41 protein-coding genes and 1 pseudogene are annotated in these 46,563 nt (G+C 41.7%); 26 read left to right on the top strand and 16 right to left on the bottom strand.

From position 1 onward, the window contains the following. Positions 1-322: 322 nt before the first annotated feature. The 4 genes from pdhR to lpdA all read left to right on the top strand — a co-directional run bounded on the left by pdhR (position 323) and on the right by lpdA (position 7,394). Entirely contained in the window at positions 323-1,072 is a 750-nt protein-coding gene (gene pdhR / locus H5203_RS17230) for a pyruvate dehydrogenase complex transcriptional repressor PdhR (protein ID WP_145235214.1), read from the top strand. Between the two features lie 114 nt (positions 1,073-1,186). Beyond that, positions 1,187-3,853, top strand: a complete 2,667-nt coding sequence (gene aceE, locus H5203_RS17225; protein ID WP_182767846.1) for a pyruvate dehydrogenase (acetyl-transferring), homodimeric type — start codon at positions 1,187-1,189, stop codon at positions 3,851-3,853. A gap of 10 nt (positions 3,854-3,863) precedes the next feature. After that, complete coding sequence (aceF, locus tag H5203_RS17220; protein WP_149981339.1) at positions 3,864-5,771, top strand: pyruvate dehydrogenase complex dihydrolipoyllysine-residue acetyltransferase; 1,908 nt, start codon at positions 3,864-3,866, stop codon at positions 5,769-5,771. Positions 5,772-5,966: 195 nt separating this feature from the next. Continuing rightward, complete coding sequence (gene lpdA, locus H5203_RS17215; RefSeq protein WP_145235220.1) at positions 5,967-7,394, top strand: dihydrolipoyl dehydrogenase; 1,428 nt, start codon at positions 5,967-5,969, stop codon at positions 7,392-7,394. 115 nt (positions 7,395-7,509) lie between these two features. Here the strand turns inward: lpdA and H5203_RS17210 are convergent, their stop codons facing one another. The 4 genes from H5203_RS17210 to gpmM are packed head-to-tail and all read right to left on the bottom strand — an operon-like array spanning position 7,510 to position 12,314. After that, entirely contained in the window at positions 7,510-8,274 is a 765-nt protein-coding gene (locus H5203_RS17210; RefSeq protein ID WP_182731556.1) for a divergent polysaccharide deacetylase family protein, read from the bottom strand. A gap of 42 nt (positions 8,275-8,316) precedes the next feature. Further along, positions 8,317-9,576 carry a S41 family peptidase gene (locus H5203_RS17205; RefSeq protein WP_145235224.1) on the bottom strand — a complete coding sequence of 420 codons (1,260 nt, stop codon included), beginning with the start codon at positions 9,574-9,576 and terminating at the stop codon, positions 8,317-8,319. Positions 9,577-9,611: 35 nt separating this feature from the next. Next, entirely contained in the window at positions 9,612-10,766 is a 1,155-nt protein-coding gene (locus tag H5203_RS17200; protein ID WP_145235227.1) for a murein hydrolase activator EnvC, read from the bottom strand. 3 nt (positions 10,767-10,769) lie between these two features. Next, the gene (gpmM, locus tag H5203_RS17195) at positions 10,770-12,314 is read right to left on the bottom strand and encodes a 2,3-bisphosphoglycerate-independent phosphoglycerate mutase (RefSeq protein WP_145235229.1); all 1,545 of its coding nucleotides are present in this window, start codon (positions 12,312-12,314) and stop codon (positions 10,770-10,772) included. Positions 12,315-12,514: 200 nt separating this feature from the next. On the opposite strand from gpmM, the gene H5203_RS17190 reads away from it, so the two are divergent. The 4 genes from H5203_RS17190 to gpsA are packed head-to-tail and all read left to right on the top strand — an operon-like array spanning position 12,515 to position 14,773. Continuing rightward, positions 12,515-12,946, top strand: a complete 432-nt coding sequence (locus H5203_RS17190; protein ID WP_145235231.1) for a rhodanese-like domain-containing protein — start codon at positions 12,515-12,517, stop codon at positions 12,944-12,946. A 31-nt stretch (positions 12,947-12,977) separates the two neighbouring features. Continuing rightward, positions 12,978-13,235: a glutaredoxin 3 gene (gene grxC, locus H5203_RS17185; RefSeq protein WP_145235234.1), complete on the top strand. Its 258-nt coding sequence runs from the start codon at positions 12,978-12,980 to the stop codon at positions 13,233-13,235. 38 nt (positions 13,236-13,273) lie between these two features. After that, entirely contained in the window at positions 13,274-13,762 is a 489-nt protein-coding gene (secB, locus tag H5203_RS17180; protein ID WP_145235236.1) for a protein-export chaperone SecB, read from the top strand. A gap of 3 nt (positions 13,763-13,765) precedes the next feature. Continuing rightward, the gene (gpsA, locus tag H5203_RS17175) at positions 13,766-14,773 is read left to right on the top strand and encodes an NAD(P)H-dependent glycerol-3-phosphate dehydrogenase (protein ID WP_145235238.1); all 1,008 of its coding nucleotides are present in this window, start codon (positions 13,766-13,768) and stop codon (positions 14,771-14,773) included. 73 nt (positions 14,774-14,846) lie between these two features. Here the strand turns inward: gpsA and H5203_RS17170 are convergent, their stop codons facing one another. Both H5203_RS17170 and trmL read right to left on the bottom strand, forming a co-directional pair. Beyond that, positions 14,847-18,692, bottom strand: coding sequence for an EAL domain-containing protein (locus H5203_RS17170; RefSeq protein WP_182820029.1), 3,846 nt, complete (start codon positions 18,690-18,692; stop codon positions 14,847-14,849). Positions 18,693-18,854: 162 nt separating this feature from the next. Continuing rightward, entirely contained in the window at positions 18,855-19,319 is a 465-nt protein-coding gene (gene trmL / locus H5203_RS17165) for a tRNA (uridine(34)/cytosine(34)/5-carboxymethylaminomethyluridine(34)-2'-O)-methyltransferase TrmL (protein ID WP_145235242.1), read from the bottom strand. 108 nt (positions 19,320-19,427) lie between these two features. Between trmL and H5203_RS17160 the strand changes: the two genes are divergently transcribed. Beyond that, on the top strand, positions 19,428-20,339 hold the full coding sequence (locus tag H5203_RS17160) for a cation diffusion facilitator family transporter (RefSeq protein ID WP_182820028.1): 912 nt from the start codon (positions 19,428-19,430) through the stop codon (positions 20,337-20,339). Here the strand turns inward: H5203_RS17160 and H5203_RS17155 are convergent. From H5203_RS17155 to H5203_RS17145, 3 genes are read right to left on the bottom strand one after another with little or no spacing between them, the layout of a single operon-like run. Further along, positions 20,315-21,259: an alpha/beta fold hydrolase gene (locus tag H5203_RS17155; protein ID WP_145235527.1), complete on the bottom strand. Its 945-nt coding sequence runs from the start codon at positions 21,257-21,259 to the stop codon at positions 20,315-20,317. The two genes, H5203_RS17160 and H5203_RS17155, sit on opposite strands and share 25 nt — an antisense overlap. An 11-nt stretch (positions 21,260-21,270) precedes the next feature. Next, the gene (locus H5203_RS17150; protein WP_145235246.1) at positions 21,271-22,686 is read right to left on the bottom strand and encodes an ATP-binding protein; all 1,416 of its coding nucleotides are present in this window, start codon (positions 22,684-22,686) and stop codon (positions 21,271-21,273) included. Further along, positions 22,664-23,353, bottom strand: coding sequence for a response regulator transcription factor (locus H5203_RS17145; RefSeq protein WP_145235248.1), 690 nt, complete (start codon positions 23,351-23,353; stop codon positions 22,664-22,666). The genes H5203_RS17150 and H5203_RS17145 overlap by 23 nt, the downstream gene beginning before the upstream one ends. Positions 23,354-23,525: 172 nt before the next feature. On the opposite strand from H5203_RS17145, the gene H5203_RS17140 reads away from it, so the two are divergent. Together H5203_RS17140 and H5203_RS23145 are read left to right on the top strand one after the other, a co-directional pair. Continuing rightward, positions 23,526-24,050, top strand: coding sequence for a Spy/CpxP family protein refolding chaperone (locus H5203_RS17140; protein WP_145235251.1), 525 nt, complete (start codon positions 23,526-23,528; stop codon positions 24,048-24,050). A gap of 244 nt (positions 24,051-24,294) precedes the next feature. Continuing rightward, positions 24,295-24,552: pseudogene (locus H5203_RS23145) on the top strand (helix-turn-helix domain-containing protein); the annotation flags it as partial. A 32-nt stretch (positions 24,553-24,584) separates the two neighbouring features. On the opposite strand, the gene H5203_RS17130 reads toward H5203_RS23145, so the two are convergent. Genes H5203_RS17130 through H5203_RS17120 form a run of 3 tightly spaced genes read right to left on the bottom strand, consistent with a single transcriptional unit; the run spans position 24,585 to position 26,913 of the window. Continuing rightward, positions 24,585-25,772 carry a VWA domain-containing protein gene (locus H5203_RS17130; RefSeq protein WP_182820027.1) on the bottom strand — a complete coding sequence of 396 codons (1,188 nt, stop codon included), beginning with the start codon at positions 25,770-25,772 and terminating at the stop codon, positions 24,585-24,587. 1 nt (position 25,773) lies between these two features. Next, complete coding sequence (locus H5203_RS17125) at positions 25,774-26,622, bottom strand: MoxR family ATPase (protein WP_182731547.1); 849 nt, start codon at positions 26,620-26,622, stop codon at positions 25,774-25,776. Positions 26,623-26,673: 51 nt separating this feature from the next. Next, a complete protein-coding gene (locus H5203_RS17120) occupies positions 26,674-26,913 on the bottom strand; it encodes a DUF1653 domain-containing protein (RefSeq protein WP_182735494.1) in 240 nt (79 codons plus the stop codon). 60 nt (positions 26,914-26,973) lie between these two features. Between H5203_RS17120 and H5203_RS17115 the strand changes: the two genes are divergently transcribed. The 11 genes from H5203_RS17115 (at position 26,974) to rpoS (ending at position 34,626) form a co-directional block, all read left to right on the top strand. Continuing rightward, positions 26,974-27,456: a DUF2947 domain-containing protein gene (locus tag H5203_RS17115; protein WP_145235259.1), complete on the top strand. Its 483-nt coding sequence runs from the start codon at positions 26,974-26,976 to the stop codon at positions 27,454-27,456. A gap of 90 nt (positions 27,457-27,546) precedes the next feature. Next, on the top strand, positions 27,547-28,176 hold the full coding sequence (locus H5203_RS17110) for a hypothetical protein (protein ID WP_145235262.1): 630 nt from the start codon (positions 27,547-27,549) through the stop codon (positions 28,174-28,176). Positions 28,177-28,237: 61 nt separating this feature from the next. Next, complete coding sequence (gene ftsB, locus H5203_RS17105; protein ID WP_145235264.1) at positions 28,238-28,528, top strand: cell division protein FtsB; 291 nt, start codon at positions 28,238-28,240, stop codon at positions 28,526-28,528. After that, positions 28,518-29,219 carry a 2-C-methyl-D-erythritol 4-phosphate cytidylyltransferase gene (gene ispD / locus H5203_RS17100; protein ID WP_182820026.1) on the top strand — a complete coding sequence of 234 codons (702 nt, stop codon included), beginning with the start codon at positions 28,518-28,520 and terminating at the stop codon, positions 29,217-29,219. Before ftsB ends, ispD begins: the two co-directional genes overlap by 11 nt. Beyond that, positions 29,216-29,698: a 2-C-methyl-D-erythritol 2,4-cyclodiphosphate synthase gene (gene ispF / locus H5203_RS17095; RefSeq protein ID WP_182735495.1), complete on the top strand. Its 483-nt coding sequence runs from the start codon at positions 29,216-29,218 to the stop codon at positions 29,696-29,698. Before ispD ends, ispF begins: the two co-directional genes overlap by 4 nt. Beyond that, complete coding sequence (gene truD, locus H5203_RS17090) at positions 29,695-30,744, top strand: tRNA pseudouridine(13) synthase TruD (RefSeq protein WP_145235270.1); 1,050 nt, start codon at positions 29,695-29,697, stop codon at positions 30,742-30,744. The genes ispF and truD overlap by 4 nt, the downstream gene beginning before the upstream one ends. Continuing rightward, on the top strand, positions 30,725-31,489 hold the full coding sequence (gene surE / locus H5203_RS17085) for a 5'/3'-nucleotidase SurE (protein ID WP_145235272.1): 765 nt from the start codon (positions 30,725-30,727) through the stop codon (positions 31,487-31,489). The genes truD and surE overlap by 20 nt, the downstream gene beginning before the upstream one ends. Next, a complete protein-coding gene (locus tag H5203_RS17080; protein ID WP_182739733.1) occupies positions 31,479-32,117 on the top strand; it encodes a protein-L-isoaspartate(D-aspartate) O-methyltransferase in 639 nt (212 codons plus the stop codon). Before surE ends, H5203_RS17080 begins: the two co-directional genes overlap by 11 nt. 9 nt (positions 32,118-32,126) lie before the next feature. Then, entirely contained in the window at positions 32,127-32,705 is a 579-nt protein-coding gene (locus H5203_RS17075; protein ID WP_145235276.1) for a YqaA family protein, read from the top strand. Positions 32,706-32,745: 40 nt separating this feature from the next. Then, entirely contained in the window at positions 32,746-33,570 is an 825-nt protein-coding gene (locus H5203_RS17070; protein WP_145235278.1) for a peptidoglycan DD-metalloendopeptidase family protein, read from the top strand. A 60-nt stretch (positions 33,571-33,630) separates the two neighbouring features. Next, the gene (gene rpoS / locus H5203_RS17065) at positions 33,631-34,626 is read left to right on the top strand and encodes an RNA polymerase sigma factor RpoS (protein WP_145235280.1); all 996 of its coding nucleotides are present in this window, start codon (positions 33,631-33,633) and stop codon (positions 34,624-34,626) included. A gap of 101 nt (positions 34,627-34,727) precedes the next feature. On the opposite strand, the gene mutS is transcribed toward rpoS, so the two are convergent. After that, a complete protein-coding gene (mutS, locus tag H5203_RS17060) occupies positions 34,728-37,298 on the bottom strand; it encodes a DNA mismatch repair protein MutS (protein ID WP_182820025.1) in 2,571 nt (856 codons plus the stop codon). A gap of 21 nt (positions 37,299-37,319) precedes the next feature. Here mutS and H5203_RS17055 point away from each other — a divergent pair, with 21 nt between their 5' ends. Continuing rightward, positions 37,320-37,808 (top strand): CinA family protein, encoded by a 489-nt coding sequence (locus H5203_RS17055; RefSeq protein WP_182820024.1) that lies wholly within the window; start codon positions 37,320-37,322, stop codon positions 37,806-37,808. A 68-nt stretch (positions 37,809-37,876) separates the two neighbouring features. After that, complete coding sequence (recA, locus tag H5203_RS17050; RefSeq protein WP_145235287.1) at positions 37,877-38,923, top strand: recombinase RecA; 1,047 nt, start codon at positions 37,877-37,879, stop codon at positions 38,921-38,923. A 97-nt stretch (positions 38,924-39,020) separates the two neighbouring features. Here the strand turns inward: recA and H5203_RS17045 are convergent, their stop codons facing one another. After that, positions 39,021-41,141 (bottom strand): TonB-dependent siderophore receptor, encoded by a 2,121-nt coding sequence (locus tag H5203_RS17045; RefSeq protein WP_145235289.1) that lies wholly within the window; start codon positions 41,139-41,141, stop codon positions 39,021-39,023. A gap of 157 nt (positions 41,142-41,298) precedes the next feature. Beyond that, on the bottom strand, positions 41,299-42,462 hold the full coding sequence (locus H5203_RS17040; protein WP_145235291.1) for a DcaP family trimeric outer membrane transporter: 1,164 nt from the start codon (positions 42,460-42,462) through the stop codon (positions 41,299-41,301). A 307-nt stretch (positions 42,463-42,769) separates the two neighbouring features. Here H5203_RS17040 and acs point away from each other — a divergent pair, with 307 nt between their 5' ends. Together acs and H5203_RS17030 are read left to right on the top strand one after the other, a co-directional pair. After that, positions 42,770-44,710 carry an acetate--CoA ligase gene (gene acs / locus H5203_RS17035; protein ID WP_182731527.1) on the top strand — a complete coding sequence of 647 codons (1,941 nt, stop codon included), beginning with the start codon at positions 42,770-42,772 and terminating at the stop codon, positions 44,708-44,710. 97 nt (positions 44,711-44,807) lie between these two features. Then, complete coding sequence (locus H5203_RS17030; protein ID WP_145235295.1) at positions 44,808-45,461, top strand: response regulator transcription factor; 654 nt, start codon at positions 44,808-44,810, stop codon at positions 45,459-45,461. 75 nt (positions 45,462-45,536) lie between these two features. Here H5203_RS17030 and purU read toward each other — a convergent pair whose 3' ends face one another. Continuing rightward, on the bottom strand, positions 45,537-46,367 hold the full coding sequence (gene purU / locus H5203_RS17025) for a formyltetrahydrofolate deformylase (protein ID WP_145235297.1): 831 nt from the start codon (positions 46,365-46,367) through the stop codon (positions 45,537-45,539). Positions 46,368-46,563 lie beyond the last annotated feature (196 nt).

Below are 46,563 nucleotides of genomic sequence, written 5' to 3'. Positions count from 1 at the left end.
CCTAAAACCTAAAACCTAAAACCTAAAACCTAAAACCTAGGACCTAGGACCTAAAACCTCATCCCCCAATCATCTGGTCAGACCATTGTATTTTTTTATAAAATTCCTTCCTAAACACTGGCTTTATCTCATACTGTTTGATCTTTGTGCAAAATACGTTAGGGTGTTTTTTAAGGTGCGTCGCAGCGAAATTGACAGCAAACTTGCTTTTTGATAACGTATGGCTCAAATTTGGTATGACCAATTTACCTTTTGGTCTAGTCTCTGGGCACAAACTTGGATTTTTCAGGTTACATTTCCACTACAATGCGGACGTTGATTAATGTCTTTAAAGATTAAAGCAGCAAAACTATCGGATGTTATTTTACAGCAACTTGAGAACATGATTCTTGAGGGCTCATTAGCACCGGGTGAGAAACTGCCGCCAGAGCGTGAATTAGCCAAACAATTTGAAGTGTCTCGCCCTTCATTACGTGAAGCCATTCAAAAGCTAGAGGCAAAAGGCTTAGTAACGCGACGTCAAGGTGGCGGAACGTTTGTAAAAAATCAGCTAGAAGAAGGGCTCACTGATCCGTTATTTGACTTGATCAGTAAACATCCGGAATCACAGTTTGATTTATTAGAGTTTCGTCATGCTCTCGAAGGGATTGCAGCTTATTATGCTGCGCTTCGTGGTACTAGCACTGACTTTGCTAAAGTTAAGCAAAGCTTTGAATGCATTGCATTGGCTCATGATGATTTACTACAAAAAGCCAAAGCAATTAACGCGTTTCACTTTAGTGTGGCAGAAGCCTCGCATAATGTGGTGTTACTGCATTTAGTGCGCGGTATGCGGGCATTGCTTGAGCAAAATGTTTTACAAAATTTAACGGTATTGTTAGAGAAGCCGCATATTAGTTCGCGCTTAGCTGAGCACCGCCGTTTATTGATGGATGCAGTGATTGAAGGGAATCCAGAGCAGGCGCGACTTGCCAGTAATGCTCACTTAGCTTTCATTGAAGAAGCGTTATTGGAAGCAGGTAAAGAGCATTCACGAATTGAGCGTAGTTTAAGACGCACAAAGCAAAATTAAGTAACAAAAAACTAAGTTAAAGATAAATAATTTAAGCAAGTGCTGTATATGGCAACACGATTACCACAGTGCTAATTAAGAACATTCGTATTTTAAACATAAGGAAACCTCCATATGTCTGAAGTCAATAAAATTGACGTAGACGCGCTAGAAACACAAGAGTGGTTACAAGCTCTTGAATCAGTTGTGCGTGAAGAAGGTGTTGAACGTGCTCAGTTTTTACTTGAGCAAGTATTAGAGCAAGCCCGTTTAGACGGTGTTGATATGCCAACAGGTATCAACACAAACTACGTTAATACGATCCCGGTAGATCAAGAACCTGCTTACCCAGGGGACGTAAACCTTGAGCGCCGTATTCGTTCTATTATTCGTTGGAACGCAATCATGATTGTATTGCGTGCTTCGAAAAAAGACCTCGACCTAGGCGGCCATATGGCGTCTTACCAGTCATCAGCGGCGTTTTATGAAGTATGTTTTAACCATTTCTTCAAAGCCCCAAATGATGTAGACGGCGGTGACTTAGTTTATTATCAAGGTCATATTTCTCCGGGTATTTATGCACGTGCATTTGTTGAAGGTCGTTTATCTGCTGCGCAGCTTGATAACTTCCGTCAAGAAGTTGATGGCGAAGGTTTACCATCTTACCCACACCCTAAATTAATGCCTGAATTCTGGCAGTTCCCTACGGTATCTATGGGTCTTGGTCCTATCGCATCTATTTACCAAGCGCGCTTCTTAAAGTACCTAGATGGTCGTGGTTTAAAAGACACTAAAAACCAACGTGTATACGCGTTTTTAGGCGATGGCGAAATGGATGAGCCAGAATCGCGTGGCGCTATTTCTTTTGCTGCCCGTGAAAAACTAGACAACCTTTGTTACTTAATTAACTGTAACTTACAGCGCCTAGATGGCCCAGTAATGGGTAATGGTAAAATCATTCAAGAGCTTGAAGGTCTATTCAAAGGCGCTGGCTGGAATGTGATCAAGCTAGTGTGGGGCAGCGGCTGGGATATCCTACTAGCTAAAGACACCACAGGTAAGTTATTGCAATTGATGAACGAAACAGTCGATGGCGATTACCAAACTTATAAAGCTAAAAATGGCGCGTACGTACGTGAACATTTCTTTGGTCGTTACCCTGAAACAGCAGCACTTGTTGCTGATATGACAGATGACGAAATCTTCGCGCTTAAGCGTGGTGGTCATGAACCATCAAAATTATTCGCTGCATTCAAAAAAGCAGAAGAGACCAAAGGTCGCCCAACAGTTATCCTAGCTAAAACCGTAAAAGGTTACGGCATGGGTGAAGCGGCTGAAGGTAAGAATATTGCCCACCAAGTGAAAAAAATGGACATGTCACACGTTGCCCATTTACGTTCACGTTTAGGTCTTGATGATTTAGTATCTGAACAGCAACTTGCAGAACTTCCTTATTTAACACTTGAAGAAGGTTCGGCTGAGCACAAGTACTTACATGCTCGCCGTGATGCACTTAAAGGTTATACGCCAAAACGTATTCCTAACTTTACTGAAAAGTTAGTACTGCCAGAAGTAGAAGCGTTCAAGCCACTACTTGAAGAGCAAAAGCGTGATATCTCTACCACTATGGGCTTTGTTCGTGCACTTAATATCTTATTGAAAGATAAAGGTATTGGTAAAAACATCGTACCAATTATTGCCGATGAAGCGCGTACCTTTGGTATGGAAGGTTTATTCCGTCAAATCGGTATTTATAACCCGCATGGCCAAAACTATACGCCGCAAGACCGTGATATCGTTTCTTACTACAAAGAAGCAACATCGGGTCAAGTATTGCAAGAAGGTATCAACGAGTTAGGTGCAATGTCATCGTGGGTTGCTGCGGCAACATCATACAGCACTAACGATTTACCAATGATCCCATTCTATATCTACTATTCAATGTTCGGTTTCCAACGTGTTGGCGACATGGCATGGATGGCGGGTGACCAACAAGCACGTGGTTTCTTATTAGGTGCTACTGCCGGTCGTACAACATTAAACGGTGAAGGCCTACAGCACGAAGATGGTCACAGCCATATTCTTGCTAACACAGTACCTAACTGTATCTCTTACGATCCAACATACGCTTACGAAGTAGCGGTTATTGTTCAAGATGGTATTCGTCGTATGTACGGTGAAAGCCAAGAAAACATTTACTACTACCTAACGCTTATGAACGAAAACTATGCACAACCTGCTATGCCAGAAGGTGCTGAAGAAGGTATTCGTAAAGGTATCTACAAGCTAGAAAGCTACGCAGGCAAAAAAGCCAACGTACAGCTATTAAGCTCAGGTACTATCATGACTGAAGTGCGTAAAGCAGCCGCGATTTTAAGTGATGATTACGGTATTGCATCTGATGTGTATTCAGTAACGTCGTTTAACGAATTAACTCGTGAAGGGCAAGATGTTGAGCGTTTCAATATGCTTAACCCTGAAAGCGAACAGAAGACTGCCTACATCACCAGTGTATTAAATGACTCAGTGACTGTTGCCGCAACGGATTACATGAAAAACTACGCAGAACAAGCGCGTTCATTCATTCCAAGCAGCAACTACAAAGTATTAGGTACCGATGGTTACGGTCGTTCTGATAGCCGTGAAAACCTTCGTCGTCACTTTGAAGTTAACGCCAGCTACGTAGTAGTTGCGACGTTATCTGAACTTGCTAAACGTGGTGAAGTTGAGAAGTCAGTTGTGGTTGAAGCACTTAAAAAGTTCAACATCGACACTAACAAACTTAATCCACTGTACGCATAAGAGGTTTGCAATGAGTATTGAAATTAAAGTACCAGATATCGGTGGCGATGAAGTCGAAGTAACCGAAATTCTAGTGAGCGTTGGTGACAAAGTTGACGTTGACCAATCATTACTAACTGTTGAGGGTGATAAAGCCTCAATGGAAGTACCTGCGGCACAAGCCGGTACTGTAAAAGAAATCAAAGTAAACGTGGGCGACACGGTTACTACGGGTTCTTTAGTATTCTTGTTTGAAGGTGAAGAGCAAGCATCTAGCGAAGCGCCTGCAGAACCAGCAAAATCTGAAGCTGCAGCACCTGCTGCGTCTTCAGGTTCAACAACTAAAGAAGTCACGGTACCAGATATCGGCGATGATGAAGTTGAAGTGACGGAAATCATGGTTGCTGTTGGCGACACCGTTGAAGAAGAACAATCTATCTTAAACGTTGAAGGCGACAAAGCGGCAATGGAAGTACCAGCGCCGTTTGCAGGTACTGTTAAAGAAATTAAAGTTGCCGCTGGCGATAAAGTAAAAACAGGCTCTTTAGTGTTTGTTTTTGAAGTGGCTGGTAGTGAGCCTGCAGCTGCGAAAGCAGAAACAGCGCCAGCTCAAGAGTCTGCGCCGGCACAAAGTTCAGCGCCAAGCAGTAAAGAAGTAAACGTGCCTGATATCGGCGGTGATGAGGTTGAAGTCACTGAAGTGATGGTTGCAGTAGGCGATAAGGTTACTGAAGATCAGTCAATCTTAAACGTTGAAGGCGACAAAGCGGCAATGGAAGTACCAGCACCGTTTGCCGGTACTGTTAAAGAGATTAAAGTTGCTGCGGGCGATAAAGTATCGACCGGTTCACTTATCTTTGTATTTGAAGTGCAAGGCAGTGCACCTGCAGCTACCGCTGAAAAAGCGGCTTCTGAATCTGCACCAGCAGCGAAAGCAGAATCAGCTCCAGCTGCACAAGCAGCGCCTGCAAAAGCGAGCAATGAAAGTTTTGAAAACAATAGTGCGTATGCTCATGCATCGCCAGTTGTTCGCCGCTTAGCCCGTGAGTTTGGTATTAACCTTGCGAACGTAAAAGGCTCAGGTCGTAAAAATCGCGTTGTGAAAGAAGACGTGCAAGACTATGTGAAGAACTTAGTTAAGCAAGTTGAATCAGGCCAATTAGCGACAGCTTCTGGCAATACTGGTGGTAGTGAACTTGGTTTAATTCCATGGCCAAAAGTTGATTTTGCTAAATTTGGTGAAATCGAAGAGAAAAAACTATCTCGTATTCAAAAGCTATCGGGTAAAAACTTACACCGTAACTGGGTGCAAATCCCGCATGTTACGCAGTTTGATGAAGCTGATATCACAACTCTTGAAGAGTTCCGTAAAGAGCAAAATGCCCTTAGCGAGAAGAAAAAGCTAGGTGTTAAAATCACCCCGCTGGTATTTGTAATGAAAGCAGCAGCGAAAGCACTTGCTGAGTTCCCTACATTTAACTCATCACTATCTAACGACGGTGAAAGCTTAATTCTTAAGAAGTACATCAATATCGGTGTTGCAGTTGATACGCCAAACGGTTTGGTTGTGCCAGTATTTAAAGATGTTGATAAGAAAGGCATCATTGAATTATCGCGTGAATTAATGGAAGTATCTGTTAAAGCGCGTGACGGCAAACTTACCTCTTCTGATATGCAAGGTGGTTGTTTTACAATTTCAAGCCTTGGTGGTATTGGCGGTACAGCCTTTACGCCAATCGTAAATGCCCCAGAAGTTGCTATTTTAGGTGTCTCTAAGTCTGAAATTAAACCTAAGTGGAATGGCAAAGAGTTTGAACCAAAACTAATGGTTCCACTTTCTATGTCTTACGACCATAGGGTGATTGACGGTGCACTAGCTGCACGCTTTACTGTAACTTTAGCAAGTTACATGAGCGATATTCGCCAATTAGTAATGTAAGCAATTGCTGCATGTAGCGAAATAAATAGAATCAAATCCCAGCCAGTTGTTTTTTGCTGGGATTTTTACCATTTGCAATGATACAATCTTTGTATATCTTGCATAAATTTTTGATCTGCTCTCCCTTTCTGCCTTGCAGAAACATGGCAGTTAAACTTTAGGGCAGTGTCCCGTTCAAACAATTAAGGTAAAAGCATGAGCAACGAATTAAAAACTCAAGTTGTTGTACTAGGCGGTGGTCCTGGTGGTTATTCTGCGGCTTTCCGTGCTGCTGACTTGGGCTTAGAAGTAACAGTAGTAGAATCTCGCGACACATTAGGCGGTGTATGTCTTAATGTTGGTTGTATTCCTTCGAAAGCACTTTTACACGTAGCTAAAGTAATTGATGATGCAGCAGAAATGTCATCTCATGGTGTTACTTTTGGCGCACCACAAATTGATTTAGATAAAATTCGTTCGTGGAAAGAGTCAGTTGTTAGCCAACTTACTGGTGGCCTAGACGGCATGGCTAAAATGCGTAAAGTTAAAGTGGTTTACGGTTACGGTAAATTCACAGGTAGCAACACGCTTGATGTTGAAGGCGCTGACGGTAAAACAACAATTACTTTTGATAACGCTATCATTGCTGCTGGTTCTAAACCTGTAAACTTACCTTTCATTCCTGAAGATGACCGCGTAATTGATTCAACCGGTGCACTAGAGCTTAAAGACATCCCTGAAAAGCTATTAGTATTAGGTGGTGGTATTATCGGTCTTGAAATGGGTACTGTGTATCGCGCACTAGGTTCTGCAATCGACGTGGTTGAATTTGCTGACCAACTAGTACCAGCTGCTGATAAAGACATCATCAAGATTTACCAAAAATACGTAAGTGATAAATTTAACGTTATGCTATCAACTAAAGTTGTTGGCGTAGAAGCGAAAGATGACGGCTTATACGTTACATTTGAAGGTAAAAACGCACCAGCTGAACCAGTACGTTATGACAAAGTATTAGTTGCTGTTGGTCGTACACCAAACGGTAACTTATTAGATGCTGACAAAGCGGGTGTTAATGTTGATGAGCGTGGCTTCATTAATGTTGATAAGCAACTTAAAACTAACGTTGACCACATCTTCGCGATTGGTGACTTAGTTGGCCAACCTATGCTTGCGCACAAAGCGGTTCATGAAGGTCACGTTGCTGCTGAAGTTATCTCAGGTCAAAAACATTACTTTGATCCGAAATGTATTCCTTCAATTGCCTATACTGACCCAGAAATCGCTTGGGTTGGCGTAACTGAGAAAGAAGCAAAAGAGCAAGGCTTAAGCATTGAAACAGCTGTATTCCCATGGGCTGCATCAGGTCGTGCAATTGCATCTTCTCGTACTGAAGGTTCTACTAAACTGATCTTTGATAAAGAAAGTGGCCGTATTATCGGTGGTGCTATGATTGGTATTAACGCAGGTGAAATGCTGGGCGAAATCGGTCTAGGTATCGAAATGGGCGCTGACGGTGAAGATTTAGCATTAACTATTCATGCTCACCCAACATTGAACGAATCAATCGGCCTTGCAGCTGAAATATTTGAAGGTTCAATCACTGATTTACCAAACAAAAAAGCAGTTAAAAAGAAGAAGTAAGTTCTTTTAGTTAATTGTTTAAAAACCCAAGCCTCGGTTTGGGTTTTTTGTTTTTAATGGTCATAAGTTGATTAATATGACCCTTTAAAATTTACGGCTTATTGCTAAGTCCTGTTTACCTCGCTCCCACCCCTTTATGCTCAGCTTGCGCAAGTTGTATATATTTACGCTCGACTAGTTGTGATAGCGGCACGAGTTCAAAACCTTGTTGTTCAAGTTCGGGTAGCATGCGCTGTAAGAATTCAATGGTTTCAGGGTAAGGGTGGGCAATCGCGATGGCGAAGTTATAACGTTCGGCTTTATACTTTAGTTCGTTGAGGCGAAATTGTAACTGTTTCTCATTGGGAATATTATCTAAAAACACATGGCGGCCGACATTTTCAACGCCATATAAGTTGGCAACATTTTGCGCTTGGCTTAAGCCTGTAGTGCGGCTATCTAAAAAGTACAGGTTGCGCTTTTTCAGCACTTCCATAGTCCATTTCATGGGCAGGCTTTCTTGAGTAAGTGCTGAGCCCATATGATTATTTACACCTTTGACCTGCGGTAAGGTTGCAAGCGCATTGCCGAGGGTGATTTGTAATTGTTCTTTACTCATATTGCTGGTGAGTGCGCCGGGGCCAAGTGCTTTGCTGCTGTCGAGTGCTTGCATAGGAATATGCAGCAGTAATTCTTTATTCGACTTACTGGCTAGGCGCGCAAAAACTTGCGAATACGGGGTATGAGGCAAAATCGAGAACGATATTTTACCTGGTAAATTTAGGATTTCGAGGTCGCGTTGATGATTGCCAATATCATCAATCACAATCGCTATTTGCTTATTTGCGGCAAGCGTAGGCAAGCTAAAAAAAAGCCAGAACAACCAAGTTAATTTTTTCACGTTTATAATTTTTATTATCTTTTTTATAGTGAGCTAAAAGCTTTATTTCATAGTTAATAGCTGCTGTGCTTTTAATAACAGTGGATCAGCTGAGTCTTTGCGTGACCATGGCCGATCGTCATTTCCTTGTTCGTTTTTTATTATAACTACTTTATCAATTTGCGAAAGGGTTGATTGATTAATCGCCACATCGGGGGTTACTCCAATCCCCTCAATAGATTGACCCGATGGGGTAAAGTACTTTGCAGTGGTTAATTTTAGTGCTGTATTACCATTGCCTAATGGGATCAAAGATTGCACCGATCCTTTGCCAAATGATTGGCTGCCAATTAGTGTGGCACGGTGATTGTCTTTAAGTGCAGCGGCTAAAATCTCTGCTGCTGAGGCCGAGTTTTCATTAATAAGTACGACGATTGGCGCACCATTTAAAATATCACCTTTTTTGGCGCGAAAGTGCTGGTTTGCATCATAAAAGCGACCTTTGGTGGTGACTATGGTGCCACTTTGTAAAAATAGATCCGATACCGCTACAGCACTTTGTAATGTGCCGCCAGGATTGTCGCGTAAATCGAGCACTAAGCCTGTAAGTGGATTACCGTAATGGCTTTGCAGTGCTGTTATTTGCCGCGCAACATCATGCAAGGTGTGATTGGTAAAGCTATTTATTGCCAAATAACCAATACCAAACTCTGATAATGAACTGGTGACACTCTCTAAGTTAATTTCTGATCTAGTCAGGGTAAAATAAATGGCTTGTGGTGAATTACTTCGTTCAACCGTTAAGGTAACCGTTGCTGTGTCACTAGCTTTAATCATTTGCGCAACTTGATTGATGTCTTTATGTGCGACTGTTTGCTGATTAACGGCAAGTAGCACATCATTTATTTGTATTCCGGCAATGGCTGCGGGAGAGTCTTTAATTGTGTTTACAATAATAATTTTTTGTTGTTGCTGTTTTATTTCAATCCCAAGGCCTGTGTAGCGGCCATTAGTGCTGCTAAATAGCGCTTCTAACTCGTGTTCATTAAGGTACTTAGAGTAAGGGTCTAGCTGTGCGAGCAGGGCTTCAAATTGTTGACTGCTTTCAAAACTTTGTTGCAAAGCTAAGTCTTCAACATAATAGGCATGGATATTAAAGAGGATTTCGTTTTTTTGTTGGCTTTTTAAATCGCCCACCGAGGTCACTGCAAAGCTATTAAAACTCAGGCACAAAAAAACGCTAACGAGTAATAAATAGCTTATTAGGATGCGATTAAAAGCAGAGTATTGTAACTGCTGTATTTGTAATTGTGTATTTAGCATCAGCTGCTCCCAGTGGGGTGCAGCTGTTTAATCAATTAAATGCGTCTGCACCATGTTACAGGATTTACTGCGCGTCCTTTGTGGCGTATTTCAAAGTATAGACCAGAATTTGCTTGTCCGCCGCTTTGACCAACTAAAGCGATAATATCGCCTTGGCGTACTATATCACCTACGTCTTTTAGTAAGGTTTGAGTATGGCCGTATAAACTCATAAAGCCTTCACCGTGGTCAATAACAATAACCCAGCCGTAGCCTTTTAACCAATCAGCAAACACGACTTGACCGTTGTGGACGCTATGCACATTATTGCCTTCATTAGCGCCAATTAATACGCCTTTCCAGTCAATACCACCGTGCTTATGTTGGCCGAAGCTGTGCTCAATTTTACCTTTTGTTGGCCAGTTTAATTTACCTTTACTGGCTGATAGGCCCAGTAACTCAACCTTTTTAGTTTTTTCTTTTTCAAGTTCTTGCAAGGTAGCTACTAGGGTTTTTTCATTATCTTTTAAGTAATCAATTGAGTTTTTGGTTGAGCTAAGCTTGGTTTTTAATTCACTGATGTTGGCTTTTCGTTGTTGTTGCGCTGCAATGAGAGCTTGATGACGATTGGCTTGCTCTTCATGGAGCACAACTAAGTGTTGTTTGGTTTTTTCAAGTTCGGTTTGTACATCCGCTATTTCAATCAGGAGTGCTTTTAGCTCATCAATTTGCTCAATGCGCGCTTTGTTGAGGTAATTATAATAACTTAATGTGCGTTCAACCTGTGCGGTATTTTCTTGATTCAATAGCATTTTAGAGTAGTCATGTCCGCCAGACATATAGGCACTTTTAATTTGTGCGGCGAGTGCATGTTGCTGCTCTAGGCGTTTTTCCTCAAGTGCTTCAGCTTGCTGCTGTTGCTGTTGTTGTTGTTTTTCAGTATCGCGAATTGATTGCTCGGCAATATTTAGTGCCTTAGCGTTTTTTGCGATCTCGAGTTCGTGCTGTTGCAGGTTCTTTTGCGATTTTTCGATGTCTTTACGCTGGGCGGCAAGTTCAGCTTGGCTTTGCTTTAACGCCGTTTGGATTTCGCTGAGATCTTTTTTAGTACGATCTTCATTAGCGACGGCAGGCGCCGTCACTAATAAAGTGAGTATTAACGCAGTAACAACGAGCGTACTAAAAATTAATGGGTTAATACTTTTATTCATGGTTTATTTCAATGTCATGATTGGTGTGCCAGTCATCTCGCTTGGTTGTTCCATGCCCATTAAGTGCAACATGGTTGGCGCAACATCACTGAGCGCTTTGCCTTCGCTTGGTGTTGCATCACGACCAACATAAATGAAATGAACAGGTTCACTGGTGTGTGCGGTATGCGCTTGGCCAGTTTTAAGGTTAGCCATTTGTTCAGCATTACCGTGATCAGCTGTAATTAATGCTTCACCACCAAATTCTTCAAGGGCAGCAACAACACGACCAATACAATGATCGACTGCTTCACAGGCTTTTACTGCGGCTTCAAATACACCTGAGTGACCGACCATATCGCCATTTGGATAGTTACAAATAATTGCATCGTATTTACCGCTTTTAATCGCTTCGACGAGTTTATCAGTGAGCATTTCTGAATTCATTTCAGGTTGTAAATCGTAGGTTGCCACTTGTGGTGATGGGATCAGCTCGCGGGTTTCACCTTCAAATTCATCTTCACGTCCGCCACTGAAGAAAAACGTCACATGTGCATATTTTTCAGTTTCAGAAATACGTAGCTGTGTTTTATGGTGTTTTTCAAACCATTCACCCAATACATTAGTCAAAGGGACTGTGGCAAAGGCTGCTGGTGCGTCGATGTCTGCTGCGTATTCGGTCAACATAACAAAGCCGCTTAGTGCGGGGGCTTTTTTCTTGGCGAAACCGTCAAAGTCTTTATCAACAAATGCGCGGGTCATTTCACGAGCACGGTCGGCTCTAAAGTTTAAGAAAATAACCGTATCACCGTCATTAATTTGTACTGCGTCTTGGCCTTGTGCTGCTATGGTAGTTGCAGCAACAAACTCATCGTTTTCATCACGTTCGTAAGCCGCAGCTAATGCATCAACACCATTTTCGTAGCTATGTTGTGCGATCCCACTGACCATTAGATCATAAGCTTGCTCTACTCGGTTCCAGCGATTATCGCGGTCCATTGCATAGTAGCGGCCAATGATTGATGCTAAGCGACCACAATGTAATTTGCTAAATAGCGCTTCAATACGTTCAATTGACGTTTTTGCGCTACGTGGTGGAGTGTCTCGGCCATCTAAAAATGCATGAAAGTACACTTCTTTAGCGCCGCGCGCTGCAGCTAATTCAATTGCAGCTACAATATGATCTTCATGACTATGCACACCACCTGGGCTTAATAAGCCCATTAAATGCACTGCTTTAGCAGCATTCACTGCTTTATCAATGTTTTCAACTAGTGTTGGGTTATGCGCAAACTCACCGTCATTTATTGCTTTAGTGATGCGGGTGAAATCTTGATAAACCACACGGCCAGCACCTAAGTTGACATGGCCTACTTCTGAGTTGCCCATTTGCCCATCAGGAAGACCAACATCTAAACCAGAGGCTGAAATTAGGGTGTGCGGGCGAGTTGCCCAAAGTTCGTCTAAAACAGGGGTGTTTGCCGCTAAAATTGCGTTGCTTTGGGTATCTTCACGGTATCCCCAACCATCTAAAATCATGAGTACGAGAGGTTTTTTATGTTGTGTCATTTTTGTTCCTGAAAATTAGCTCCTGCTTAGCCTTAGCATACCGTGTTTTGTGGTTATGATCAGCAATCAAAAGGGCATATTAAAATATTTCACTCTCTGGTAATTTCTAATCAAGCACGTATACTTGCGTGGCTAGGGCATTACCCTTACGTTTAACCCCAGTGCTAAAGGCGCGGGACAATTTTCATAGTGGAAGACGCATGGATCAATATATTGAATTTGTCGGTAATCATCCGATATTAAGTTTAGCTTGGGTTGCTTTAGTAGCACTCATCGTGGGCGGCTGGTTTAAAAGTAAGTTTTCAGCAATTCGTCAAATAAATCCGCAACAATTAACATTATTAATTAACCGTGAAGACGGTGTCGTTGTAGATATACGCGCACAAAAAGAATTTAATAATGGCCGTATTGCAGGCGCTGAGCACCTTAGCTCTGAAAAAGCGAAACAATCTGACTTCTCAAGCCTTGAAAAGTCTAAGAGTAAACCCATTATATTGGTATGTACCACAGGCATGACAGCCTCAGGTATCGCAACTGCTATGCATAAAGCTGGTTTTGAATCAGTTTATGTTTTATCTGGTGGTATGGGTGCATGGCAAAGTGCTGGTCTACCAACGACAACAGGTCGCTAATTAAGTTAGTTAGGCCGATAGAGGAATTGTTATGAGTAATGTTGTTCTTTACACCAAAGCGTATTGCCCTTTTTGTCAGCGTGCTTTAGCGTTGCTAACAAATAAAGGTGTGCAATTTACAAATATCGACATTGGTGTACAGCCTGAATTACGTGATGAAATGATTGCCAAAGCAGGTGGCGCGAGCACAGTACCGCAAATTTTTATTAATGATGAGCATATCGGCGGTTGTGACGACATGATGGCGATTGAAGCCCAAGGCAAACTTGACGCTAAGTTAAACGCTTAAGCATTTATTATAAAAACGATTAAAAGTTAGGAATTATCATGAACGAAGAAAACCAGAACGTAGCAGCACAAGAAGAAACTGGCGCACAATTTACGATCCAACGTATTTACACAAAAGACGTGTCTTTTGAAACGCCTAATTCACCTGCTATTTTCCAAAAAGAATGGACACCAGAAGTTAAGCTTGACCTTGACACACGTTCTAATAAATTAGACGAAGGCGTGTTTGAAGTAGTATTAGCACTGACTGTTACTGCTTCTATCGGTGAAGAAACGGCTTTTTTATGTGAAATTCAACAAGCGGGTATTTTCACTATCGCTGAAGTTGAAGAAGTACAACTTGCACACATGCTTGGCGCATTCTGCCCGAACGTGTTGTTCCCGTACGCACGTGAAGCGGTATCTAACTTAGTTAACCGTGGTACATTCCCACAGCTTAACCTTGCACCTGTGAACTTTGATGCGTTATTCGCTCAATACATGCAGCAACGTGCAGCGCAAGCTGAACAGGCAACTGCAGACGCATAACTTATGAGTACAGCCAATTCAGCTGTTACTGTATTAGGGGCGGGGTCTTATGGCACCGCCCTTGCTATTTGTTTAGCCCGAAACGGTCACCAAGTGACACTTTGGGGTCGCAATAGCGATGACGTTGCCACGCTTGCAGCTGAGCGGAAAAATCAACGTTACCTGCCCGATGTCACTTTTCCTGACACCTTACACCTTGAAGCCGACTTACACACCGCAGTAACTGCAAGCCAAGTGATTTTGGTTGTTGTGCCAAGTCATGCATTTGGCGATACGCTACAGCAAATTAAGCCTTCATTACTTGAAGGGGCACAAGTTGCATGGGCAACCAAAGGGCTTGAACCAGATACAGGCCGACTTTTGCAAGAAGTTGCCCAGCAAGAATTAGGTGATGATGTGCCACTGGCAGTCGTATCAGGCCCTACATTTGCTAAAGAAATGGCGATGGGTTTACCTACTGCTATTTCAGTGTCGTCAACATCAACAGCCTTTGCAAAACAGTTAGCTGAACTATTGCATTGTGGTCGCTCATTTAGGGTCTATAACAATAATGATTTTATTGGTATTCAGCTCGGTGGCGCGGTTAAAAATGTGATTGCGATTGGCGCTGGTATGTCTGACGGCTTTGGTTTTGGTGCTAATGCGCGGACAGCATTGATCACCCGTGGTTTAGCTGAGTTATGCCGGTTAGGCTGCGCGCTTGGTGCTAAGTCAGAAACCTTTATGGGCATGGCTGGGCTGGGGGATTTGATCCTAACGTGCACCGATAATCAGTCTCGTAACCGTCGTTTTGGTTTAGCACTGGGTAAAGGTGAAAAGGTAGAGCAGGCGATAGCATCAATTGGTCAAGTGGTCGAAGGTTATCGCAACACCAAAGAAGTCTATTTACTTGCACAACGTACTGGTATTGAAATGCCGATCACTGAGCAAATCTATCAGGTACTTTATGAAAATAAAGACGTGAAAGAAGCCGCGATGGCTTTATTAGGTCGCGAGCAAAAATCAGAGTAACAGTGCCTTGTAGCTGCCAGCGTTTATGGGATTGTATAAACGCTGGCAGTTAATCTAATAACTAACATGGTACTTAGTCATTCATCAAATTAGATTGTTTTCTCAGGTTGTTTTTTTCGAGATAAGCAGCTACTTTTTCAGCACAAAGCGGGCGACTATAATAATAGCCTTGCATCGTATTACAGCCCATAACATGCAACATATAAGCCTGCTCTTTAGTTTCAACCCCTTCGGCAACAACATCGATATGTAAGTATTTAGCGAGGCGAATAATTGTCGCGGTAATATTACGATCCTGCTCACTATCGACAATATCTTTTATGAAAGAGCGATCAATTTTTAAAGTATCAATTGGAAAACGTTTTAGATAGCCCAATGATGAATGACCAGTACCAAAGTCATCTAGCGCAATGGTAAATCCTAGTGCTTTTAAGCGATTCATTTGCTGTTGGGCAAATTCAGGGTTGTCCATCATGGCACTTTCAGTTATTTCTAACTCAACACAGCGCGCAGGTACGTCGTAGTTTGTTAAACACTCAGTGAGGGTTTCGACTAAACTACTTTGCTGAAAGTGCAGAGCTGAAACATTAATAGCTACTTTGCCAAAACTCACCCCTTCATTACGCCATAACTCTAGTTGCTTAAATAGCTGCTTCATTAGCAATAAAGTGAGAGGAATAATTGCGCCATTTTGTTCTGCAAGAGGGATAAATTCAACAGGACTAATTATACTGCCATCAACTTGTGGCCAACGGACTAAAGCTTCAAAACCATGTACTTGATCTTTATCTGCGTTATATTTTACTTGGTAGAATAATTGAAAATCCTGATGTTCGATAGCCCGAAAAAGTGCACTTTCTTTACTTAGCTCATTAGTATCAATCGTGTGTTTAGATTTATCAAAAAATTGATAATTATTGTGACCCATCTTTTTGGCGTGATTAAGCGCACTGTTGGCGCTGCGCATCAGCGCTTCGCTGTTATAACCATTTTCTGGGTACCCAGCGATGCCACAACAGGCAGAAATAAAGCTCTCTATACCATCAAGCATAAACGGTGTTTGGAATTGTTTAAGAATATTATCGGCCAGTTTTTTGGCGAAAAAGACGGTCTTACCTGAATATAAATAGGGCGGTACAAGTACAGCAAATTCATCTCCCCCTAAGCGGGCCAAGGTATAACCAGAATCAAGGTTTCGAGTGAGTCTGCCCGCAACTTCTTTTAATAGTTCATCACCGATTGCGTGACCAAGGGATTCGTTAATTTTATTAAAATTGTCTAAATCTATAAAAATAATCAGTAAATTAGGGAAGTTGTTATTACAGCTGGCAATTGCCTTATTTACAGATTCAATAAAAATAGTGCGATTGGATAGCCCAGTGACAGAATCTCGAGTGGTTAATTTAAGCATCGCACGTTCATTATTCTTACGTGCAGTTACATCTGAAAATAACCCAATATAATGCGCGCTACTAGTACGTAGGTTAGGGGTTTTTACTTTCGTTATCGATAAATCTAAGGCATAGGGTTGCCCGTCTTTACGCACATTCCAAATTTCACCAGACCAATAACCATCAACCTCTAGATCATTATAAATGAGGCTTTCTAATTTTTTATCGCGGCCGTTTACAGTAAAGGCTTTTGGTTTTTTACCCACTACATCAGCAAGAGTAAAGCCACAAATAGTTGTAAATGCTTGGTTTATGTTCGTTATTTGAAACTGTTCATTGGCGATCCAAATGGCATCTTTTGATTGCGTCATTAACGCGTTGACCAAATTATGTTTAGCACCACTTTTTAATCTATAAACAATTAACAGCAGTAAAATAGCGAAAATAGCCGCTAAAATGAGATAATTGATCCAGTGAGGGAAAGTAAAAGCAGTTTGTTTAATCATTAACACTAGCGGTTCGCTGTTTACTTGATTAAGGTTTTTAACTTCAAGATAAATATTCTTTTCACTACTTGCCAGTGACAGCATAGTTTGAGTCGGCGGCAGTGCTAGCCAATCGCCATTGGGATCAAGCCGGTAATTTAGCCGCATAGGTAAGAGGCTATTACTGCTAAACCAAACAGAAATCCCTTTTAGCGGTTGGCTGGTATTTACTGCGTTGGTTGCTAAGTGGTAATAGTCTTGGCTTTTATCTTTGTAGTGCAAAGTCAAATGACTGACTAAAAAAGAGCTGCTTTGAGGTGGTGCTTGTTTTGAATGTACTTCTAATAAAGTATTACCTGTTGGTGCAAACAACATTATTTTATCACGATAGCTAACGCTAAAGAGTGAACTCGGAAGTTGCTTATAACTTATAGAATCATCAATATAAGCGGCAATACTATGAGTGGCATTTTCAACCCATAGGTTAGTGCTGGGTTTGTAGAGTTTTATCGCTTGAGAATCAACTATCCACAAAGCATTTTGTGGTGCTTCGTAAATGGCTGTGGTGTTGAACGTACTTACTTTATCAAAATTTATCTCAAGTGTTATTTGCTGAGAATTTTCAGGTGGTTGCCATTGACTCAGCCATAAGCCGTTACTTGTTGCAAGCCAAAGCCTTGAAGAGTTGCGTTGATAATAAATAGCGTTGATCTGCCCGAGGGCTTCAGTTTCAAGCACAAGGGCGGTGAGCTGTTGTTTAGCAATATAAAATAATTGCTCACCATTACTTGCTAGATATTGCTCGTCATTAAGGGATGTTAAAGCATTAATGTTATTAATTGGTAGTGTTTGGTTTTGTTGCTGCGTCGCAAAATCATATTTTATTAATTGCTTTTTGGTTGCTACCCACAGTGTTGTTGGGGCAGTTGAATGCAGCGCAGCAACTTGAACCTTTATCAATAAATCAAAAGTGAGGTTGCGGGCACTGTATAAATATAAACCAGTGTCGGTTGCAACAGCCCATTTGTCTTCGCGCAGATAAGCGATGGTAATAATTTTTTTATGTTGTGTAAAATTACCTAACTGTTCCAACATGTCAAAGTATTGCTGCATACGCGGAGCAGGATTATCGGTGATAGGAGTTGTGATAATTTGCATTACAGGGAGCTTTAGCCAGCTTTTAGTGGCAGTTTGCAGCCACAGTTGTTGGTTGTTTTGTTTAATTGATAAAAAGCGTGCAGGAGCACTATAAAACAAAGGATTCGTGTTTTTGCTCGTTAGATCATGTTTATAAGCGCGATTTTTATGCAAATAATAGAGCTGATCATCAAAGTAATTTAGTTGTTGAACATGCGCATGCTGGAGTTTTATTTCTTGCATAGAGTGCGCGTTGTTAAACAGGTAATGTTGGTCGTTATTGGTATTGATAAGGATCGCTGCTGAGGTTTGACTTGGACTCAATTGCGCGATAGGCGCGGGGACGATAAGCTGAGCTGTAATTGCATTACTTGCTAAATCAAAGTGACTAACTAAATTACTACCTGAATGTAGCCATAGGCTGTTGTTAAATCCCAATGCGAGTTCGACGATCTGCTCTGAAAAGGCGAATGGAGAATAGATTTTTTCGTCTTTTATAGTGTGGATCTGACCTTGGTACAGAAAGTAAAAGCCGAGCTCAGTGGTTAATATCGGCTGTTTTAGCGGTGTTGCTGTTAGTTGAATTAACTGGTTGTTAATTAAGTTTATTAAACTCAGCCCTTGCTCAGTGTTAATTAATAACCAGGATTTATAGGTCGCTACTTGTAAAATGGCTTGATTCGCAAATGATGAAAAAGGTGGTGCTTGGCCACTAAAAAGATGCACCGAGTCGTAATTAAACAGCCCTTTATTGGTAGCGAGCCAAAACGCATTACTTGGGTCTTGAGTAAAGTCATTAATGGCGGGTAGCGAAAGTTCATTCGCATTTAATTCAGCTACACTCGCGTTTGCATTTACAATAGATAACATGCTAATAAAACAGCATATTTGAAGGAAAAAACGCATTACAATCCATTGAATCAGTTTAAAAAGAACTTATTTAGAATAGTGTAGGAATAGAAATAATGCGAATCCACTCGAAGCAAATTTATTGCTATATGTAGTGCTAAATTATAATGGTGATTATAAAACAAGGCGCCCAACGATATAGGCGCATTTTAATATAATTTACTGCGCGTTAGGAAAGCCTAACTGACGCCATGATTCATAAACAAAAACAGCCACTGCGTTAGATAAGTTCATGCTTCTACTGTTAGCTTGCATAGGAATACGCACACGTTGTTCATTAGGTAGTGATTGAATTAAATCATCTGGTAAGCCACGGGTTTCTGGGCCAAACACTAAACAATCACCTGCTTCATAACTCGCTTGATGGTGAAATTGACTGCCTTTAGTGGTACATGCATATACTTTTTTAGGTTGGCATTTTTCTAAGTAAGCTGCAAATGACGGATGGCGTTGCACATGGCTAAATTCATGGTAATCAAGGCCAGCTCTTTTCACGCGCTTATCGTCCCACTCAAAGCCCAAAGGCTCGATTAAATGCAAAGCATAGCCCGTATTTGCACACAGGCGAATAATATTCCCTGTGTTAGGTGGAATTTCAGGTTGGTATAAAACGATATCAAGCATAACGAGCCTTATTGGTGATCTACATTTTGACGTTCGAGAGTATACACGAAACAGATAAAAAAAATGATATACTCATTTTAAGTAAACACTTTAAGCATAGGCAAAAACGTGCATCAGCGCAGTTATGAGTTTTGGGTAAAAACAGCAAGTGTGGTCACTATGGTGATGGTGAGTTTAATGATTGCTGCTAAATGTTGGGCATGGCTTGCGTCTGGCTCTGCCTCTATGCTCGGATCACTCACCGATTCTTTGATGGATATTACCGCTTCAGCAATGAGTTTTATGGTGCTCTTTTATGCACTGCGCCCAGCTGATGACGATCATCGTTTTGGCCATGGTAAAGCCGAAGCCTTGGCGGGTTTAGGGCAAGCGGCATTTATTGCAGGCTCTGGTTGTTTATTGGCGTTTCATGGTATAGAGCGATTATTTAATCCTGTGGTACTAAGTCATTCAATGCTCGGGGTATGGGTTAGTCTATTTGCGATTGCTTGCACCTTAGTGGTGGTTTATGTACAAACTCAAGTCATTAAGCATACCGAGTCCATTGCAGTTAAAGCAGACTCTGTGCATTACAAAGGCGATATAATTTTAAATGCAGCAGTACTGCTGGCCATATTGCTTGCGCAAAATGACATGCTGTACGCGGATCCTATTTTTGCCATTGGTGTTGCAGGTTATTTGCTTTATAACAGTTGGGATATTGCTAGGCAAAGCGCTGACCATTTAATGGATAAAGAGCTACCTGAGGACGAAAAAGCCAGTATCATATCAATCGCTAACAGTCATAACAATGTATTTGGCGTACATGACGTACGCACGCGACAAGGTGGTAAAGTTAAGTTTATTCAAATGCATTTAGAGCTTGAAGATCAACTCCCCTTGATCCGTGCTCATTATGTAGCGGATGAAGTAGTGGCGATGATCCAACAAGAATTTAATTGTGAAATGGATATTTTGATTCATCAAGATCCAATGTCATTGAGTAATAGCCGCGCTCAAGTTAATGAATCACAAAACTGATAAAAACGGCTAAGCACAGCTTTGCGAATGGTGTCTTGTTCAAATAGTAACTCGTGCTTAGCATTCGCAAATGTTTGTAAAATAGCATTACTTTGACGGTGAACTAAGGCTAATTGGGCTTGGTTATCAACCACAGTATCATTCTCAGCACTGGCTACAAAAAGTGGAATCGATAGCTGTTGTTTTTCAAGAGTTGCCATAAAGCCAAAAGCTTCATTCAACCAGCCGTAAGTCACCCCGCCTAATTGTAGCGCGCTATCCGTTTGGTAGGTTTGTCTAAATAAATCATAGCGAGTTTCGCTACTGGTAAGGTCATTCTGTGCGAATTCATCAGGCAGGTAATCTGCTTGGCCAAACGCATAGTGTTTATTAAAACCAAACAAACAGGCAGCACGGGCGGCAAGTTTAGCCAGTGGTTTGGGAGTACCTTTAGTGAAAATATCAAACATGGGCGAAGACAAAAATACCCCACTGTAGTTATGTTCAAACCGGGTCAGGAAATCAAAGGCAATCGCGCCGCCCATTGAATGCCCTAGGATGACTTTTTTGCCTTGGTAGAGTTTACTGACAATTAGACGGTCAAACAGTGCTAAATCATCAGCATAATCACTAAATTTATTAACAAAACCTTTATGAGGATTGGCTAAAGCGCGATAAGAACGGCCTTGTCCTTGATGATCAATAATAAACACCGCATAGTTATTTTTATATAACTCCCAGATTAGCTCTTGGTATTTATCTAATCCTTCAATACGTCCAGAGCAAATAACAATAGCGGCTTTGGCATGCTCAGGTATCACATAGCCATAATATAAATCGCCATTATCGGTAGTCAGCTGCGCTTTGTGCAACTGCTGCTGAAAAAACTCTGTGATCTCAGGTTGTTGGGTAAGTAAGTTTTGCTCTGTGCTGTAAAACATAATGGCCATGATTATTTTTGTTTATCCAGAGGTAAGGCGATACGCACACATAACCCACTTGGTTGTTTATTATGCAGCGTTAAACTGCCAGAATGGGCGGCAATTGCATTTTTAGCAATTGCTAAGCCAAGTCCTGTACCGCCGCTAGTTCTGTCTCGTGCATCAGATTGGCGAAAAAATGGCTCACATAATTTGGCTAAATTTTGCGGTTCGACGCCCGGGCCATCATCGCTGATCTCTATATAAATAGCATCACTTAAACTCAATGTTAGGGTGATTGTTTGCTCTGCATATTTTATTGCGTTGCGTAAAACATTCTCTAGCGCACTGGCAATGAGACTCTCGTCACAATAAATATCAACATTGAGTTGACCATTTATAATTAATTGCTTATTGGTCTGTTTAGCTTCAAATTGCGCATCATTCAAAACATGATCAATAATGATCTGTAAGGATTGTTGATGCAGCGATAGCGCCTGACTTTTCGCCTCTAAGCGCGATACTTGCAGCACATCAGCGATCATTTTATCGAGCTGATTTGCTTCTTTTTCAATGCGTAATAAATAGGTTTGGTTTTCTTCTGGGGTCTGCATTTGCGCAAGACCCGTAGCCATTTTAAGGCGAGTTAGGGGGGAACGCAACTCGTGAGATATATCAGCCAATAAGCGCTTTTGTGCAGAAATCAGTTGCTCTAACTGACTTGCCATACTATTAAAGTCGCGGCCAAGTACGCCCAGTTCATCTTGCCTGTTTGGATCAATTTCAGCGCGCGCGGTTAAATCGCCGTCAGAGAGCTTAATTGCAGCTTGCTTTAAGTGATTAATAGGTGCAATTAGGTTACGACTAAATATAAAACTTAAAGTTAATGAAGCCAGTAAAGCAATGATCACTTTTAGCCAAATCGGCATCAGCTTTAACCGTATAAAAAAAGGTGGTTGATGATTCTCATCAATTTCGTATAGGTAAAATTGCCCCTCAGGAAGGTTTATTTTTATCGGTCCGAATGCTTGATAATACTCGGTAAAAATAATTTGTGGCGGCATGTTTTTAGTGAAATTAAGTAAACTTAAATCAATCTCACTTGATGGTACTCTGCTACTGAGCGAGTGATCTGGCTGATCTGAATTTAAATATAGTAACTTTTGTTTTGCAAGCCGCGGATGAGTTAAAATTTCGGCAATCGATTTATTATGTTTGACTACCATACGTTCGATGCCTTTGGCCGTGTATTGCAAGTTTTTCTGCATGGGCCCATGTAAGTTCTCATAACTGACTTGATTGGTCGCAATGTTACTTAAAAACACCAATGCAGTTATGGTGCCTATTACTGTTAGCCAAAACCACACAAAAATTTTGAAAAATAAAAAGTGCTGAGGATGTTTTAGCCAAGAAAACCGAGTTTTATTACTCCCCTTGGATAAAGACATAACCAGTCCCTCGCATGGTTTTTATTCGTTCTGCATTGTTGAACTCGGCAATTTTTTTACGAATATTACTCACATGCATATCAATTGAGCGATCAAAAGAGGCTAGGCGTCTACCGAGCACCTCTTCACTTATTTGCTCTTTACTGACCACTTCACCTGCATGTTTAACCAGTAAGGCAAGTACTTCATATTCAGTACCGGTTAGGCTTAGCGGGTGTTCATCTACATACGCTTCGCGGGCAGCTAAATTTATAACAATATTATTAACGGTTAACTTATTACTGCTGGTATTTGCTAGGCTAGTAATATGTTCAATACGACGAGTAATCGCTTTAACCCGTGCGAGTAATTCACGATGATTAAATGGTTTAGGAATGTAATCATCAGCGCCTAGTTCAAGACCAAAAATACGGTCAAAGTCTTCACCTTTGGCGGTTAGCATAATTACCGGCGTTAACTTTTTTTGTCTAAGCTGTTTTAATACTTCAAAGCCATCTAGTTTCGGTAACATAACATCGAGTAAAATTAATGCATACTCTTGCTCAAGCGCTTGTTTTAAGCCTTGTTCACCATCATGGGCACATTCTATTTGAAAACCTTGCGCAGTTAAGTACTCCGAGAGTAACTCACATAAACCGGTATCATCATCAATCATTAATAGCTTCATTATTTGCTCACCTTAACCACGCTGGAATAACTTCATTTTACGCCTTAACGCACTTAAAAGTGAACCTTTACACAACCTTTACATTGCTTTGCGTTGCTTTGCACTTGGTTAGTTATAGTGAACATAACAACTGAACAGACACTAAGTTACAAGCAACTCAAAGGTAATGATTATGACTATTTCAAGTAAAGTTTCTAAACTAGTATTAATTTGTGGATTAGCGACAGCAACATTAGGCACTGGCGCCGTAATAGCAAAAGAGGGCATGGATCATAAACCAGGCCATTCTCAACAGCATAAACAAGCGCGCTTTTTACTCTCTGAGCGTGGCGTTAAAAAGCTTGATTTAACTGAGCAACAACAAACTCAGTTAAAAAGCATTTTTGATGCGCAAAAAGCACAGTTTAAAGCGCTACGTGGTAACGATAAACAGGCCATGAAGCAAGAGCGTGCTGCCCATAAGGCACAAATGCAAGCATTGTTAGATATGCCAACCTTTGATGAAGCTGCAGCGAAAGAGTTATTAGCGCAGCGCCAAAGCAAAGGCGAGCAATTTGGCTTAATTAACCTAAAAACGCAGCATCAAGTATGGCAAGTATTAAATGCTGAACAACGTGAAAAGTACCAAGAAATTAAAAAACACATGCGTAAAAAAGGTGACAAAAAACGCAGCCATGACGAACAAACGGCAAGCTAAGTAATTACCAAAATTACTAAAGCGAAAAATGAAGCGCGGGAGAGATCCCGCGCTTTTCTTTTTTAACGAGCCATGTGGCAGCTATTTTATATCGCGACAGAGTTTGCTCTGCAGCTGAGTTTTATCCAACGTCTAAATTATATATTTGACGGGGTATAAACCTGCGGCTACACACTGGTAGCAGGTTTATATCGCGTCATAGTGCTAACTTAATAAGTGTAAGTAATTTGCGTACATTTAAGCGCATGCACAAGACAAGCTAACCTTACTCACTTATGCTATGAATGATGCAAATAAGCCCGCCATTTCACCCGATGAAATAATCAATATTCGCGAAGCGTTTAATATGTCGCGCTGAGTATTTGCAAACTTATTACGTACCTCAGCAAGAATGTTTGAAAACTGGGAACAAGGGCGCAGTGTTCCTAATGGGCAAGCAATTACTTTACTAAAACTGGTGCAGCGTTATCCAGAAACATTGAATCATATAGCTGAGTTGTAGAGTTAGTTTTCCTAGCCCTTATAATCTAGCACCTATGTTAGCTCTTTTATCGCATTACTTATGCCATCTAAACTCAGCGGGTACATGCGGTTATTCATTAGCTGCTTGATAAAATCAATTGATTGGTAGTAACGCCAGTGTTCAACCGGTTGTGGGTTGAGCCAGGCGACTTTATCAAAATGATTAGTGATGCGTGCCAGCCATGCGCTGCCGGGCTCTTCGTTGTAGTGTTCCACTGAGCCACCGGGGTAGGCAATTTCATACGGGCCCATAGTGGCGTCGCCAACAAAGATCACTTTATAGTCACTGGTGAACTTATTGATTAGCGTCATGGTGTCGATGACGTTAGAGTGGCGGCGTTGATTATCTTGCCATACGTGTTCGTATAAACAGTTATGGAAGTAGTAAAATTCTAAGTGTTTAAACTCGCTATGCGCGGCGCTAAATAATTCTTCACAGGTGTGAATGTAATCATCCATTGAGCCGCCAATATCAAACAGCATCAATACTTTTACCGCATTGTGGCGCTCTGGTGCCATTTTTACATCCAGCATGCCGCCTTGTTTGGCGGTAGCGCGAATGGTCTCGTTTAAGTCGAGGGTGTCACTGGCGCCAGTGCGAGCAAACTTGCGCAGTTTTTTAAGGGCGAGCTTAATAGTGCGTGAGCCAATTTCACGGTCAGAGTCCAGATTACGATATTCGCGTTTATCCCATACTTTTACCGCTTGGCGATTGCGGTTGCCGTCTTGACCAATCCTTACGCCCTCAGGGTTATAGCCATACGCGCCAAATGGCGATGTACCACCCGTGCCCACCCATTTATTGCCACCAGCGTGGCGTTTTTGTTGTTCTTCTAGGCGCTCTTTGAGGGTTTTCATTAGCTCATCAAGGCCGCCCATGGCTTTAAGCTGGGCTTTTTCTTCATCGGTTAGGTGTTTTTCAAACTCTTTGCGCAGCCAATCTTCAGGTAAGTTGTGCTGCTGTTTTAAGCTTTCGAGTAAGTCGAGATCGGCAATGCCGCTAAAGTAATCAGCAAACGCTTTATCAAACCTGTCAAAGTGGGTTTCGTCTTTAACCATAATGGTACGGGCTAAATAATAAAATCCGTCAATATCGGCAAATACCGCGCCTTTTTTTAGCGCGTTGATCAAATCAAGCAGCTCGCGCAAACTAACAGGTAAACGGTATTCACGCAGTTTGAAGAAAAACGCAACCAACATCTTAACGGCGACTCATAAAGGCAAGTTTTTCAATTAAGCTGATATCTTGTTCATTTTTAAGTAGTGCGCCAAACATTGGCATTAAACCGCCTTTTTGAGTTTTGTCATGCAGAGTTTTTGCATCGATGTCTTCAGCCATAAGCAGTTTTAACCAATCAAGTAACTCGCTGGTGGAAGGCTTTTTCTTAATGCCGTTGACTTCACGTAGATTAAAAAATACTTCCAGTGCTTGGCGAACTAAATCTTGTTTTACGTGTGGGTGGTGAACATCGATAATTTGCTGCATTTCGTCACTAGATGGAAAATCAATGTAATGGAAAAAACAACGGCGTAAAAAGGCATCGGGCAGTTCTTTTTCGTTGTTTGAGGTGATGATCACAATAGGGCGTTGTTTTGCGATTACACGCTCACCGGTTTCATAAACATGAAATTCCATTTTATCGAGTTCTAATAGTAAGTCGTTTGGGAATTCGATGTCGGCTTTGTCTATTTCATCAATTAATAATACCGGGCGTTTGTTATGTTCTTCACCATAAGTAAATGCCTGCCACAACTTGCCTTTAATAATATAGTTGCCAATGTCGTTTACCCGGGCATCACCTAATTGGCTGTCGCGTAGGCGTGATACTGCATCGTATTCATATAAGCCTTGCTGCGCTTTAGTGGTCGATTTGATATGCCATTGGATAAGTGTGGTGTCTAAGCTTTTAGCCAACTCCTCAGCCAGCATGGTTTTACCAGTGCCGGGCTCGCCTTTGATCAAAAGTGGCTTTTCCAGCAAAATAGCCGCATTAACCGCTTGTTTTAACGCTGAACTTGCGATGTAGTTATCAGTAGAATTAAATTGCACGTAAATACCTATCTGGTCTGAGCAGTAAACAATATGCCTATCATGCCATAGTTAATCGGCTTCACCAAGGTAGCTAAAGCGTGGAATAATTTTGCTGTCTTTTTCAATCGTTTCGCTAAACATACTAAGCGGTCTTGCCCAAATGCCAAACTCACCATACAAGGCTTGGTAAATAACTAATTGTTCGTCTGTTTCACTGTGAGTGGCGACGTACAGAACTTTGTACTTTGGGCCTTTGTAGTGTTGGTATATGCCTGATTTGAGGGTATGTGGTTTTATTGCTGTAGTCATGTTTTGATCTCTTGTATAATTTGTCTTTGCACTTTTAATGCTAACTAATTTGCCAATACTATGAACTATATTTCGTTAGATGATTACAAAAAAGCGTGGGTTTTTCGTCATAAAGATGCGCCAGTAACAGAACAAGACCTTGCCTTAATTAAACCTATGAGCCATGAGCGTGCCGCTGTTTTATGGAGCACCATGGTGAGCCGTGAACATGACCATCCTGATTTTTTTGAAAAAACAGACTGGTGTGGTAACGAAGACAATTTCTCGCAAACTATTCACTGGGAAGCTGCATGGGAAGCCGGCGCTGAGCAACTGCCAGCTGAGATACTTGCGCACTTAGGTTGGCAAGCTAATACCACAGTGTATTTTTGTATCGCCCGCGATAATATTATCGAAACCAGCTTTGATGTGTTTAAACGCAATTGGCAAAATTTTATGTTTTTAGCTGATGGTAGTCTGTTATTAGGTAAGAAACGTGATGAAGTAGTGCAGTTTTTAGAAACTGGCGATGCTAAATTAGGTATAAAGTCACAAGTTAAGTAACCTGAGCTTTGCTTTTGTAAAGAGCAGAGCTTAAAAAGCAGTCAATACTGTGCTATAAAACAAGCAACTAGATGTTTTAGAGTATGATCGTTGGCTGCAAGCGACCCCTTTCAACAAGTCGATATTTGGCAATCAGATACACAACGTGTGCTATATGCACAGTTGTGCAATGCTTTTTATGCGCGGGAAATAGGTCAATTAGTTGTTGAAGTTAATGAACAACGTTTACGCAAGCGATTAAAAAGTCTTCCTTATTATATAGAACGCGCAGCAACGGCCGTGGTAAATGGTCAAGTTCCTTTTCAGTTAGATCCGCACAATGGCTGTTGGCTAGATAAGCAAAAAGCTCAGCCTCCCAACGCAAAAAATAATGATGATTTTTATCAAACACATAAAAATGTAGGTTTAATTGTTCCGCTTTTACTCAATAGCGCAAATCAAACCCGTGTTGCAATAGACAGCATCGACCAAGTAAGCGACAATAAACTTCATTGTAATGAGCATGGTTGGTTTGACTGCCAAGGTCAGCCGCTTGAAGGGCAGTCGGTGGTGTTATTAAAGCCCACAAAGGCAACAATGGCCGCTGCTTGTTGTGGCCATCAGTGGTCTTTTGATAAACGCACAACACCGCGTATTTTATCACTGAGAGAAATGCTGCTAGCAGGCAATATCAATTGGCGTAATTTAAAACGTCCCCATGTTCGAGTTAAAAAAATATAATACCAGTAGCCTTAATCGCATTATAAATTTGTACTGGTAGAGTAAAATCAAGGAGTGTTTAATGCGACTGTTTCAATTCACGCTGCTGTGCTTAGCGTTATTTGTACAATATCGATTATGGTTTGGCCACAACGGTGTACAAGATTATAGTCGTTTAAAAGCTGCTGTTACTTCACATCACGATACTAATGCTCAATTGATCAAACGTAATAAAGTGCTTAAAGCCGATATTGAAGATTTAAAGCTTGGTCAAGAAGGGGTGGAAGAGCGCGCTCGAAATGAATTAGGGATGATCAAACCCGGCGAAACATTTATTCGTGTTTTACCTGGGCAGCAACAAAATGACAACTAATTATACCCTTGCAGCCATAGTCCCAGCCGCTGGCGTGGGAAGCCGTATGCAACATAGCGCACCGAAGCAATACATTCGCTTGGCTGGTAAAACAATTCTTGAACATACACTTGCTAAACTAGCGCAACTCAAACAATTAACGACTATTGTGGTGGCCGTCAGCGATGATGATCCTTATTTTGCTACACTGGAGTTTATTGATCAGCGCATTGTCCGTGCAAGTGGCGGCAAAGAGCGAGCTGACTCGGTACTTAATGGCTTATTAGCGCTTGCAGATAACCCGCCTGATTGGGTGTTAGTGCATGATGCGGCAAGGCCGCTGGTTACCTTGGCTGATATTGAGCGCTTACTTAGTGAGTGCATTAACGCTGACGAAGGCGGTATATTAGCAAGCAAAGTGAAAGATACTATTAAGCGCGGTGCAACTCATAGCCAACAAACAGTGCCACGGGATGACTTATGGCAGGCGTTGACCCCGCAATTATTTAAGTACCACGATTTAATGCAGGCATTGCAAACTGCGCTTGCTCAGCAGGTTACGATCACTGACGAAGCATCGGCAATAGAATGGGCGAATAAGCCCGTAAAGCTAGTGGCTGGGCGTAGCGATAATATTAAAATAACCACTCCAGAAGATTTAGATTTAGCCAACTTTTTACTCCAAAAACAACAAAGTGAGAATGCATCATGATTCGTATAGGCCATGGCTTCGATGTCCATAAATTTGGTGGCGAAGGCCCGTTAACTATTTGTGGTGAAAAGATTGCCTACCCACAAGGCTTTTTAGCGCACTCTGATGGTGATGTTGCGATTCATGCACTATGCGATGCTATTTTAGGCTCATTAGCAATGGGCGATATTGGCAAGCACTTTCCTGATACCGCCAGTGAATATGAGAATATAGATAGCCGTATTTTATTACGCCATGTTGTTGATTTAGCTAAGCAGCAAGGCTATGTACTGGGTAATGCGGATGTAACGATAGTAGCGCAAGCGCCAAAAATGCTGCCGCATATTCAAGCCATGCGTAAAAATTTAGCCGCCGATTTAAACGCTGAACTGGGCCAGGTAAATGTCAAAGCAACAACCACTGAAAAGCTCGGTTTTGAAGGGCGAAAAGAAGGTATTTCAAGTCATGCAGTGGTTATCATGAGCAAGCAATCACTATGAGCGAGTTAAATTATTTATACGGTGCACCACTATCTAAAGCTGATTTTAAAACCACTGCTGAAGATTTTATGGTTGATGAGGATTTAGGCATAGAGTTTACCGGCAGTGGTGAACACGTCTGTTTACAGGTCGTTAAAAAAGGCGAAAATACCCAATACGTTGCTAAATTACTTGCCCAAAAAGCGGGGATTTCGCCACGTGATGTCAGCTTCGCTGGTATGAAAGATCGCCACGGAGTATGTAGTCAGTGGTTTAGTGTGCCAGTACCCATTAAAAAAGACATTGATTTTACTGAGCTAAACAGTGAATCACTGTTTATCATTGCTCAGCAACGGCATAATCGTAAGCTGCGGACTGGCTGCCACAAAGGTAATAAATTCAGCATTATTCTGCGTAATGTAACTCAGCCGTTAGACATTCTTTGTCGTATCAACGCGGTACGCGCCGGGGTGCCTAACTATTTTGGCGAACAACGCTTTGGTCACGATGGTCATAATTTAGTGATGGCTAAAAAGATGTTTGCCGGTGAGCGCATTCGTGACAAAAAACTACGTGGTTTAATTATCTCTGCTGCACGTTCTTATGTGTTTAATCAAATAGTGAATTTGCGTGTTGCTGAGCACGGCTTAGCTAAAACCATGCACCGTGAAGTGTTTATGCTCAGTGGTAGCAATGCATTTTTTGAAGATGCCATTAGCGATGAAAATATCGCTCGTCTTGCCTCTGGCGATATTATGATGTCTGCGCCATTGGTCGGCACTAGCGAAAAAGGCCTCACCGAACAAGAAAAAATATGGCTAGAGCCGTATCAAGATTGGTGTGAAGGGCTTGGTAAGTTAGGGCTGAAAAATGAGCGCAGAATGTTGCGTTTGATCCCACAAGATTTAACCGTTGCAACGATTGATGAAACTACCATTAAATTGAGCTTTGGTTTACCCAAAGGCACCTTTGCCACGGCATTGTTACGTGAGCTGGTGGATTACACAGATGCAAGCCCACGAGTACATAAAGAACAGGACGCTGAAAATGAAAATTCTTCTAAGTAACGATGATGGTGTTAATGCAAAAGGTATTGCAGTGTTGTATCAGGCATTGACGCAAATTGCAGACGTAACGTTAGTTGCACCTGATCGCAATTGCAGTGGCGCAAGTAACTCACTGACGCTACTTAATCCACTGCGTGCTACCACGCTAGATAACGGGTTTATTTCGGTCAATGGTACGCCCACTGATTGTGTACATTTGGGCGTGAATGAATTACTTAATGAAAAGCCCGATCTAGTCGTTGCCGGTATTAACCACGGTGCAAATTTAGGTGACGATACTTTGTACTCAGGGACTGTTGCAGCAGCAACCGAAGGACGTCATTTAGGCTTGCCCGCAGTGGCGGTGTCTTTGTGCTCAAAAGAAGGCAATCATTTTGAAACGGCAGCAGCGGTGACTGTCAGCATAATTAAAGAGCTGGCGTCACATCCATTGCCAAAAGATCAAATCATCAATATTAATGTGCCAGATATTCCGTTATCTGAGCTAAAAGGCGTGCAAGTAACGCGTTTAGGTGCGCGTCATAAAGCAGAAACCATGACTAAACAACAAGATCCATGGGGACGAGACATTTATTGGTATGGGGTTTTAGGTGCCGAAAGTGATGCCGGAGAAGGTACAGACTTTTATGCTATCAATAATGGCTATGCATCGGTTACGCCACTAAGTGTTGATATGACAGCGAAAGATAGCTTGGCTGCAGTTGGTGAGTGGCTTAAAACGATGGAGATCAACGGTGCTGGCTAATTATACTCGAAGTGCCCGTGCGCTCGCTGACCTATTACAGCGTGAAGGTGTTGAAGATAAATTGGTACTCAGCGCTATTGCTGATATTCCACGTCATGTATTTGTTGATGATGTACTTAAGCATAAAGCGTATCAAAATACGGCGTTGCCAATAGGTCAAGGACAAACAATTTCACAGCCATATATTGTTGCCCGTATGACCGAGTTACTGCGTTTGGCTGGCGTGCGCGATAAAGTACTTGAGATAGGCACGGGTTCAGGCTATCAAACAGCGGTACTGGCGAAAACCTTTTCAAAAGTATTTTCGGTAGAGCGAATTAAAGCGTTACAATGGCAGGCTAAGCGCCGTTTACATAACCTAGACTTATACAACGTTTCCATGAAACATGGCGATGGTTGGCAAGGTTGGCAGTCACAAGCGCCATTTGATGGCATCATTGTAACCGCCGCTGCATCGCAAGTCCCGCAGGCATTACTTGACCAACTCATTGATGGTGGGGTGATGATTGCGCCAATCGGTAATGAAGATCAACAACTGGTTATGGTTGTGCGCGAAGGCGAAAAATTTACTCAACATGTTATTGCGCCAGTTAGATTTGTACCTTTAGTCCCTGGCGACATTGAATAGGAAGTCACTTTGAAATTGTTTACTAAGTTATACGATATGGCATTAGTGTGGGCAAAACATCGCCACGCAGAGCGTTATTTAGCTGGGATGAGTTTTGCTGAATCGGTTATTTTTCCTATTCCACCCGATGTAATGCTTGCGCCGATGTCGCTTGCACAACCGAGCAAAGCATGGCGCTATGCTACTTTTGCTACAGTTGCTTCGGTGCTTGGCGGTATTTTAGGTTATTTGCTCGGATTTTGGTTGTTTGAACCTGTAGTAGAGCCATTAATAGCGCAAATGGGTTGGCAAGAAAAGTTTAATACCGCTTTAAGCTGGTTTAAAGATTATGGCGTATGGGTGGTGTTTTTAGCCGGTTTTTCGCCAATACCCTATAAAGTATTTACTATTGGTGCAGGGCTTTTGCACATGGCGTTTTTACCTTTTTTATTAGCTTCTGCTGTCGGGCGTGGTGCGCGGTTCTTTTTAGTTTCAGCGCTAATGAAGTGGGGCGGAGTAAAAATGGAGCAAAAATTACGTCAATATGTTGAGGTACTTGGCTGGGGGGTAGTGATTTTAGTGGTGGTTGCATACTTTTTATTACGTTAAGCATCTAAATAACTACTTTTAGCACAAGGAGCAAAACACCATGAATAAACAGTACGTCTTCTATGTTACTTTATTTACAAGTGTTTTGCTCAGTGCCTGCTCATCTCGACATGCCCCCGCTCCGGTCAGTAGTTTAAATACCAGTGTTAAACCTTATACTAGTAAAGTAAATATTAATGGTGACCGCTACACGGTTAAAAAAGGTGATACGTTATACTCGATAGCCTTTAGCGCCCAGCAAGATTTCCGCACGTTGGCAAAAAATAATGGCATACCAGCCCCTTACATAATCCAACCGGGGCAAACAATTTCTTTTAAAAATGTACCTGAAAAAATAAAAAAGCATAAAAAATATACGAAACCGAGTAAAAAGTCTACAAGTGGCATACAAAAAAATAACAAAAAATTAAAGAAAGAGCTTGATCAGCCAAAACAACGAGAGTATGTTCAAAAACAAGCCAATAGGAAAATTAGTAAAAATAACAGTTTGTCCTCGACCCAAGTTAAGTGGTCGTGGCCAGCTAAAGGAACAGTAACTCAGCGTTTTTCAACCAAGGAAAGCGGGTATAAAGGGTTACAAATTACTAATAAAAAAGGTGTCGCTGTTTTTGCCGCAGCACAAGGGACTGTAGTTTATGCGGGTAATGCACTTAGAGGATACGGTAATTTAATTATTTTGAAACATAATGATGATTATCTTAGTGCCTATGCACATAACTCTAAGTTGCTAGTTAAAGAAAAACAGGATGTGAAAGCTGGGCAAAAAATAGCCGAGATTGGCAGTTCAGACTCTGAAGTGACGGCATTGCGTTTTGAAATCCGTTACCGAGGACAAGCTGTTAATCCTGAGAAGTATTTGCCTTAGCTATCGGTCGGGTATTGATCATAGTGATATAAGATCACTTGTTTGCTTGAGGGTACGCTCATGGGTAACACAGCAAAAATAGAAAAAACGAAAGATGCGATTGATGATAAATTTGATGATATAGCTGTCGCTGATACAGACTCTGAATTATTAGATGACGTCGATAAAGATGATGACAAAGAAGATGAAATATTTGCCAAAGAGGAAATCACTAAGAATTTAGATGCGACTCAGCTGTATTTAGGTGAAATTGGTTTTTCGCCATTATTAAGTGCTGAAGAAGAAGTCTTTTTTGCCCGCAAAGCATTAAAAGGCTGTAGCGCTTCTCGTAAACGAATGATTGAAAGTAATTTACGTTTAGTTGTTAAAATCGCCCGCCGTTATAATAATCGTGGCCTTGCGTTACTTGATTTAATTGAAGAAGGTAATCTTGGTTTGATCCGCGCCGTTGAAAAATTTGATCCTGAACGTGGTTTTAGATTTTCGACCTATGCGACTTGGTGGATCCGTCAAACAATTGAACGCGCCATCATGAATCAAACCCGCACAATTCGCTTACCAATCCATGTAGTGAAAGAACTTAACGTTTATTTACGCACCGCACGTGAACTAACGCAAAAGCTGGACCATGAGCCCACTGCCGAAGAAATTGCAGCGTGTTTAGACCGACCAGTTGAAGACGTAACTAAAATGCTGCGTTTAAACGAGAAAATCACCTCTGTAGATACACCTATTGGTGGTGAAAACGATAAAGCATTGTTAGATATTATTGCCGATGAAAAAGGCTTTGGCCCGGAAGGCGAAGTACAAAATAATGATATCAATAAGCACATTGTAGACTGGTTAGGTGAGCTTAATCCTAAGCAACGTGAAGTGCTTGCACGTCGTTTTGGTTTACTAGGCTATGAGCCATCAACGCTTGAAGATGTTGGTCGTGAAATTGGTTTAACTCGTGAGCGAGTAAGACAAATTCAAGTTGAAGCGCTACGCCGCTTAAAAGATATTTTACAGCATGAAGGGTTAAGTACTGATAGCTTGTTTGATCAGTTCTCATAACTGCTTACACAGCAATAGACACAAAAACACACACACAGAAAATAATTATTAAAAAGCTGAAGAGTTAAACTCTTCAGCTTTTTTTGTGGTTAACTTTTACCTCAAAGTAAAGCTTTGAGCTTATAAAGTAGCGCATGAGCTTGGCGCGGACTTAAGTCATCAATATCAATATCAGCAAGCTGGGTTTCTACTTGCGAAGGTTCAGCTTCGAATAGTGAAGGCTGTACGGCATTAATATCAGCAGTAACTGGCTGATGGTTTTCGAGCATTTTAAGTTTTTGCTTGGCTTGTTTGATCACCGCTTTAGGCACGCCTGCAAGCGCCGCTACTTGTAGACCAAAGCTCTTACTTGCAGCGCCATCAAGCACAGTATGCATAAAGGCAATAGTGTCGTTATGCTCTATTGCATCTAAATGAACATTGACCAATCCAGCTTGCTGCTCAGCCAGCTCTGTTAGTTCAAAGTAATGGGTTGCGAACAAGGTTTTTGCCGATATTTTTGATGCTAAGTGATCGGCTGTTGCGTAGGCAAGCGACAGCCCATCGTAAGTACTGGTGCCACGGCCAATTTCATCCATTAACACCAGTGACTGCGCGGTAGCATTATTTAAAATAGTGGCTGTTTCGGTCATTTCGACCATGAAGGTTGAGCGACCTGATGCTAAGTCATCACTGGCGCCAATACGTGTAAATATACGGTCGATATTACCAATCTTAGCGCTGTCTGCTGGCACAAAGCTACCAATGTGTGCCATTAACACAATCAGTGCAGTTTGGCGCATATAGGTTGATTTACCGCCCATATTTGGTCCCGTAATGATCAGCATTTTACGCTGAGCATTAAGCTCTACAGGATTGGCAATGAAAGGGTCTTTCATTACTTGTTCAACAACTGGGTGGCGACCTTGCTTAATACTAATGTCATCGTTATCGCACAGTAGCGGTTTTGCATAGTTCAATGCAATTGCACGCTCGGCAAGGTTATTTAGCACATCTAAATCTGCCAGTGCTGCCGCCATTATTTGTAGCTGTTCAATGTGCGGGGCAATAAATTCAAACAGTTGTTCGTAAAGTTGCTTTTCAAGCGCCAGTGCTTTTGATTGGCTACCTAACACTTTATCTTCATGTTCTTTAAGCTCTGGAATTATATAACGTTCGTTATTTTTAAGCGTTTGGCGACGAATATAATCAGCGGGCACTAAATGTGCGTTGGCACGACTTACTTCAATAAAAAAGCCATGCACACGGTTATAACCGATTTTAAGGGTGCTAATACCGGTGCGTTCACGCTCGCGCTGTTCGAGTTGTTCAAGAATGTCGGTAGCGCCTTGGCTGAGTGAACGCCATTCATCGAGTTCACTGTTGTAACCCGGTGCAATTACGCCACCATCACGAATAAGTACCGGTGGGTTTTCAATCACTGCTTGCTCAAGTAATTGCTGTAAATCAGGTAATTCAGGAGATTGCGCGATGATCTGACTAATGCGAGGATCGCTGGCATCGGTTAATAGCTCGTGCAGTGGAGCTAGGGCTTGTAGTGCGCTACGCAGACGGGTTAAATCGCGCGGACGAGCGGTCCACAATGCTAAACGAGCAATAACACGCTCAATATCACCTATTTGTTTTAACGACTCATGTAGCTCACCACACAGCTGTACACCGATAATGGCACTAATCGCATTAAGGCGAGCGTTAAGCTCAGGTTTAGAACGTATTGGTGTATGAATACGACGCTTTAATAGCCGTGAGCCCATCGCTGTTGCTGTTTTATCAAGTACTTGTGCTAAGGTGTTTTCAAAGCCACCAGAGAGGTTAACGGTCAACTCTAAATTTTTCCGGGTGGCGGCATCTAAAATAACAGCGTGTTCGTTATGCTCTAAAGTGATGGCGCGAATATGCGGTAAAGCAATGCGTTGGGTATCTTTTACATACTGCATTAGGCAACCGGCGGCAACTAATGCAGCAGTTGCTTTATCAACCCCAAAACCGACTAAATCTTTGGTGCCAAACTGCTCGCATAACAAATGTTGTGCAGTGTCTAAGTCAAACTCCCATTCAGGACGACGGCGAATACCTTTGATATGCTCAATCAAATGAAAGTTGGCAAAGTCTTCGCTATAGAGTAACTCTGCTGGTGCTAAGCGTTGTAAAGTTGAACTAAATGCTTCTTCAGTATTTACTTCAACAATATTAAAACGGCCTGAGTTAATATCTAAGTAAGCAATGCCATACACGCCTTTTTTACTTTGCCAAACGCTGGTCAGTAAATTATCTTGGCGCTCTTGTAATAGTGCTTCATCAGAAATGGTGCCAGGGGTAACAATGCGTACAACTTTGCGCTCAACAGGCCCTTTGCTGGTTGCAGGATCGCCCACCTGTTCACAAATAGCGACGGATTCACCCATTTGTACCAAACGAGCTAAATAGTTCTCTACCGCATGATAAGGGACGCCTGCCATAGGAATAGGATCGCCGCCGGCTTTACCACGGTGAGTTTGTGAAATATCAAGCAGTTGTGCTGCACGTTTTGCATCATCAAAAAATAGCTCGTAAAAGTCACCCATGCGATAAAACAGTAAAATATCACGATGCTCAGATTTTATTTTTAGATACTGCTGCATCATCGGCGTTTGTTGACTTATAGTGTGTGGTGCATAAAGATCGAACGACATGTATTTACCCAAAGGCTGAATATGGAATTACATCAAGAGATTAAAACACTTGCTGCGCAATTAGGCGCTATTTTAACGGATAAACGCTTATGGATCACTAGTGCTGAATCATGTACTGGTGGGGGAGTGAGTTATGCACTAACCGATACCCCCGGAAGTTCTGCTTATATTGACCGTGCATTCGTTACTTACAGTAATCAAGCAAAGCAGGATTTACTCGGTGTGAGTGAGCAAACCTTGGCTTTATATGGCGCAGTGAGTGAGCAAACCGTGTTGCAAATGGCGGCCGGTGCTTGCAAGGCCGCTGGGGCTGATATTTCGGTTGCGGTATCGGGTATTGCAGGTCCAGGTGGTGGCAGTACAGAAAAACCAGTAGGTTTAGTATGGTTTTGTATTCAAATTGGCGAGAAACAGTATCCGAGCCAACAGATATTCGCAGGCGATAGAGCGCAAGTTAGGTTGCAAGCTATTGTTTACTCATTAAAAACCATTATAGGAAAGATAAATTAATAAAATTAGCTTGATACTGTGATTTCATACAGTATACTTGTCTGCATTAGCCGGATTTGGAGAGTAAAATGAACGATAACAAACAAAAAGCGTTGGACGCTGCTTTATCTCAAATTGAACGTCAATTTGGTAAAGGCTCAATAATGAAATTGGGTGACAATAAAGCGTTAGATATTGATGCTATATCAACAGGCTCTCTGGGCATTGATATCGCATTAGGCATAGGTGGTTTACCTATGGGGCGTATTGTTGAGATTTATGGCCCTGAATCATCAGGTAAAACAACGCTAACATTACAAGTTATTGCTGAAGCACAAAAAGAAGGTAAAACCTGTGCTTTCGTTGATGCTGAGCATGCACTTGATCCAATTTATGCCCAAAAATTGGGTGTAAATATTGATGAGTTATTAGTTTCACAACCTGATACAGGTGAACAAGCACTTGAAATTTGTGACATGTTAGTACGCTCAAGCGCTGTTGATGTGGTTGTTGTCGATTCGGTTGCGGCATTAACACCGAAAGCTGAAATTGAAGGCGACATGGGTGATTCACACATGGGCCTACAAGCACGTTTAATGTCACAAGCATTACGTAAGCTAACTGGTAATATCAAACGTTCAAACACTTTATGTATTTTCATTAACCAAATCCGTATGAAAATTGGTGTTATGTTTGGTAACCCAGAAACCACTACTGGTGGTAACGCACTTAAATTCTACGCGTCAGTACGTTTAGATATTCGTCGTATCGGTTCTGTTAAAGAGGGCGACGAAGTGGTGGGTAACGAAACCCGCGTTAAAGTGGTGAAAAACAAAGTTGCTCCTCCGTTTAAGCAAGCTGAATTTATCATCATGTATGGTGAAGGCATCTCTAAGCATGGCGAGTTAATTGACTTAGGTGTTAAGCATAAGCTGGTTGAAAAAGCAGGTGCTTGGTATAGCTACAATGGTAGTAAAGTTGGTCAAGGTAAATCAAACTCAATTAAGTTCTTGAAAGAGAACCCTGAGATTTCTAACGAGATTGAAGGTAAGTTACGTGATATGTTGCTATTAAAAGCAACAATTAAGCCTGACGATGTTGAAGATACAGTGTTAGCAGATGATGCTGAGCTTTAAAAGTATTTAATAAGCGCGATTTGACCCGCACTTAACATTAAAAAAGCCGCTAAATAATATTTAGCGGCTTTTTTGTATTTGTATTTTTGTTAGCGAGTTATAACTGCCAATTCACTGAGACAGTGAAGTTACGTGGTGCACCATAGTAGCCTTGCTCCCAATACAGGCTGTGGATGTATTTTTCATTGGTTACATTATTAATATTGAACGATAAACCGACATTATCCGTAATATCGTAAGTAGTCATAAGGTTTAAGATACCGAATGCATCTTGTTTGGTAACTGGAGTAACACCCAGTGCTGTAATTGGCTGAATGCGTTTAGTGTCATCTTGCCAGCGGTAATTTAAGCCAAATGTTAGCCCTTCAATCTCAGTCACTTTATGAGTGATGGCAAGTTTATACTGGTTTTTAGGGGTGTAATTCTTAACAAGCTCATCACCATCAATATTGATGGTGCTATAACTAAAACTAGTACTGAGGGTTTCAGTAATTTTACCGCTAAGCTCCACTTCAAAACCATCACTGTTAATACCATCAGCACCATAGTAACGGGTGTCATCAGGTTTTGAGCCTGGAATTGCAACCGCAAGGCCAACTTGCTTAGCATCAAAATAAGCAAGGGTAACAAACAGGTTACTGTCTAATAACTGTGCTTTTACGCCTATTTCACTGCTTTTACCTGTGATTGGATCGAGGTAATCACCATTGATCTCACGCTCAGTTTGCGGCACAAATGTTTCTGTGTAGCTGGCATACGCTGCTAGATCGTCGTTAATATCGTACACAGTGCCAAAATAAGGAATGGTTTTATCCGCTTTTTTATCTTTGGCAACACCATACGACATACCTTTAGATTGCCAGTTAACTTGGCTAACACCGGCTAAAAAGCTGAGTGAGTCGGTAGCACGAATACGCGTAGAAATATAAGCAGAACGTTGTCTGTTAGTAACATCACCACCGGTCAAACCATCCGTAAGCGTTGCCACTGGCGCTGCGCCATCCCAGCCACCAAGCTCTGGCATTGGAGGATAACCATTGCCTGTCGTGTTGTCATAAAGTGACTTATCATAATTATCCATATCAGCCTGGTTTACACCAAATGATAAATCATGCGCCATGCCGAATAAATCGAACTTACCCGCAACGTATAAATCAAAAATGTCGTGCTTGTCTTTATGGTCATACTCACTTGCATAACCCGTTAAGCCAAGGCCGGTTTCACGATCGGGAGTACCAAAAACGTAAAATAGCTCAGAATCTTGCTCATTTACTAAATGCGCGTAATTTGCTTTTAAAAACCAAGTATTAGTAATGTTTTGTTCAACTGAGACGAAAAGTTGCTCAGTAGAGTTATTCCAATATGACCAATCTGACGCTGTACTTGTCGATACATCAAAATTTGTTGCACTACCATCGCTATAATAAAGCGGTAATGCTCCCCAAAGCGGGCTGTCGGCATCTTTTTGTTGATTGACATAGTTTACCGATAAAGTCGTACTGTTGGTAAGCTGGCCTTCATAGGCAAGGTAATAAATGGTTTTGTCTTGTTCGTAGCGATCTAGGTATGAATCTGTTTTTTGTTTTGTAAACGCAACACGTACGGCCTGATTTTCAGTTAACGCCGTTGAGGCGTCGAGTTCCAAGCGTTTGTTACTCCATGAACCAAACGATGCAGAAGCGCTTACTTTTGTTTGATAAGTTGGCTTTTTAAGTACCATGTTAACGGTAGCTGACGGGTTACCTGCACCAGTCATCAAACCATTTGCGCCGCGAACAACTTCTACGCTTTCAAAAATAGAGGTATCAAGTGTACCTTGAATCGAGCCGTTATCTTGCGGGGTACCCATGCCATTTACTTGGAAGTTAGTAATTTCAAAACCACGGGCTTTAAAATATGTGCGATCTGTTTCTATTTGTTCAACAGTTACGCCTGGCGTGCTTTCTAGTACGGCATTAATATCATCGAGAGAGAAGTCGTCCATTAAGGCGCGCGATATAACAGAGATCGACTGCGGTGTTTCTTTAATTGTTAAGCCCAATTTGGTTGCTGACTGCGCATCTTCCGTAATGTAATTTTTATGGTGTTGTCCATACACAGCTATTTTTTCAAGGGATTCATGATTGTTATTTTCTTCGGTTGCGTGAACAACACCACTTATAGCTAGCGAAGTAAAAGCTGCTAATTTAGATAAACGTAAAAACTGCGGGGCAGACATGTGACATCCCATAAATTAAAAACAAGTACGCAATTTAATCTAAATGCCAACGATTTGCAATTGCATTGTTGTGTTTTATTCGATAAAGAGTTTGATTTTGGAGTAATAAAAAAGCGGCCAAAGCCGCTTAAGGAAGTAATATAATTTTAGTTTTAGCTTAGAACGCGTATTTAACTGAGAACTGCAGGCGATCTAAATCACCATCAACGCCACTTTCTGTTTCGCGTTCTGCATGCTTTAACTCAGCACCAAACGTTAAACGTTTAACTGGTGAGTATAAAATATTAGCGCTATAGCTTTGGCTAGATTCAGTTGGGTCACCGGTAATCGTAAGCAAATCAGTGTTATTGTCTGCTGAGAAGAACGAGTAAAGGAATGTTGAGCGCCATTGGTTATTCCAATTGTGCTGGTAAGCAATAAACCCTGATGTAGAGTCAATTGCATCTAGCTCATCACCATTAAGCACTGCACCATGCGCAACATTTAAGCCAACGTAACGACCTAAGCCTTTACCTTGGGTAAGCATAAATTTAACGTTGTCTTGGCCAACTTTAAACATACCTGATGCACTAATGCCAATTGATGTTTCATCAGCGTCAAGGCCGCCCACTTTATAAGTAAGTTGACGAGCAAGCGCTGCAACCACTAAGTTACCCCAATCAGCAGTATGTGTGTAACGTGCTGTGAAATCCGGTAATGATGCATCATCGGTTACAGCCATACCATTTGAAGTTGTAATTGTACTTTCAGGGTTTTCTAGCGAGAAAGACCATGCGCCAGTTGTGTATTTAACTTGTGCTTGGCGAACAAATACCGTGCCTTCAGCTGGACCTACAAAATCAAGAGTTTCAGGCAGTGCACCAACATTTTGGAAGTTTGACCATGTTTGACCAAACAACCAGCCGTCGTAAGAAATAAATGCGTGGCGAATACGTGGCGCGTATGAGTTAGATACGCGCTCATTACCGCCAGCAGCAGATGCTAAAAAGTCTATTTCGATTTTACTACTTATGGTTTTGCCGTTGTCTAGGAGTGTTGATGTGCCAAAATTAAAACGAGACTGACGTGCGTGCATATCAAATACAGCATCAGAGTTGTTGTCGGCACCGACTGTTAATGTACTTGGTACATAAAAGTCACGCCCTACATTTGTTCCTGCAGGCGCGCCAGCTGAATAATCACTCCACATTGCATCGAGTTTTATATAACCACCATAAGTAACATCAGTGCCACCAATGGTTGCGGCTTGTGCTGTAGCTGAGAGCGCGCACAATACGGCAGTGGCAGTAAGTGTTTTTAATACTGTTGATTTTGTTGTCATAGTCAAAGTCCTATTCGGGGCTGCTTGTTGCATCATGATACTTGTGTTGTGATACCACTTTTGATTAAGTATGCTTTTTACTCAATTACCTATTGGTCTATTAGACTAAGGTGGCAAGCTTGCTACCCTAGTTTAAACATATCATTAACATTTTGTATTAATAGCGTAAAATGATGAAATTTTAAAACAATTAGAGCGTTCAGTGAAATAAATCAAAGATAATACAACTAAGGTCTAATACTTTCGCCCGCTATGCTGGGTGATCCTTAAGATAGGCCTTAGGCAAGTAATTAAAATGGAGACGACTATGTCACAAAGTATCTATCCAGTTCCTGCACATATCAAGAATGCAGCCTTAGTTGATAACGATAAATATAATACACTTTACAAGCAATCTATTGATGATCCAGAAGGTTTTTGGGCAGAGCACGGTAAACGTCTCGATTGGTCAACACCTTTTACTAAAGTAAAAAATACCTCTTTTGATAAAGGCCATATCAGTATTAAATGGTATGAAGATGGCGAACTTAATGCTTCGTATAACTGTATTGACCGCCATCTGGCAACTAAAGCAGATAAAACGGCATTGATCTGGGAAGGCGACGATCCATCGCAAAGTGAACATATTTCTTATCAACAGCTGCATGACGAAGTGGCAAAATTTGCCAATGGTTTGAAAAAACTCGGTGTTAAAAAAGGCGATCGTATTGCTATTTACATGCCTATGTCACCGCAAGCTGTTTATGCAATGCAAGCATGTGCGCGTTTAGGTGCAATTCACTCGGTAGTCTTTGGTGGTTTCTCACCATCAGCAATTGCTGATCGTATTAAAGATTCTGGTGCTAAAATTGTTATTACTTCTGATGAAGGGCGTCGTGCAGGCAATACAGTGCCGCTTAAAGCAAATGTTGATGAAGCCGTTGCACAACAGTCGGTCACTACCATCGAACACGTTGTTGTACATCAGTTAACGGGTGGCGAGGTACAATGGCATGAACATGATGTATGGTGGCATGATTTAGTTGCTGATCAAGCCCCAGACTGTGCACCAGAGCCGATGAATGCAGAAGATCCACTCTTTATTCTTTACACTTCAGGTTCAACAGGTCAGCCTAAAGGGGTGGTTCATACGACTGGTGGTTATTTAGTATATGCATCGATGACTCACGAATATGTGTTTGATCTAAAAGAAGATGATATCTTTTGGTGTAGCGCCGATGTGGGCTGGATCACAGGTCACAGTTACATTGCTTACGGCCCATTAGTTAATGGTTGTACGCAAGTCTTATTTGAAGGTGTACCCACTTACCCAACCGCAGGACGTATGGGTGAAGTAGTCGATAAGCATAATGTTACAATTTTATACACAGCGCCAACGGCAATTCGTGCACTGATGGCCAAAGGCGATGAACCAACAGCGACCTCAAACCGCGATAGCCTACGTATTTTGGGCTCGGTGGGTGAGCCAATCAACCCAGAAGCATGGACTTGGTATTACGAAAACATGGGTAAAGGTAACTGCCCAATTGTTGATACTTGGTGGCAAACTGAAACTGGTGGCATCATGATCACACCTTTACCAGGTGCAATTGATATGAAACCAGGTTCTGCAACCCGCCCATTCTTTGGTATTGCGCCAGCATTATTTGATGCTGAAGGTAATGCTCTGGAAGGCGCAGTTGATGGTAACTTAGTTATTCTTGATAGCTGGCCATCACAAGCTCGAACAGTTTATGGCGATCATGAACGTTTTGAACAAACTTACTTCTCTGCTTATCCGGGTGTGTACTTTACTGGAGACGGTTGTCGCCGTGATGAAGATGGTTACTACTGGATCACCGGCCGTGTTGATGATGTATTAAACGTATCAGGACATCGCTTAGGTACTGCCGAGATTGAGAGTGCACTGGTTGCTCACCCTGCGGTTGCCGAAGCTGCTGTAGTAGGTTACCCGCACGATATTAAAGGCCAAGGTATTTATGTTTACCTAACGCCAAACGAGGGTGTAACGGTCAGTGACGAATTAACCAAAGAGGTACGTAATTGGGTTCGTAAAGAGCTTAGCCCAATTGCATCGCCAGATATGATCCAATGGTCACCAGGTTTACCTAAAACCCGCTCAGGTAAGATCATGCGTCGTATTTTACGTAAGATCGCTGCAAATGAGCACGAGCAATTAGGTGATACCTCAACACTTGCAGACCCTGGTGTGGTTGATGAATTAATCGAGAACCGATTAAATCGTTAAATATGCGTTAAAAACTTGATTAGAAGTTGATTCTAAACGTAGTATATCGGCTGTCAGCTATTTGATAGATGGCAGCCGAATTCATTAGGAGTGAACCATGAGTCAGTTTTTAATAGCGGATGACCACCCGTTATTTCGCGAAGCACTAAAAGGGGCATTAACGGCAAAGTTTGATGGTTTAGAGGTTTTTGAATCTGAAAATTTTGAAACTACATTGCAAGTGCTTAGTGAACAAGAAGATTTAGATATCTTACTACTAGACCTACATATGCCCGGCAGTGGCGATTTATATGGCCTAATTCGCATTCGTGAAGATTATCCAAGCTTGCCAATTGCTGTTGTCTCTGGCAGTGAAGATATCAATATTGTTTCAAAAGTTATGAGCTACGGGGCGATGGGATTCATTCCTAAGTCATCATCATCAGATGATATTGCCGGAGCAATTAATCAAATACTCGATGGCGATGTATGGCTACCACCTGAGCTTAAAGACAAAGTAGCGAGCGTTACCAATGAAGATAAAGAAATCGCCGCTCAAGTAGCCTCCCTTACCCCACAGCAATATAAAGTGCTGCAGTACTTGCACGAAGGTTTGTTGAATAAACAGATCGCTTATGAACTACATATTTCAGAAGCAACGATCAAAGCGCACATCACCGCGATATTCCGTAAGCTTGGAGTGTATAACCGCACGCAAGCGGTGTTGATAGCTGCAAAATTACAACTCGAACCTATCGAGCAAACACATTAAGTACAGTATAAAAGTGTCAATAATAATAAAAATAAAGAGGCGTTGCGCCTCTTCATTCTACTCTATTTCTAGAGCCTAGCTAAATACGACGGTTCTATTACCATTAATAAATAGCTTATGTTCTGATGCTAATTGCAGTGCCTTACAAAACACTGTTTTCTCTACATCTTTGCCCATTTTAGCCATCATTTCGGCAGTGTTTGCGTGGTTTACATGGGTGACGTCTTGCATAATAATCGGCCCTTCATCGAGCTCATTATTAACAAAATGCGCTGTTGCACCAATGATCTTAACTCCTCGTTCAAATGCCTGATGATATGGTTTTGCACCGATAAAAGCAGGTAAAAATGAATGATGAATATTGATAATTTTACCATCAAAGCGGCCTACAAATTCAGGGCTTAAAATCCGCATATATTTGGCAAGGCCAATGATATCGGGATTGTAGCTGGCAATTAAGTCACCCACTTGCAGGTCGTGTTCAGCGCGTGATAGACCTTCATGGCTGACCACATGAAACGGCACATCAAAGCCCTTCGCCAATGGCGCTAAGTCAGGATAATTAGCAATCACAGCCAATACTTCAATATTCAGTGCTTGCTCAAATTGCTTTAGCAATACGCCCCCTAAGCAGTGGGCTTCTTTAGTCGCTAGTAACACCACTTTAGTTTTCTCGTCAGTGTGCAGTGCTAATTGCGCGCCATCGGGTAACAAAGCTTGTAATTGATTTAAAAAATCTGGATCTGGTTGGCCCGTTAGTTCAGTGCGCATAAAAAAGCGCTGAGCATCTTTATCTACAAATTCATTATTGCGGGTAATATTTAAATTATGCTGATGACAAAGTCCGGTGATTTTCGCTATTAAGCCGACATCATCGGCACATTGCGTGGTTAGTATCGTGTTCATTTTTCCTCATTCTAATCCCGTGAACAGTGGCTCCATTATTTGTTAATTTGTCACAATAGCAAGGGCTTTATTCAGGGCAAGATCACGAACTTTACCTTGACTTAAAAGTATGATCTTATACTCCTTTTTAAGGAGCTCCCATGCCTGATATTCAACTATTTAAATATTTCGAATCAATTGCCGACCCTCGCCAGCA

It is taken from the genome of Pseudoalteromonas sp. SG41-1, assembly GCF_014164575.1.
Classification (GTDB): Bacteria; Pseudomonadota; Gammaproteobacteria; order Enterobacterales; family Alteromonadaceae; genus Pseudoalteromonas; species Pseudoalteromonas rhizosphaerae.
This window is presented reverse-complemented; position numbering and strand designations above follow the sequence as displayed.

Bases quoted from the DNA above. Each gene is read 5' to 3' on its own strand.
- gpmM (WP_145235229.1), bottom strand. From the start codon at position 12,314: ATGACACAACATAAAAAACCTCTCGTACTCATGATTTTAGATGGTTGG.
- recA (WP_145235287.1), top strand. From the start codon at position 37,877: ATGAACGATAACAAACAAAAAGCGTTGGACGCTGCTTTATCTCAAATT.
- H5203_RS17170 (WP_182820029.1), bottom strand. From the start codon at position 18,692: ATGCGTTTTTTCCTTCAAATATGCTGTTTTATTAGCATGTTATCTATT.
- H5203_RS17070 (WP_145235278.1), top strand. From the start codon at position 32,746: ATGAATAAACAGTACGTCTTCTATGTTACTTTATTTACAAGTGTTTTG.
- H5203_RS17130 (WP_182820027.1), bottom strand. From the start codon at position 25,772: ATGTTGGTTGCGTTTTTCTTCAAACTGCGTGAATACCGTTTACCTGTT.
- grxC (WP_145235234.1), top strand. From the start codon at position 12,978: ATGAGTAATGTTGTTCTTTACACCAAAGCGTATTGCCCTTTTTGTCAG.
- surE (WP_145235272.1), top strand. From the start codon at position 30,725: ATGAAAATTCTTCTAAGTAACGATGATGGTGTTAATGCAAAAGGTATT.
- aceF (WP_149981339.1), top strand. From the start codon at position 3,864: ATGAGTATTGAAATTAAAGTACCAGATATCGGTGGCGATGAAGTCGAA.
- ispD (WP_182820026.1), top strand. From the start codon at position 28,518: ATGACAACTAATTATACCCTTGCAGCCATAGTCCCAGCCGCTGGCGTG.
- H5203_RS17045 (WP_145235289.1), bottom strand. From the start codon at position 41,141: ATGTCTGCCCCGCAGTTTTTACGTTTATCTAAATTAGCAGCTTTTACT.
- truD (WP_145235270.1), top strand. From the start codon at position 29,695: ATGAGCGAGTTAAATTATTTATACGGTGCACCACTATCTAAAGCTGAT.
- mutS (WP_182820025.1), bottom strand. From the start codon at position 37,298: ATGTCGTTCGATCTTTATGCACCACACACTATAAGTCAACAAACGCCG.
- H5203_RS17055 (WP_182820024.1), top strand. From the start codon at position 37,320: ATGGAATTACATCAAGAGATTAAAACACTTGCTGCGCAATTAGGCGCT.
- secB (WP_145235236.1), top strand. From the start codon at position 13,274: ATGAACGAAGAAAACCAGAACGTAGCAGCACAAGAAGAAACTGGCGCA.
- H5203_RS17140 (WP_145235251.1), top strand. From the start codon at position 23,526: ATGACTATTTCAAGTAAAGTTTCTAAACTAGTATTAATTTGTGGATTA.
- gpsA (WP_145235238.1), top strand. From the start codon at position 13,766: ATGAGTACAGCCAATTCAGCTGTTACTGTATTAGGGGCGGGGTCTTAT.
- H5203_RS17115 (WP_145235259.1), top strand. From the start codon at position 26,974: ATGAACTATATTTCGTTAGATGATTACAAAAAAGCGTGGGTTTTTCGT.
- lpdA (WP_145235220.1), top strand. From the start codon at position 5,967: ATGAGCAACGAATTAAAAACTCAAGTTGTTGTACTAGGCGGTGGTCCT.
- H5203_RS17205 (WP_145235224.1), bottom strand. From the start codon at position 9,576: ATGCTAAATACACAATTACAAATACAGCAGTTACAATACTCTGCTTTT.
- H5203_RS17190 (WP_145235231.1), top strand. From the start codon at position 12,515: ATGGATCAATATATTGAATTTGTCGGTAATCATCCGATATTAAGTTTA.
- H5203_RS17040 (WP_145235291.1), bottom strand. From the start codon at position 42,462: ATGACAACAAAATCAACAGTATTAAAAACACTTACTGCCACTGCCGTA.
- trmL (WP_145235242.1), bottom strand. From the start codon at position 19,319: ATGCTTGATATCGTTTTATACCAACCTGAAATTCCACCTAACACAGGG.
- H5203_RS17200 (WP_145235227.1), bottom strand. From the start codon at position 10,766: ATGAATAAAAGTATTAACCCATTAATTTTTAGTACGCTCGTTGTTACT.
- acs (WP_182731527.1), top strand. From the start codon at position 42,770: ATGTCACAAAGTATCTATCCAGTTCCTGCACATATCAAGAATGCAGCC.
- aceE (WP_182767846.1), top strand. From the start codon at position 1,187: ATGTCTGAAGTCAATAAAATTGACGTAGACGCGCTAGAAACACAAGAG.
- ispF (WP_182735495.1), top strand. From the start codon at position 29,216: ATGATTCGTATAGGCCATGGCTTCGATGTCCATAAATTTGGTGGCGAA.
- H5203_RS17155 (WP_145235527.1), bottom strand. From the start codon at position 21,259: ATGTTTTACAGCACAGAGCAAAACTTACTTACCCAACAACCTGAGATC.
- ftsB (WP_145235264.1), top strand. From the start codon at position 28,238: ATGCGACTGTTTCAATTCACGCTGCTGTGCTTAGCGTTATTTGTACAA.
- H5203_RS17145 (WP_145235248.1), bottom strand. From the start codon at position 23,353: ATGAAGCTATTAATGATTGATGATGATACCGGTTTATGTGAGTTACTC.
- H5203_RS17150 (WP_145235246.1), bottom strand. From the start codon at position 22,686: ATGTCTTTATCCAAGGGGAGTAATAAAACTCGGTTTTCTTGGCTAAAA.
- rpoS (WP_145235280.1), top strand. From the start codon at position 33,631: ATGGGTAACACAGCAAAAATAGAAAAAACGAAAGATGCGATTGATGAT.
- H5203_RS17030 (WP_145235295.1), top strand. From the start codon at position 44,808: ATGAGTCAGTTTTTAATAGCGGATGACCACCCGTTATTTCGCGAAGCA.
- pdhR (WP_145235214.1), top strand. From the start codon at position 323: ATGTCTTTAAAGATTAAAGCAGCAAAACTATCGGATGTTATTTTACAG.
- purU (WP_145235297.1), bottom strand. From the start codon at position 46,367: ATGAACACGATACTAACCACGCAATGTGCCGATGATGTCGGCTTAATA.
- H5203_RS17120 (WP_182735494.1), bottom strand. From the start codon at position 26,913: ATGACTACAGCAATAAAACCACATACCCTCAAATCAGGCATATACCAA.